Consider the following 42954-nt stretch of genomic DNA (forward strand, 5'->3'; position numbering starts at 1 on the left):
TGACCACTTCGTTACCCTTGATATCTTCTTCGCCGACATTGAGCAAACCGATCGTCGGCCGCGGCTTGCCTTCCATGGCCGACACCAGGGCTGATCCCATCAACGCAAACTGATGCAGATGCAGGGCTTCGCAGTCAACGTTCGCACCCAGGTCAAGCATGTACGTCGGACGATCTTTTTGATTGGGAAGAAGAGTACAAATGGCAGGACGGTCGACGCCGTGCAAAGTCTTGAGCAAATAACGGGAAACAGCCATCAAGGCGCCGGTATTACCCGCCGAGACACAAGCCTGCACCTGCTGGTCTTTGATCAGACGCAGGGCGACACGCATTGAGGAATCTTTTTTACGGCGTAACGCAGTTTCGATGGAGTCATCCATCGTCACCACTTCGGATGCATGCTGCACCGATAAACGCGGATGGGAAGCCGCCTTGTGCTTTTTCAGTTGCGCCCGAATTTCGTCTTCGAGACCAACCAATACCAACTCGGCCTCAGGCTCGCGATTGGCAAATGAAATAGCAGCAGGAACGGTAACCGATGGGCCGTGATCACCACCCATACAGTCGATAGAAATTTTGATTGTCATTGTTTTGATTCAGTGCCTACTCTAAGCCGTATTATGAGGCAGATTGGGCGCGATTCAAAATGACGCAAGGATATATTCAGTTTATTCCGCATACAAAAACGGCGCTGCTGAGTAAAACTCATCGCGCCGCCTTCACCCTGCATCGCAAGAACAAGTATTAATTACTCGTCGTTCTTGGTCTTCAACACTTTACGGCCACGGTAAAAGCCGTTCGGGCTGATATGGTGACGCAGATGTGTTTCACCGGTCGTTGGCTCGATAGCCAGCGGAGGTGCAACCAGAAAATCGTGGGCACGGTGCATGCCGCGCTTCGATGGGGTCTTCTTATTTTGTTGAACTGCCATGATAACTCCTGCTTTCTTAAGATCTTAAAGTTTAACATATCCAACCCTCAGAACAGGGAAAGGCTGGATATTCCTGCCGCGTTTGTGCGCGGATTTTACTACCTATTGCCACACCTTAGTCACACGGAATCACATTCATGTGAAAATCAGCGCAACAAATTTACCGCAATTCCTTATTACATCACTTGCAACATCACTTGCAATTACTGCTACTTCAAATTCTTTAGCATCGCGAATGGCGATTCTTTTTTGCTGCTTTTCAGCCCATCCAGTGCAGACTGGTCCGGGCAAACCGGATGTTTGGGCGACAGCGGCAAGGCCAGCAAAGCCTCGTCCTCAATCAACTCAACGATATTCAGTGATTTAGTGCCGACGATGACATCGATTTCGTCATTATCAAGAAGCGCATCGATTGCATCTGCACTTTCTTCATCTTTTGCCAACACCAACACGGATTCCGCATCGATATCGAAGGCAAACGGCGTCAGGCAGCGCTGGCACATGATATTGATCGAGCCTGTTACCGACATCGTCAACTGGGGATGCCCCAAGTTATCGACACCGCCAACCAGAACCCAATGCAGAGAGCCGGAGCGGTCTGCCGATTCATCGGCCAGGCGACTCAAGTCAGCCACGGCGATTTCGCCTTCACGGCGCTCTTTATGGCGCGAATACTCAAACGCGTCGATTACAAAAGCACTCATAGTCAAGCCGAACCCGGAAAACCTGCGATAATAACAGCCTTTTCCCTTATTCGTCAAAGTGTTAGCGTGATTTCCGCACTTTCCCGGCATTTTATTGTTGGGCAATCGTTCAATTAACGAAAACCATGGCTTCTTTACAACAAACGACCTCCTCCGCAGCACCCGCAACCCCATCCCTGCCGCGCCTGATCCTCGGCTCCAGCTCAAAATATCGCAAAGAATTGCTTTCCCGGCTACAGATCCCATTTGAGGTGGTGGTGCCGGATATCGACGAAACGCCACACCCCGGCGAAAGTCCGGAAGCCACCGCCTTGCGGCTGGCACTGGAAAAAGCCCGCACAGTGGCGCTGGCCGCGCCAAATGCACTGGTAATCGGCTCGGATCAGGTTGCTACGCTGGGTGGCGAGCAGATCGGCAAACCCGGCAACCACGAAAATGCCTTGGCACAACTGCGGAAGATGCGCGGCCGCCGCGTCATATTCCACACGGCCCTGTGCTTGTGGGATAGCCGACAGTGCCAGGCCGAACAAGCGGCCCAGATAGAAAATATCCAGACCTTCGTCACCTTCCGCGACTTGCCCGATGCCGAACTGGATGCCTACTTGCGCATTGAACAACCTTACGATTGCGCCGGCAGTGCAAAAAATGAAGGACTGGGCATCACCATCCTGGAAAAAATCGAAAGCACCGATCCGACTGCCCTGACCGGTTTGCCATTAATCGCACTGACCGGTATGCTGCGCCGCGCCGCCTTCCCATTTTTCATAAGATAGACCGACATGCCAGGTATTCTGTATTTAATCCCCAACACCCTAGGCCAGAGCGAAGCCGGGCCGACACGACCTCCGGCTACTGCATTAGCGGCTATCATCCCGCTTGAAGTACAGGCACTCACCGCCCGGCTGGATTATTTCATCGCAGAAAATGCAAAGACGACACGCGCCTTCTTGAAATTGATCGATGCCGCCCAATCGCTGGCCAAGCCATTGCAAGAAATTCAAATCGCCGAGCTCAACGTCAACACTGCCAGCGCCGCATTGCCGGCATTGCTGGCGCCGATCCTGGCCGGCCAGGACGCCGGTCTGATCTCGGAAGCGGGCGTGCCGGCAGTCGCCGACCCCGGCGCCAATCTGGTACGGCTGGCCCATACGCACGGGATTCAGGTGCGGCCATTGGTTGGCCCGTCGTCGCTGCTGCTTGCCGTTATGAGTAGCGGCCTTAACGGCCAGAGCTTCGCCTTCAACGGCTATCTGCCCACCGACGCCGAACAACGCAGTAAACGCATCAAGGCTTTGGAGTTACGCTCGCGCCAGGAACAGCAGACGCAATTGTTCATTGAAACGCCATATCGCAATAGCGCATTTCTGGAAGCACTGGCTAACGCCTGCCAGGCCAGCACGCTGATTTGCGTGGCCACCGATTTGACCCTGGCCTCTGAAACCATCAGGACCCAGACCGCAGCCAAATGGAAGGCGGCACTTGCGGCCGGCAAACATCCGGACTTTCACAAGAAGCCAACCGTGTTCCTGTTTCTGGCTCAATAGTTTCTAGCCCTATAATTTCGCACACAATGATTTCCGTGCGCAAAATGCAAAACGACGACGGTGTTGCGCCGTCGCCGTACTTGCCTGTCTCGAAAGACATTATGTTGAGAAGTCGAAAACTTCTCGGTGCCGCATTCGTGATGCGGTGGTTTGTCCAGCAGCAAATGCACTACGTCAAAGCAAGGGGTTGTATTGCAATGGCGTGATTTTTTGCTACCGAAACAATTGCAACTGAGTGGTCAACGATTCAACTATATCTATAATCGCCTCCTCCGTTCGCTATTCCTCGAGTCACTTCAATATACAACAGGATCGCGAAGATACAAGGCGAATTAAGGTATTACGATATGCCGATTTCGAATCGATATCGAATCGGTTTCCACTTTGATATTGCCTTCAAGGCCTGCTCGCAATGTTGCGCGAGCGGGCTCTTGAATCAAACTCAACGCAAACTTGGCTTTACGCTATTCACCATGGATTGCACCACACCGGCGCCCATCGCCACGCCGAATTTTTTCAGCAAGCGGTCAGGCAAACCTTCGCTCTTGGTGTAATCGACAATATCTTCCTGCTTCAAGACATCGCGCGCAACGCTGTCTACCGTTCCATAGCCATCCGCGAGACCCATCTCGATCGCCTTGGAGCCGCTCCAGAACAGGCCGGAGAAAGTTTCCGGTGTTTCTTTCAGGCGCGCGCCACGGCCCTTGCGCACGACATCGATAAATTGCTGATGGATTTCCGCCAGCATGGTTTGCGCATAACCTTTCTGGGTAGCGCTCATCGGGCTGAACGGATCGAGAAAACCCTTGTTCTCACCAGCAGTCAGCAAGCGCCGCTCAACACCAACCTTATCCATCAATCCGGTGAAACCGAAGCCATCCATCAGCACGCCGATCGAGCCGACGATACTGGCTTTATTGACATAGATCTTATCGGCCGCAGCAGCGATGTAGTAACCGCCGGACGCGCACATCTCATCGACCACTACATACAGCGGCTTATTCGGATACTCTTTGCGCAAACGAGCGATTTCATCATTGATGATGCCGGCTTGCACCGGACTGCCGCCAGGGCTGTTGATGCGCAATATTACGCCGACCGAATCGTCTGCGGCAAAAGCATTATCAAGCGCCGGCACCACTACGGCGGCTGAACCGTTACCTTCCGATTCGATCGCGCCATTGATCTTGACCAGCGCAGTATGCGCACCGACGGTTTGCGTATCCGAACCTTCATAGTTCATGCCGAGCCAAAACGCGAAACCGATCACGCCAAGAAAAGCCAGCTTGAAAAAAATACCCCAGCGGCGCCGCGCGCGCTGCTCGCGCAACGAAGCGAACGCCAGCTTCTCCAGCACTTCGCGCTCCCAACCCTCTTTTTTAGCAGGCACGGCAGCTCCCACATTATCAAATTCGTTATTGCTCATGGCGTTCACTCACTTCGTTTATCCGAAATCGTTATTGAATACGGCAGCCATGCAATCTCAGGCGACTGCCGGCCGTATGTATTCATCAGGGATCCAGAACACCTGATCATTGCTTTCTTCAACCATAATCTTGTGCAAACGGCCACCGCGGCATGGACCGCCGGCACAGTGCCCGGTTTCGGGCTCATACACCGCGCCATGCGTTGCACACATCAGATACAAACCGCTGGATTCGAAAAACTCGCCTTCATTCCAGTCCAGCTCCAGCGAAATATGCGCGCAACGATTCAGGTAAGCATGGACGATATTGTGGTGGCGCACGACAAACGCCACCGCATCTTCCCCCCATGCCGTAACTGCAAAGCGCATGCCTTTGCCGCGCTCTGCCAGCGCGGAAGAAGCACAGATGGGGATACGGATATCGTTCACGATGCGTCGCTCAGTTGTCGTTTAGCTGGCCTGGAATCACGCGTTCTCATTAAGCCAGGCATGCAACTGCACCGTCGAGCTTGCATTGAACAACGGCTTCAGCACATCCAGTTCGTTGGCAGGATGCGCGCCATATTGAACCGCAATACCCGCCGCACCGGCATTGATCGCCATTTGCAGATCATGCGTGGTATCGCCGATCATCACGGTGCGTTTCAGGTCTTGCCCCAACTCGCGGGTCAACTCCTGCAGCATGGCCGGATGCGGCTTCGAGAAGGTTTCGTCGGCACAGCGAGTGGCGTCGAATACCGACAGCAATTTAGTCTCGTGCAAGGCGCGATTCAGCCCGACCCGGCTCTTGCCGGTAGCGATCGCCAGGAAATATCCCTGCTGTGACAGATCCGCCAGCATTTCACGTACGCCGTCAAACAAGGTGAGGTCCTGGTCTTGTGCCAGATAGTGATAGCGATAACGCTCCACCACTCGCGGATACTGGCCAGGCTCCAGGCCCGGCATCGCCACCTGCATCGCTTCCGTCAAACCAAGCCCGATCACATGCGAAGCTGCCTTGTTGTCCGGAATTGCCAGCCCCAGGTCCCTGGCCGCCGCCTGAATACACTTTACGATGATGGCCGTACTGTCCATCAAGGTGCCATCCCAATCAAATACGATCAAGTCAAATTTTTTTCGTGCCATATTGCCTGACAATCCTTTGCCAATTCCTGTTGTCGTTGTCTGTTGCAGCTCGCCGATAGCAAAATCGACAAGCCGATAAACAAATACTAACTGATATATTCTAATCGCCCTTGGCTTCCGATATTGCCTCAGGGACATTTTTCGGGAGACTCTTCAGGAACTTCTCGCATTCCGGCGGCAACGGCGCCTTAAGGGTTACCGGCTTACCCGTTTCAGGGTGGGCGAAAGTAATCTGATAAGCATGTAAAAACATTCTTTTCAGGGCAATACGCTGGCCGTCGGCCTTCTGCAAAGTCCGGTTCAAGGCAAAGTCGCCATATTTGTCGTCACCAGCAATCGCAAAGCCGCTGGCTGACAGATGCACCCTGATTTGATGGGTGCGGCCGGTCTTTAGCTCGGCTTCGAGCAATGCGTAATCACCGTAACGGCGGATCAGATTGAAAATCGTGTGCGATGCCTGTCCGTCGGCTTGTACCCGGACGCGGCGCTCGCCATCGGCCGCCGTATACTTATGTAAGGCCAGTTTGACGTGCTGGCGCTCATTTTGCCAGTCGCCGTGCACCAACACCAGGTAACGCTTGTCGGTATCGCCGTCGCGCATCTGTTCGTGGAGATTGGTCAGCGCAGAACGTTTCTTCGCCAGCAACAATATGCCTGAAGTATCGCGATCCAGCCGGTGCACCAGTTCCAGGAACTTGGCTTGCGGACGGGCTGCACGAAGTTGCTCAATGACACCATAACTGACGCCGGAACCGCCATGCACGGCAACGCCAGCCGGCTTGTCGATCACCAGCAAATGATTATCTTCCAGCAATATCTTGAATTCCGCGCCCGGCACCACTTTTTCTTGCTTTTCAGCAATGCGAATCGGCGGCACCCGGATCACGTCGCCTTCCACCAATCGGTAAGTCTGGTCGATGCGGCCTTTGTTAACCCTGACCTCACCGGAGCGCAGCACACGATAAATATGGCTCTTGGGCACTCCTTTGCAAATACGCAATAAAAAATTATCGATGCGTTGACCGGCGTCTTCTTCCCCGATAGTCAACAACTGCACGGCAAGTGCTTGTGGCGGTGGTGGCGGCGGCGCCGACACCTCTTGCTTTACGGCTACATTACGGTCGGCCTTATGCTTGGGCGCGGCCTGTGTCCGCGCCTTGGAACGAGTCTCAACCCGTCCTCCAGAAAATCTCGCTAAGTCCTTCATTTTGAATATATAATTGTTCTGCAATTGTTAGAAAACAGTTGCTGGTGTAAGAATAAAAAGACCATTCTACACAGAGGCGCGCCCATCAGCCTCGCCAATTTGCAAATTTGATGGGAAATGTGTACGCATCACCCCTGCGCGAGTCAAGGTCGCACCGTTGTTGTCATCGGATAACGCGCACGGATGCTGAACAAGAATGTCTGGATGATTAGGATAAAGTCCGGCGAGCTCGATGCGATTGTAACGACGTTACGATTGCGACGAGCTCGCCGGTTGATGTAGTGCTTATAAATTTGTCGTATATTTTTTACTGAAACCAATGCTTTATTTGGCTCTGTCAAGCTGTTCACCGCCAGGCGTCGTGCTCGCGTTCCGCGAATCGCAAGACGCTGTACCGGTGCACGCTGGTGGTTTTCAATAGAGCGTTCAGTAAAGTTTTTCAGTACCGCGACAGCACTACATCCGCGCCTGTGCACTGCGCCCTACTTTGTAGATTGGCGCAAACACACCAAGGCAATTCTCTCCCCCCAGACACTCCGTTCTCGCGTACATCCTTGTACTTTTTGTCGCTGACAGAAATGCTGAAGAACAGCAATCTTTAAGCGCCATTGCATTGACCCAAGGGTCACGGAGCGAAAAATGAAACGCATGTTGTTTAATGCCACGCAGCAAGAAGAACTGCGCGTGGCGATTGTTGACGGGCAAAAGCTCATCGACATCGATATCGAAACCACCGGACGCGAACAACGCAAGTCCAATATCTACAAAGGTGTGATTACCCGTATCGAGCCGTCGCTGGAAGCCTGCTTCGTCAACTACGGTGAAGAGCGTCATGGCTTTTTGCCGTTCAAGGAAGTTGCCCGCACTTACTTTAAAGAAGGTGTAGACGTTCGTAGCGCATCGATCAAAGATGCACTGCGCGAAGGCCAGGAAATCATGGTGCAGGTCGAAAAGGAAGAGCGCGGCAATAAAGGCGCGGCCCTGACCTCCTTCGTTTCACTGGCTGGCCGTTATCTGGTCCTGATGCCTAACAACCCGCGCGGTGGTGGTGTTTCCCGTCGCGTTGAAGGTGAAGATCGCCAGGAACTGCGCGAAACCATGGACAAGCTGGACCTGCCGAACGGCATGTCGGTGATTGCCCGTACTGCAGGTATCGGCCGCAACGTTGATGAATTGCAATGGGATTTAAATTACCTGATGCAACTCTGGCGCGCTATTGAAGGTGCCGGCACGCAAGGTAATGGCGCGTTCCTGATTTACCAGGAATCGTCGCTGGTGATTCGCGCGATCCGCGATTACTTCCAACCGGATATCGGCGAAATCCTGATCGATACCGATGAAATCCACGACCAGGCCCAGCAGTTCATGGCCCACGTCATGCCCGACATGGTGCACCGCGTAAAACGTTACCGCGACGACGTGCCGCTGTTCTCCCGTTTCCAGATCGAACACCAGATCGAAACCGCGTACTCGCGCACCGTGCCCCTGCCATCCGGCGGCGCGATCGTGATCGACCACACCGAAGCCCTGGTTTCCGTGGACGTCAACTCGGCGCGCGCTACCCGCGGCGGCGACATCGAAACCACCGCATTCAACACCAATTGCGAGGCAGCGGAAGAAGTTGCACGTCAATTACGTTTGCGCGACCTCGGTGGCTTGATCGTGATCGACTTCATCGACATGGAGAACTCCAAGAACCAGCGCGAAGTCGAAACCCGCCTGAAAGATGCACTGCGCTATGACCGCGCCCGCGTCCAGATGGGTAAGATTTCACGTTTCGGCCTGATGGAATTATCGCGCCAGCGCCTGCGTCCGTCGCTGTCGGAAGGCAGCCATGTGACTTGCCCGCGTTGCAACGGCACCGGCCATATCCGCGATACCGAATCGTCCGCCCTGCAAGTCCTGCGCATCATCCAGGAAGAGGCGATGAAAGAAAACTCGGCAGCGATCCACGTCCAGGCGCCAGTCGACGTTGCTGCTTTCCTGCTCAACGAAAAACGCGGCGAGATCCTGAAGATCGAAACCCGTCACCGGGTCGGCATCATCCTGATCCCGAACAAGCATCTGGAAACCCCGCATTACAAGCTGGAACGCCTGAAGCACGACGATCCTCGCCTGGAAGAAACCCAGGCCAGCTATGCCATGGCAGAGCAAGCCGATACCGACATCGGTTACAACAAAACCCAAAAAGAAGAAGGCAAGCCGCGTCAGGAAGCCGTGGTCAAGGGCATTACGCCTGACCAGCCAGCGCCTATCGTCGAGCGCAAGCCGGCAGAAACAGCAGCGCGTCCGACAGCAGTGGCTGCCGCTCCTGCAGAAACAGGTTTCCTCGGCAAGATCTTCGGTTTCTTCTTCAGCAAACCAGCTGCGCCGGTAGTGGCTCCTGCCGCTACTGCGGAAAGCAAGGGCCCGCAACAACGCGGCGACCGTGGAGACCGCAACAATCGTGGTCAGCGCGGCCGTAATCGTGGCGGTCGCAATCGCGATGGCAGCGAAGGCAAATCGGAAACACGCGACGACGCCGCCAAGAAACCGGTGGTTGAGACGGTAGAAGCCAAAGAAGCTAAAAACCAGCAAGCACGTCTGCCACGCCCTCCGCGCGAACCTAAAGAACAGAGGGAGCCAAGAGAGCAACGTGACGCCGGCGACAGCAAAGCGGAAAATCGCAACGAAGGCCGGCGCGAACGTAGCGAACGCCCACCGCGTCCGCCACGCGAAGAGCGCAAGGAAAACCTGAGCGAAGAAAAAATCGATGACACCTTGCTCAAGGGTGGCGTAGTCGCCACTGCAGGCGTCGCTGTAGCCGCGATTGCAGATACTGCGGAAACAACGCAAATCGATAGCGGACGCACCGAAGTCAAAGCCGGCGAGCAAGACGAAGAACCACGTCGTCGTCGTCGTCGCGGTGGCCGTAACCGCAATCGTCGCGATCGTGACAGCGCCGAAGGCACGACCGAAGGTAGCAACGATGAAGTCGAAACCGGCGAAGCCGCTGCAGTAGCAGATACGGCAGAAGCCAGCGTTGTTGTTGCACCCGCAACAACAACGGACAATGCTCCGGTTCATGCTGAGCCTGCCGCACTGGTCAGCCACAGCGTACCGATGATGGCCTCGTCAATTCCTGCACAGCAAGAAGTGAGCGCTCCGGCATTTGAAGCGGCGCCCGCTCCGACGGCGCTGTCGAACGCAATCGCTGCACCGCTGGTCCCGCAGCAAGTTGAGCCGCAAGTTGAAACACAGAAGGAAACAGCTCCGGTCGCAGCCGAAGTGACGCCGGTAGCAGCAGCCCCGGCCCCTGAGCCAGTTGCTGCAGCACCAGTTGTTGCACCTATTGTCGAAACGCCTGCAGCCGAACCTGAACCAGTCGTTATTCCGGTCTCGGCAGCAGTAGCCGTACCGGATCAACTGGTACTGCCTGAAGTAGCCGCTATCGCTGCCAGCCAACCGGCAGCAGAGCCGCAAATCGAAACCGCAGCGCCGGTAGTTGCTGAAACGGCAGCTCCGGTGGCTCAGGTAATTGCTCCAGTTGTTGCACCAGCACCGGTAGCCGAGGCGCCGGCCGTCATCAAGACAGCCATGCCGAGCGTAGCGGCATCGCCTAAGGTTGAAGATTTGCAAAGCGTTTTGGCTGCAGCAGGTCTGACACTGGCGGCAACCGATCCAAGCAAACTGCGTGCAGCGCAGGAAGCAACCGCAAGCATCGCTCCGGCACCACGTGTGCCGCGCGAACGCAAGCCATTGCCGACGCAAACCAGCGAGCCGCTGGTTCAAGTCGAAACCCAGCGCTCACAGTCGTAAGCTGACGGTTCACCGCAAGTTATTAGCGGTGTAACGCGATGGCAATAAAACAAAGGGAGTCTCTGACTCCCTTTGTCACGTCTGCACCTGTTTGAAAACCGGACCGGCCCGCTTTCCTCGGTCCGCCGCAGCTAAAAAACGATGCTCATGGTATCTTGTAGAAGTTACCACCCAATTTAGAGATGCAAGACATTGCACACCTTTGCAGACACACATCATGACTAAAAAAGTCATCCCGCTGATCGATAGCCGCAGTTTCTTGCCGCCGTCCCTGCCACCGACCTTGCCCTCCATCCTTGAAGCGCCGACCGGCCTGATCGCCGATGAACTGGGGCGGCCGCTACACGACTTGCGCATCTCGGTCACCGACCGCTGCAACTTCCGCTGCGTCTACTGCATGCCGCGCGCAGTGTTCGACAAGGACTATGCATTCTTGCCGCACACCGCATTGCTGTCGTTTGAAGAAATTACCCGGCTGGCCAGTTTGTTCGTCGCCCATGGCGTCCACAAGATCCGCCTGACCGGCGGCGAGCCTCTGCTGCGCAAGCACATAGAAACGCTGATTGCCATGCTCAGCGCCCTGAAGACGCCGGATGGCAAGGAGCTCGACCTGACCCTGACCACCAACGGTTCGCTGTTGGCAAAAAAAGCGCAGGCGTTGAAAGATGCCGGCCTCAAGCGCGTCACCGTCTCGCTGGATGCACTCGACGAAAACATATTCCAACGCATGAACGACGCCGATTTCCCGGTTGCCGAGGTATTGCGCGGACTGGAAGTCGCGCATCAGGTCGGACTGGGACCTATCAAGGTCAACATGGTAGTCAAGCGTGGCGTCAACGATCAGGAAATCCTGCCGATGGCGCGTTACTTCAAGAACACGCCATATATCCTGCGCTTCATCGAGTATATGGATGTGGGCGCCTCCAACGGCTGGAAGATGGATGAAGTGGTGCCCTCTGCCGAAGTCGCACAACTGATCCAGACCGAACTGCCGATGCAACCGGTAGAAGCCAACTACGTTGGCGAAACCGCACAGCGCTGGCGTTATGCCGATGGCATTGGCGAAGTCGGACTGATCTCCAGCGTCACCCAGGCGTTTTGCCACGACTGTTCGCGCGCCCGCCTGTCGACCGAAGGCAAGCTGTACACCTGCCTGTTTGCCAGCGCCGGCCACGATCTGCGCGCGCTGTTGCGCAGCGAATGCAGCGATCCGGAGATCTCCAGCGTAATCGGCCAGTTGTGGCGTGCGCGTGACGATCGTTATTCCGAATTGCGGACGCAAAACACCGAGGGTCTGGCATCCCCCCGCAAGAAAGTGGAAATGTCGTACATAGGCGGTTGACCAAGTCACGCCATGAAAGCCGATCCCGACCTTGCTCCCGTTGCGCAGAACATCACCGGCCTGATATTGGCCGGCGGCCGCGGCACACGCATGGGCGGCGTCGACAAGGGCCTGGCCCTGCTCGATGACCAGCCGATGGTGGCGCACGTCATTGCGCGCCTGGCGCCTCAGGTCAACAGCCTGATCATCAACGCCAACCGCAATCAGAGCAGCTACGCGGCATTCGGGCATCCGGTCTGGCCGGACGAGCAGCCTGACTTTGCCGGCCCGCTGGCGGGCCTGCAGGCGGGCCTGAACCACTGCACCAGTCCGTACCTGGTGACAGCCCCCTGCGACTCGCCCTATCTGCCGCATGATCTGGTGGCGCGTCTGGCGCAAGCGCTGCAAAACGCCAATGCCGACCTGGCGGTGGCGACCACAATCGACCATAGCGACCCAGGCGACCGGAAGATCCAGCCGCAGCCGGTATTCATGCTCCTGAAAACCGGTTTATTAACCGAGCTCAATGACTTCCTGCATGGTGGCGGGCGTAAGATGGAAACGTGGTATAGCCGCCTAAACTATTGCGTAACGCTGTTTACCGACGCCGACGCTTTCCGTAACATCAATACCCGAGAACAGTTACAACAGCGATAATGCAATGACCAATTTGAATGTCCGCCCAGCCCCAGCCAAACAGTCCTTGTCCCAACTGACCAGTTGCCTGTCGGACTACGATCCGCATGCGATGCCGGTCAAGCAAGCGCAAGCCATCATTCACGATTGCATCACGCCAGTCACCGCGATTGAAAAAGTGGCACTGCGCAGCGCCCTTGACCGGGTGCTGGCAAGCGACATCATCTCGCCCATCAACGTCCCGGCGCATGACAACTCGGCCATGGACGGTTATGCGTTCAACGCCGTCGACCTGTTGCCCGACGCCGATACCGTGCTGAGCGTGGCAGGCACCGCCCATGCCGGCCGCGCCTACGAGGGAACGCTGGCGCGCGGCCAGGCGATACGAATCATGACCGGCGCGCTGATGCCGGACGGGCTCGACACCGTGATCCCGCAGGAATTTGTGAACATCGCGCCCGGCGGTCCGGCCGATTCCGTCACCATCCCGTTGGCCGCCGTCAAGCCGGGCGCAAATCGTCGTTTGGCTGGAGAAGATCTGAAAGCCGGTTCAATTGCCATCGGTCAGGGCCGCATCCTGCGCCCAGCCGATCTCGGTTTGCTAGCCTCGCTGGGGATTGCCGAAATCCCGGTAAGACGTCGTCTGCGCGTGGCATTTTTCTCCACCGGCGACGAGTTGCGCTCGGTCGGCGAAGCGCTGGATCCCGGCTGCGTCTACGACTCCAATCGCTACACCCTGTACGGCATGCTGCAACGGCTCGGCTGCGACATCATCGACATGGGCGTGGTGGGCGACGATCCGCAGGCACTGGAAAACGCTTTTCGCAGCGCTTGCGAAAACGCCGACGCCATCATCACCTCCGGCGGCGTCTCGGTCGGCGATGCAGATCACACCAAACAAATGATGGCGCAACTGGGCGATGTCGCCTTCTGGAAAATCGGCATGCGGCCAGGCCGCCCGCTGGCATTCGGCAGCATCACATCGGCCGGCAAGCAAGCCCTGTTTTTCGGCCTGCCCGGCAATCCGGTTGCGGTCATGGTGTCGTTTTATTTTTTTGCGCGCGACGCTCTGCTGCAGATGATGGGGGCGCAGGTCGCGCCACTGCCGCTGATGCGCGCCACCGCTGCGGTCGGCATTCGCAAACGGCCGGGCCGCACGGAATACCAGCGCGGCATCCTGAGCTTGAGCGATGGCCAGTGGACGGTGCGCCCTACCGCAGCCCAGGGCTCCGGCATCTTGCGCTCCATGGCGGAAGCCAATTGCATGATCGTGCTGGCACATGAACAGGCTGACGTGGCAAGCGGCGATACAGTCGAGGTGATCCTGTTTGACGGTTTGATCTGATCCGGGCGACAGCCAGGCACGATTAAAACATGCTCAAACAATACCGGCACGACCTGCAGCAACTGGGCAGACCCTTCATGCTGGTGCTGATCAGCGAGATGGCAACGCTGAGTGCGCTATTGCTTGGCAATATCACCATCGCCTGGTGGATCGCCCAGCATGGCGGCGCTCGCGACCTTGCGACCTTTGGCGTGACCGTTGCAGCTGCGAGCCTGCTTGCAATTCCCCTGCTCTCCCCGTTAGGCGACCGCTACCCCAAGAAGCGTTTGATGGCGATCGGCTTCATCGCCATCGCAATTGAAAGCGTGGCCCTGGCACTTTTGGCGCAAACGAATGTTTACCATCTCTACCTGATCATCGCCTGCGAGATGATCGGCGTTTGCGCCATGGCGATCATCATGCCGTGCATCCAGACCATCGCATCGGAACTGGTGCCGGCAGAAAAACTATCGCTCGCCTTGAGCATGCAAAAAGTCAGCGGCTCTCTTGGCGGCATCATGGGGCCAGCGCTGGGCGGCAGCGTGATCGCCGCCAGCAGCGTCGCCAGCGCGCTCTGGGTACATGTGGCCTTGTTGTTGATCGCAGCGTTTGCCGCCACCAGATTACCCAAGGCTGTGACAGCGGGTAAACCCGCGGCGCCTGGGCTCACGCAATGGCTGCACGAGCTGAAAGCAGGCCTGCGCATGAAATGGCATATTCCGCTGGAACGTCACTGGACCATTGTGACGCTGGTCATCGGCATGTTTTATGCGCCCACTATCGGCATGATGGCGACACTCAGGGTGACCAGCCTTGGCTTGTCAGCATTTTGGCTTGGCGCGACGAACATGGGCATCATGTCCGGCATGTTCCTCGGCTTTCTCGGTTGCGCCTCTTTTTTCTCAAGAAAGCTGGGACGCTTCGGGGCATTGATAGGTGCGGCCCAGCTACGCGCCGCCGCGCTCCTGCTGGTGGGCCTGACCGCATCGCCGTTGCTGTTGGCAACTGCATTTTTCATGCTCGGCATCTCGCAATCGACCACCCAATTTGTCGGCGTCACGCACCGCTTGCTGGCGATGCCGCCCAACTATCGCGCACGACACGCATCGGTCAATACGATGGCGTGGCAGATCTCGTCGACACTGGGGCCGGCCGTCGCAGGCATCGCCTTGCTGCACGCCTCGGTGGCGCAATGTTATGTGCTATTCGGTATCCTGATCGCGCTGCTTAGCATCGGCCTCGCGCTGATTCCGAAAATGCGTGAATTCCTGAGCGTCGATCACGACGTTGCTAACGGCTGGTATCAGCGAGAATATCCTGCTGCATTCCGGAATTATAATTAGCCCACTTGATGGGTTGATGATTTATGATTGATTCCGGCGTAAGCGCGCGCTGACAAGTTCTCTTTTTATATTCCCATGATCATACGAACCGCAACTGAAGCCGACCTCCTGACGATCTGCAAGCTTGGGATGGAAGTCAATCTTTTGCATCACGAAGCATGGCCGACTGTGTTTGCGCCAGAAGCAGCGCCGGAGCGAGACTGGGATTATTGGCGCGCCTGCTTGTTGCACGACGGCGCGCTGATCATGATCGCTGACATTGACGGTCAGGCAGCGGGGATGATAACGGCACAAATAAGCGAAGAAACCGGCAGCCTGGTGCATCCGCACAAATTTTTCCGGATCGGTTCGATTTCAGTCAGCGTATCGCATCGCGGCAGCGGTATCGGGCGCAGCCTGATGTCTGCGATTGAGGCTTGGGCTACCTCTCAGGGCGCCAGCGATTTGCGGCTTACGGTGTGGGATTTCAACCAGCGGGCAATCGCCTTTTATGAAGAGCTGGGATATGAGACAAGGTCGCACCTGATGTGGAAACCGTTGCCAACCGAAACGGCAGCTGCCGTGGCAAGTGCATTCGAGTTTCGCCCCGCCCACGTCGATGATGCCGCAGCAATTAACGCTCTGATCCTGCAGTTTTTGCATGAATTCACGATCAGCGCGGATGGCAGCGGCGCCGAACAATTTCTCGCATCAGTCTCCACCGAAGCTGAAGCCCGCTACATTTCTGATCCGCGCTACCTCTACATCGCGGCGTTTGCCGGCGAAGTGCTGGCAGGCTTCATTACCATCCGCGACCGCTGCCACATCTCCCACCTGTTCGTAGCCCCGCAGTTCCAGCGCCAAGGCCTGGCTACCCGGCTTTGGCAGGCAGCGTTAAGCTCTGCCCCTGACCTGGAACTTGAAGGCTTTACAGTCAATTCTTCGCCCTTTGCATTGCCCGTATACGAGCGCTTCGGCTTCGTCAAAACCGGTCCAAAAATTGAAAAACATGGCATATGCTTTGTACCTATGTACCTGTCGCTCGGGTAGGTTTGCGCAAGCATGAAATACAGCGATGACCTCAAATCCTTGTTGCGAGCGGATCCGGTGCGGCAGCGCCTGATAGCGCTGGTACATTCCCTCGATCTGCCGGACTGCTGGATCGCGGCTGGCTTTATCAGAAATGCAGTCTGGGATTTTTTGCACGGAAGAGCACCCTCATTACCCTCCGGAGATGTCGACGTGATTTGGTTCGATTCCTCCAGGAACAGCGCGGACATCGATTTGGAACTAGAAAGTCGCCTGAAGAATAGTGATGATTCGATCGCCTGGTCGGTGAAAAATCAAAGCCGGATGCATACCCGCAATGGCGATGCGCCTTACCAGTCGAGCATCGATGCCATGCGTTTCTGGCCAGAGACCGCAACTGCTGTGGCAGTCAGATACACCGGTCATGGCGATCTGGAATTGGCAGCGCCATTTGAGTTAAACGATCTGTACCGGGCTATCGTCAGGCCAACGCCACGTTTCGCCGGCGAAAAGCGCCCAATATTCGACCGCCGCCTGCAGCAAAAGAACTGGCTCGATCACTGGCCTCTATTGCGTGTCGCGGCAAGCCCACCAGTCGTGAATTGTAAATGGGAAAAGCCAACCCAGGGTTTGCCTCTAAAGTGATTCCCGGAGAAAATTCAGTTGCGGCCAAACGCTTGACGGTACTCCGCCGGCGTAAGTGCAGTAAGGTCTTTGAACATGCGGCGCATGCTGGAATCGCTGCTAAAACCAAGCTCTGCGCTGATGGAGCTGGCGGGTACGGATGTCAGGATAAGACGCTCGCTTGCCTGGTTGAGTTTGATTCGTCGAACATAGTTTGCGACCGACAAGCCCGTGGCCGCGATAACTTTCCGCGCAAGAGTCCGTTCCGAAATATGCAATTCCTGCGCCAAGTGATGTACCGTCGCTTCGGTCGCAGGCATTTGTTCCGCCACTGCATACAGCTTACGCAGCAGCCGGTCAGGTTGTTCGATCAGATTCATCGCCTGAAACACATGATGGGTGCGCTCGGGACGCGGCAACACCATGAGCTTGGTCAAATCCCGATAGGCTTCAACGCTGAGATATTTCTCTATCAAGGCCTGGGCGATCGGCAAATAGCCGTTGACGCCAGAGGCGGTAGCCGTGCGCAGGTTAACAATGCTGGTTCGCTCGTTTTGCCAAAGAATTTTCGGATAACGCCGCCGCATCGCATCGGCCAGCCACCACGTAACCGTCGCTTTCTGGCCATTCAACCGTCCCGTGGAAGCGAGCAAACAGACGCCGGTGCAGTAGCTCCACATCATGACGCTCTTCTGCAATCCTGCCAACGCCGCGATCAAGTTCGCATTGATGGCAAGTTCGTCCGATACCTGCTGTGACGATTCTGCCCAAAAACCCGGCACCAGTATGGCATCGAGATTAGCGCCCGGAATCGATTCGCCAGCTGCGAGCGATTGACCGTGAGCGCATTCAACAACGCCGGCCTGCTCCGCAACGAAAACCACTTCAAAGAGACGCACGCCGGCACGCCGATTCGCGGCATAAACAAGATCCGCAAATGCAAACAATCCTGCCGGCATGCATCCGGGATACAAAAGCAAACCGATACGAAGAGCCGGCTGGCTAGACTTGGCAGAAAATGATTGTTTTATGTCCATTCTTGCCATTTTAAGCTTACTCATGAAGCCACACAATGAGTCATCCCTATGAAGAAAGACTCATCATGAAAATAACGCAGCTCCGTAATGCGACGATCGTGCTTGAAATTGGCACCCACCGGATCCTGGTTGATCCGATGCTAGCGCCGAAAGATGCGTTGCCACCGCTAAAATTCCTCGACCAGCGGCAACGCAATCCCGTCGTTGAACTACCCGTAGTGGCCGACGCCATGCTTGATTCGGTGACGCATTGCTTGATTACCCACTGCCAGAAGGGGCACTTCGATCATCTCGACCGTGCGGGAAAAGAATGGCTGCGAACCCGGCAAATTCCCGTGATATGCACGCCGCACGATGCGGATTATCTGCGTCAGCGCGACCTGAACGTTTGTCCACTGCCGGTGGGGCATCAGGAGCCGCAGGCCTTTCTGGGTGGTCAAGTCAGAACCGTGCCCTGCAGCCACGGCAGGGGCATGATCGGGTTACTGATGGAACACGGCGTTGGCTACTTTATCGAAATGCCCGGAGAGCCAAGCCTCTATCTTTCAGGCGACACCCTCCTGACACCTGCCGTGCGCGATTTTGCTGCGCGCCATCAGCCGAATATTTGCGTAGTCCCGGCAGGCGGCGCCAGATTTGACGTCGGGCATGAAATCATCATGGGCACCAGCGAAGTCATCGAATTCACGTTGGCATTGAAAGGCACGGTAATCGCCAATCACCTGGAGGCTCTCAGTCATTGTCCGGTGAGCCGAAGTGAGCTGTCCGCCGCTGCCGCCCATGCAGGCGTAGCGGACCGGCTACGCATACCCGAGGATGGGGAAACCCTGGAGTTGACGGTCTGAGTCGGCTGCTTCCTCATCTGAAGCAGCCGCCAGACGATTACAGTTTACCAAGCGTGGATTCATCAGGCTCCCCTTCAAAATATTTTTGCAGGCAATCGTTGAAAACCTGATTGCCGGTTGCTGCTTTGGCAAACAAGGTCATTGAAGATTGAAATTTCATGTAGTCCGGGTAACCGAATATATCGTCTATCGAACGCCCGTCAACCGCTTCGACTAGTCGGCTGCACTCCAGCAGCCGCGACCCAAGCAGCGGATGCGCCAGATACGCCTTGGCTTCCTCAAGCGAGGAGATGGCATATCTGGATGCCATCTCGCTGTGGCCCAATCCCTGGATCTGAGGGAAAATGAACCACATCCAATGGCTTCGTTTTCGGCCCGCGCTTAGTTCTTCACGTACGATGTCGAAGACTGGCTGTTGAGCCGTCACGAAGCGTTGCAGATTGTATTGATCGTTCACGTCTTTCTCCCTCATATCGAAAGGAAAAACCCCTTGATCTCTCATGTCTTTGTCGGCATCACCGATTTTCAGCGCGCGTTCCGGTTTTATTCAGCGGTCATGGAAACCCTGGACCTGCAGTTGAAATTCTGCGATGCAGATAAACCATGGGCGGCCTGGATGGCGAGTGGCGAGGCGCGCCCCCTGTTCATCATAGGTTCGCCTTACAACGGAGAAATTGCAACCGTCGGCAACGGTCAGATGATCGCCCTGCTCGCCCCGACCCGGACTGCCGTCGACAATGCCCATGCAGCAGCTTTGAAAAACGGCGGCCGCTGCGAAGGCGTCCCCGGGTTACGTCCCCAATATCATGCCGATTATTACGGCGCCTATTTCCGTGATGCCGACGGCAACAAGATTTGCGTTTGCTGTCACGATGCAGCGGCTTAGGACTTAGCTGCGCGCCGTCGTCACGTTAAAACAGGACATCAATTCAAGTATTGATGTCCTGTGGAAAATACAATTTTAATTGTCAGGAAAGCGCTGGCGTCAAAACGACGTGCATTGGATTATGCCAGGGTGCCCAAAGCAAGTTGTCGTAGCCGGATAACGCTCGGTATTGTCTTTTGTGTCCAGCCGCAGCACGCAATTGCGCCATTCGTTGGAATTGCTTTTATATCCCATTCTGTCGCAAGCCGGTCCGTAGATGCGCATCATCTGGTCGACATCGCGCTGCGCCTGGGCGGCACGTTCAGCATCCGTCGCGCAACCGGCCAGCATGGCGACCGCCGCCAGGATCATGAGTGTACGCATAAGAAACTCCTTCCTTTCGGTTCTGTTCAGCGAGCTTCGGTGAACTCCGGTTTTTCTATTTATCGCAAGCAAATGCGTGAACGCAGAGCTTGTTGTGACGGTAGTATAGGCTAGAGCCTATTGCTCCACCGTTTCCGATTATGCATAGTTGCTACCAGATGTAACTAGCCAGAAGTTTGTTCACGCTGGCAAGAGTGCGCTACCTCCGTCCATTTATAAAATATAACGTTTGACGTATAACGCCTAACGTAATACTCTCCCAAATATGATACTTAGCTTTCGCTGTGGCGATACTCAAACCTTGTTTGAAGGCAAACGAGTTGCAAAATTCGCAAATATCGCCAATGTTGCGGAACGAAAGCTTCAGCAGTTAGACAGTGCTGTGACACTTAATTTTCTCCGTTCACCACCCGGTAACCGTTTAGAGGCGCTAGTTGGGAACCGCGCCGGCAAGTACAGTATCCGAGTGAATGAACAATGGCGCATCTGCTTCGTTTGGACCGACCAAGGAGTGGAAAACGTTGAGATGGTTGACTATCATTAGGAATGAAATCATGAGCAAAATCAAAAATGGCATGCGGCCAATCCACCCGGGAGAAATTCTGCGGGAGGAATATCTGAATCAAATCCCGATGAGTGCAAATGCTCTCGCGATAGCGCTACACGTCCCGGCTACCCGCATCAGTGAAATCGTCCACGAACGGCGCGGCATAACTGCGGATACCGCATTACGCCTTGCCCGCTTCTTTGGCAATGACGCACAGTCCTGGCTAAACCTACAACAAGCCTACGATCTTAAAATTGCTGAAAAAGAAATCATGGCGAAGATCACAAGGGAAGTCCAGCCTCTGGCAGAAGCGGTCTAGCACGTCCCCGGCGCCGCCATTTACCAACCCGCTGCACACAACAACATTTGTTTGATTATTAACTTGTAAATAGTAATAATTCTCATTTATAATAGAATCCGAGCAATACACTCATGTAGATTGCCCACCCTCAGATACCTCTCTCTTTCCAGCCAGCCGCATCTCTAGCGTCGCCAGCCACTCAACAAGTTTGACTGTTTTGGAGCACGACGCTTTGCCCAATTTATATCCAACCCGCATCGCGATGCCGGGACTGCCTGCGGCCGCCAACTTTGCCGTCTTCGCCACGATCGCCGTATCGACGCCAGTTTTTGCCCAGAGCGCGCCACAGCTGCTGGCTGGCACCTATGCCACCAGCCACGCACTCGACGAAATATCGGTGACTGCGACCCGCAGCGAGACCGCGGTCTCACGCACGCCCAGCAGTATCTCTGTGATCAATGCCGACACCATCGAAGAACAGCAACCCAGGGATGTCAAGGACCTGCTGCGCTACGAACCCGGTGTAACGGTCAGGCACGGGCCTTACCGGCCATCGTCGGCGGCTACGGCCGGTGGCCGAGGCGGTAACGAAGGCATCAATATCCGCGGGCTGGAAGGCAACCGGATCCTGCTGATGGAGGACGGCACGCGCCTGCCCAGCGCGTTTTCGTTCGGGCCGCTGGAAGCGGGACGGGGCGACTATGTGCAGATGGATATGTATAAGCGGGTGGAAATCCTGCGCGGACCGGCATCCGCCATGTACGGCAGCGACGGCCTGACCGGCGCCGTCAACTTCATCACCAAGGATCCATCCGATTTCCTGAAGATTTTCAACAAGCCGACCTACTTCTCGATCAAGCCCAGCTACGACTCTACCGATGGCAGCACTTCTACCACTGCCGTCGCCGCTTTCGGCTGGGAACGTTTCGAGGGTTTGATCATTGCCAACAAGCGCGATGGCCATGAGGTTGACACCAATGGCACGCGCGACATCGTCGGCCCCAACCGCGATACCGCCAATCCGCAAAACATCCATGGCAACGCTCTGCTCGGCAAGCTGGTATTCAAGGCCAGCGCCCAGGACACCTTCACCGCCACCATCAATCACCAGGAACAGAAAACCGACTCCAACGTGCTGTCCGCGGTTACGGCCAGCACGCTGGCACTGCGCGCTAACGATAAACTCGAACGCAATCGCTACAGCCTGGCCTACGATTTCAAGGACGCCAGCAATCGCTATTTCCAGAACGCCCAGGCGCAGATCTACTATCAGGATGCCAAGAATCACCAGTTCTCCTACGAAGACCGATTCCCGGCCGTTGACCGCACCCGCGACAACACCTATCAGGAACGCACCTACGGCGCTTCGGCGCAAGCCGAAAGCGGCTTCGCCACCGGTAGCCTGCAGCACAAGCTGGTTTATGGGTTAGACCTAAGCACGACACGCATCAGTGGACTGCGCGATGGCACTATTCCGGGCGTCGGCGAATCGCCGTTCCCCAACAAGGCTTTCCCGAATACCGATTACTCGCTGTTCGGCGCTTTCATTCAGGACGAAATCCGGTTGTCGCAAAACGGCGCGCTCAGTATCACGCCCGGTCTGCGCTTCGACGGCTATCGCCTGACACCGGACGAGAACGATCCGTCCTACACCGGCAAGCCCACCAAATCGAGCGGCAACGCCGTATCGCCGCGACTGGCATTGATGTATGAGATCAGCCCGGCGTTGCTGCCCTACATCCAGTACGCACGCGGTTTCCGCACGCCGACGCCGGACCAGGTCAACAACAGTTTCGGCAATCCGATCTACGGCTATGCCACTATCGGCAATCCGGATCTGAAACCGGAAACCAGCAACACGTTCGAACTCGGTTTGCGCGGCAAACTGGACGGCGGCAACAGCGTCCTGCGCTACAGCACGGCAGTCTTCACCGGCAACTACAACAATTTCATCTCGCAAGAAGTAGTGAGTGGCAGCGGCCGGCCGTTCGTCGATCCGCTCATCTACCAGTACGTCAATCGCGCCAAGGCCCGCATCAGCGGCGCTGAAGCGAGAATCGACTGGCAACTGGCTAACGGCCTCGGCTTCAAGGCCGGCATGGCTTATACCAAAGGTCACACTGAAGGCGCCGACGGCAGCAGCACACCGCTCGATACCGTCAATCCCTTCATGGCGGTATTCGGCTTGCGCTACGAGCCCGGCGAACGCTGGTACGGACAAACAGACTTCATCTACCAAAGCGCCAAACGCCGCAGCGACATGAGCAAGCAGAGCGACTTTGCACCACCGGCTGCCTTCGTCATGGATCTGCGCGGCGGCTACAACATCAGCAAGAACGTTGCGCTGTTCGCCGGCATCCACAACCTTTTCAATCGCCAATACTGGAACTGGTCGGATGTGCGCGGCCTGGCCGACAACTCGACAGTCAAAGATGCTTATACCGCCCCCGGCCGCAGCTTTAACGTCGGTTTGAAATTCCAGTATTAATCCACGTATCAATCCCAATTCCCGGACCAGGAGAAAACCATGTCTACCGCTAACCTGCACAAGCAACGGAATCAACAACAATTGCGCGATGATTTCTTAAACATCAAACGCGAGAAAAAGCTGCGTAATCGCGATGCCGCCGCCGCGATCGGAGTCACCGAAGGCGAAGCCATTGCAGCCTGCGTCGGCGTCGAGACAATCCGCCTGCTGCCGCGTTTTGTCGAATTGTTTGAAGAAGTGCCGCTGCTCGGCCCGGTCATGGCGCTCACCCGCAATGACAGCGCCGTACATGAAAAGGACGGCGCTTATCAAAAGATGAGCCACAACGGCCAGGTCGGCCTGGCGCTCGGCGAAGCCATCGACCTGCGGATTTTCTACAGCCAATGGCGCTTCGCTTGTGCGGTGATTGAAGAGATCGCACGCGGTGCCGAAAAGACATGGCAAAAAAGCCTGCAGTTCTACGACCTGCACGGCGAGGCAGTACACAAGGTGTTCTTGCGCGAACACAGCGATCACGAAGCCTTCGATGCTTTGGTAGCGCGCTGGCGCGATCCTGAACAACAGCCTGGCATGACGGTCGAACCTGTGCCGCCGGCAGCCATTGACACCCCGGATTCAGAAATCGATGGCGACGGCTTCCGCGCCGCCTGGAAAGGCATGACCGACACGCATCAGTTCTTCGGCTTGCTGCGCGGTTTCGGCGTCAGCCGGACACAGGCGCTGCGACTGGCGCCGCCACAGTTTGTACGCCAGGTCGACAACAGCGCTACCCGTACCATCCTGGAACAGGCTGCCGCCAACACGTTGCCTATCATGGTTTTCGTCGCCAACCGCGGCATGATCCAGATCCACTCCGGCGCAGTCGCCAACGTCAAGGTAATGGGACCCTGGCTAAACATACTGGACCCGGGCTTCAATCTACATCTGCGGGAAGACTTGATTGCTTCGAGCTGGGTAGTGAGCAAGCCAACCAGCGACGGCGAAGTCACCTCGCTCGAACTGTTCGACCATGAAGGCAATACCATCGCGATGCTGTTCGGCGTACGCAAACCGGGGCAGCCGGAACTCGCCGCATGGCGCGCAGCGGCCTTGAGTTTGCCGCTTGCAGCAAACATGGCGGAGGCGTAAACGTGAAACCGCACCTCAATGCACAACGGCGCTTGCTCTTAAGCGGCGGCGCGGCCGGCATGCTGTTAAGCGCCCTGCCCGGTCTGGCTGCAGTCAAGACCGAAACGGCCACTGCGCCGCGCCGGGTAGTGGTGGCCGGCGGCGCCATCACCGAGGTGGTGTATGCGCTGGATGCCGGCGCGGTCCTGATTGGCGCCGATACCACCAGCACCTATCCCGCCGCAGCGCTGGCGTTACCCAAGATGGGCTACCAGCGCGCATTGTCGGCTGAAGGCGTGCTGTCGCTGCATCCCGATCTGTTACTGGCGTCTGCGGATGCCGGCCCACCGGCCACGCTGCAGCAGATTGCCGCAGCCGGAGTGCGAGTGATCCGGCTTGGCGAGCGGCATGACGTAAATACCGTACGCGAGAAAATCACCGGTGTGGCCTCCGCTCTGGACTTGGCGCCACGCGGTAAAGTACTACTGCAACGCTTCGACAGCGAATGGCAAACCGCATTGGTTGCGGTTCAAAATCAACGGCCGGCCAAGCCGCCGCGCGTCCTGTTCATCCTCAGTAATAGCGGCACGCAAGCCATGGTTGCAGGCCGGGATACAGCAGCCGACGCCATGATCCGTTACGCCGGAGCGGTCAACGCAACTTCAGATGGCAAGGGTTTCAAAGGTTACAAACCCCTGACCGCCGAAAGCGCGGTTGCCAGCGCTCCCGACATCTTGTTGATTGCCAGCGAAAGCCTGGCGGCGATAGGCGGCATCGACCGTTTGCTGGCCAGCCCCGGAATTTCCCTGACGCCGGCAGCCAAAGCGCGGCGGGTGGTGGCCGATATGGATTCATTGTTGCTGCTGGGGTTCGGTCCGCGTCTGCCGCAAGCGCTGAGCCAGCTGTCCACCCAACTGTATTCCTGACCATTGATCATTGACCAACGCTGCGATGTCATCCTCATTTCCTAGCATCTTGCCCGGTTCTGCAGTCTCAACACCCCCTGTCCCCGAGTTGCCGCGCAAAAGCCGGCAACGCATGGTGCTGGCGGGCCTGTTGGTACTATTGATCGTCACCACGCTGTTATGCGCCGCATTGGGCGCTTATCCAATCAATCCCTGGCGCATCCCGCTGCTGCTGTGGCCTGGCAGTCAACTCGACATGGACGATACGCAAACCCGTGCGGTATTGATGGATATCCGCTTGCCGCGGGTGCTGCTGGCGATCCTGGTCGGTTGCGGCTTCGGCGCTGCAGGCAGCGCCATGCAAGCCTTGTTTCGCAATCCGCTGGCCGATCCGGGCCTGATCGGCGTCTCCAGCGGCGCTGCGCTCGGGGCGGCACTGACCATCGTGCTGGGCACCACTCTATGGCCGAACGCATTGCGCATGGTCGGCATTTACGCGCCGATGCTGGCTGCCTTCATCGGCGCCCTGGCGGTGGCAATGCTGGTGTATAGGATCGGTGCTGCTCGCGGCCGTCTGGCGTTGCCTCTGCTACTGCTGGCCGGGATCGCCATCAACGCCATCGTCGGCGCTGCCATCGGCCTGCTGATCTACGTCGCCAGCGACGACCAGTTGCGCACACTCACTTTCTGGAATCTCGGCAGCCTGGCCGGTGCACAGTGGTCCTTGCTGGCAGTGGCGACGCCGGTGGTGGTATTCAGCATCGCCGCCCTGGCGCGCCATTCCGCGGCGCTGAATGCCATGTTGCTGGGAGAAGCAGAAGCCATGCATCTGGGCGTGCCGGTACAAGCCATCAAACGCCAGGTGCTGATTGCCAGCGCGCTGTGCGTCGGCGCACTGGTGGCTTGCACCGGCACTATCGGTTTCATCGGCTTGGTGGCGCCGCATTGCATCCGCCTGGCATGCGGTCCGGACCAGCGCGTGGTGTTGCCCGGAGCGTTGCTGTTCGGCGCCATCCTGACCTTGGCTGCAGACCTGATCGCACGCACCGTTGCAGCCCCGGCTGAAATGCCTTTGGGTATCCTTACTGCGTTGCTAGGCGGGCCGTTCTTCATGGTGCTGCTGTGGCGTCGGCGCGGGCAACTGGGTCTCTAACCAATCTGGAATAACACGATGTTAATGGCAAGCGATCTCTCAATGCGGCGCGGCAGTAAAACCATCTTGCGCAACCTCAGCCTGCATATCCGGCCGGGCGAAATTGTCGCCCTGCTGGGTCGCAACGGCGCCGGTAAAAGTACGTTACTGAAAGCCATGTCCGGCGAGTTCCATGGCAAGCTGCAAAATAGCGAAGCACAACTAACCGGACATATCACGCTCAACGGCACTCCGCTTACGCAACTGACGCCGCAGCAACTGGCCACTACCCGCGCGGTCTTGCCGCAAAGCGTGCAATTTTCTTTTCCATTCACGGCCATGGAAATCGCGTTGCTGGGCCGTTATCCGCATGGCGGCGGTGGCAGCATGAATGACCGCCTGATTGCCATGGAAGCGCTGGCGCTGGCCGGCGCCGCCACACTGGCAGAGCGCGACGTCACCACACTCTCCGGCGGCGAGTTGGCACGGGTGCAATTTGCCCGGGTGCTGGCGCAATTGCGGCCACAACATGGGCATGGTCAGTCGCAGCCTGCCGCACGCTATTTGCTGCTTGATGAACCGACAGCAGCACTGGATCTGGCGCATCAGCACCATTTTCTCAGCACTTTGCGGCATTTGACGAAAGAATGGAATATCGGCGTACTGGCTATCATGCACGACCCCAACCTGGCGGCGCGCTATGCCGATCAGCTAGCCTGGCTGGCGGATGGCACCCTGCTGGCGCAGGATACGCCGGCACTGACCATGACGCCGCATATCGTCAGGACTTGCCTGGGGATTGATGTCGACGTAGTCCGGCAAGCCGGTAAGCCGCCGTTTGCGATGCCTTGCATGGCCTGATATCGATCGGCGCGGCTCCTGCCAGAAGACAACGCCGAAGATGCTATTTCAGCTTTCGTCGTCGGGCGCCAATTCCGGCTCCGGCTCTTTACCCAACAGGCGCTGCGCTGCATCGCTCGGCAACGCTTCCACCGATTTCAGCTTGCGCGCCATCTGGCGGGTGCGCACTTCCGCCTGATCGATATTCTTGGCGGCACGTTCCAGCGTCAATTTGGTTGCGGCCAACACGTCGCCGAACTTGCCGAATTCGGTCTTCACCGCGCCCAGCACTTGCCATACTTCGGATGAACGTTTCTCCAGCGCCAGCGTCCGGAAGCCCATCTGCAGGCTGTTCAGCAAGGCCGACAAGGTAGACGGCCCGGCAATGCTGATCCGGTGCACCCGCTGCAATTCATCGGCAAGACCGGGGCGGCGCATGACTTCGGCATACAGGCCTTCGGTCGGCAGGAACAGGATGGCGAAATCGGTGGTCAGCGGCGGTGACAGGTATTTCTCGGCAATCGTCTTGGCTTCGCCGCGCACCGCGCGCTCCAGTTCGCGCGAAGCAAGCGCCACACCCTCGGCATCGGCGCGATCAGCAGCGTCGGCCAGGCGTTCGTATTGTTCTTTCGGGAATTTGGCGTCGATCGGCATCCACACCGGCGTGCCGCCATCGTCATTGCCAGGCAGCTTGATGGCGAACTCGACTCGCTCGCCACTGCCAGGGACAGTTTCCACATTCTTGGCATACTGTTCCGGCGTCAGCACCTGCTCCAACAGCATTTCAAGCTGGACTTCACCCCAGGTACCGCGCGTCTTGACGTTGGTCAGCACGCGCTTGAGGTCGCCGACGCCGATGGCCAGTTGCTGCATCTCGCCCAGCCCTTGATGCACCTTTTCCAGGCGATCAGAGACGATCTTGAACGATTCGCCCAGGCGCTGCTCCAGCGTTGCGTGCAATTTCTCATCCACGGTCTTGCGCATTTCTTCGAGGCGCAAGCCATTGTCGTTTTGCAGATCCTTGATCTTGGCTTCTAGCGTGGCGCGCACTTCTGCCATCCGCTGCGCATTCGATTCGGTGAGTGCCGCCAACGTCTGGTTCAGCGTATCGCCGAAGCGTTTGAGCGACTGCGCCTGTTCTTCGCGATTGGTCTGCGCCTGCTGGTTCATCGCCAGGCGCATACTGTCGAGCTGCTGGGCGTTGGTTTCGTTGAGCTTGACCAGTTGCTGGGCAAAGGTATCGATCTGGTTGTTTTGCAAAGTCGCGACGCTGGTCATTTGCGCCGCCAGGGTTTGCTGCAACTGGCCGAAATTACTGCCCAGCTCCTGGCGCATGCCTTGCGCGCTGGTTTGCACCTCGCTGCGCAGTTCGCGTTGCTGGCGCTCGCCGATATCTTGTTGGTGGCGTTGCAAATCACTCTGCAATTGCTGCAGTTGCTGCGCCGGATCCGTACCGCGTGAATTGCGTACGATGGCGATAATCTGCAGCACGATGATAACGGCGGCAACGGCTAGCAAAATGAGCAACTCTGATGATGTCATGTGTTCCTGAATTGATTGAAAACTGCGAAATTGTAAATTGCTGGACTGTTGGCTAGAGCGAAATCACGGGTGGACGTCGGCTTTGTTGCGCATCCAGTCCGCGGTCTGGAAGAACGATGTCAGCAAATGCTCCTGCAGCCGCTCCCCCATGCCGACATCCTGCATCGCCAGCGCCATGCAGCGCAGCCACTGGTCGCGCTCCGGCGAGGCGATCGCATACGGTAAATGACGGGCGCGCAGGCGCGGATGGCCGAATTGTTCTATATACAAATCGGGGCCGCCGCTCCAGCCGCTTAAAAACCAGTAAAATTTGTCGCGCGAACCATCCAGCGTAGTCGGATGCAAGGCCCGGATCACCGAAAATTGCGGCTCCAGGTCCATCAGGTCGTAAAAACGGTCGACCAGTTCGCGCAACTTATCGGCGCCTCCTATCATGTCGTAGAGGCTGGCCTGTTGCTGATCCGCCGGCTCGGTGGCGGAAGTGGTGTTTTCTGTAGTCATGGGGAAAAATAATAGCGTAAGCCGGCATTATCCCCGAAATGACGTTACAGGGTGTCGAATCAAATCGCGCAACTCAAGCTTCGCGCAAGGTTTGCAAAGGCGGTTGATTCAACACATGCCGCAATCCGACCCAGCCGCCGGCAAACGTGCAGATCGCACCGATCGCCATACCGGCCAGCCATACCAGCGGGCTGAAGGTCCAGGTAAAGTTGAATACGTAGTGCGCCAGAGCCCAGCCGATCGCCGCGGCGCCGCTGGCCGCCAGGAAACCGGCGAGACTGCCGATCAAACCGAATTCTATCCATTGCGATTGCGACAATTGCTTGCGGGTTGCACCCAGCGCGCGCAGCAAGCCGGCTTCGCGGGTCCGTTCGTCTTGCGATCCGACAAGTGCCGCATACAGCACCAACGCACCGGACAACAACGTAAACAAGAAAAGGAACTCAACAGCCGCCACAACCTGATCAATCACGCCCTGGATCTGCTTGATGACGCTACCGATATCAACCACCGTCAGGTTAGGGAAATCGCGTGTTAGTTCATTGCTGAAATTGGCATGAGCATCCGGCAAATTGAATGCGGTGATCCAGGTTTGCGGCATATCGGCCATCAGCTTGGGATTGAGAATCACAAAGAAATTGACGCGCATCGAACCCCACTCCAGCTTGCGCAAACTGGTAATCGGCGCACTCACCAGCTGGCCGGCGATATCGAACTGCAGCGTATCGCCAAGCTTCAGGTTCAAGGTTTTCGCCAAGCCCTCTTCAACCGAGGCGGCGGCTTGCGTATCGTCAAACCAGCGGCCGGCGCTCACCGTGTTCTGGGCCGGCACCTGATTCATGGTGGACAGGTTGAATTCGCGGTCGACCAGGCGCTTGGCCTTGTCTTCGGGATAGGTATCGGCGGTGATCGGCTTGCCGTTGACCTGGGTCAGGCGGCCGCGAATCATTGGGAACAACTGCGGCTGGGCGATACCAATCGCTTGCAAGCGGTGCGTAATCTCGGCGCGTTGGTCATCCTGGATATTGATCACAAAACGGTTAGGAGCGTCAGCCGGCGTCGCCTGGCGCCAGGCGCCGACCAGATCGCCGCGGATGACCGTCAGCAGCAGCAAGGCCATCAAACCCAGCGACAAGGCGACAATTTGCACGATGGTGGCCACCGGCCGCCGCTGCAGAGCAGTCAACGCAAAGCGCCAGCTTGGATTACGCGACAGACTACGCACATGGCGCGAGGCTTTCAGCGCCAGCCAGCCCAGCAAGGCGAACACGGCAAAGCCACCCAAAAACCCGAGCGCAGTCAGCAAACCCAGTTTCACATCGCCTGCCTGCCACAACAGCAAGCCGATGAACGTCAGCGTACCAAACCCGTAGGTAGCCAGCACCAGCGCTTGCGGCGCATCTTGCTCGCGCCGGATCACGCGGTTATGCGGTACATTGCGCAGTTGCAGGATAGGCGGCAAGGCAAAGCCGATCAGCAGCAGCATGCCGGTGATCAAACCTTGCAAAGCAGGCATCACGCTGGCGCTCGGCAAATCGCTGGCGACAAATTTCCCCAGCAGATCGAGCAACATGAAATGCGCGCCGAAACCGAGCGCTACGCCTATCAGGCTGCCGGCCAGGCCAATCAGCAGAAATTCCAGCAAATACAATTGCGTCACCTGGTTTTGCGTCAAACCCAGGCAGCGCAACATGGCGCAGGCGTCCAGGTGACGCAGCATGAAGCGGCGCGCTGCCATCGCTACCGCAACTGCCGCCAGCAAGGCTGACAACAAGCCGACCAGCGACAGGAATTGCTGGCCGCGATCCAGTGTCGCGCGCATTTCAGGACGACCGTTTTCCAGGCCCTCGATGCGCACGCCTTTGAGGTTTTCGCGGCTGATATCGCTCTCTACCCATTTCTGGAAATCCTGCACCTGTTGCGGGGCGCCGGCCAGCAGCAAACGATAGGTAACCCGCGAGCCGTCCTGGATCAGGTTGGTGGATGCCAGATCGGCCATCGACAACATCACGCGCGGTGCAAAATTGATGAAACCGCTACCACGGTCAGGTTCGACCACCAGCACTTTGGCGATCTTGAAAGTACGGTCGCCGAGCTTGAGCGGATCGCCCACCGCCAGGTTCAGCGCGGTCAGCATGTTGGAATCCAGCCAGACTGTGCCTGCGGCAGGAATCTCCCGGGTCTTGGCGTCCGTCCCGCCGACGCTATCGGCGACCACCAAGGTGCCGCGTAGCGGGTAACCGGCGCTAACCGCTTTCAGGGAAGCCAGCTGCGATCTGGCGCTGTCGCCATCGCCGGCGATGGCCATGCTGGGAAATACAACCGTGTCAGCCAAGGTCAGTTGACGGCGTTCTGCCTCTTTGCGCCAGTTGGGGGCAATGCGCTGATCGCCTGAAATAAGCAGGTCGGCGCCCAGCAACTGATGCGCATCGCGGTTCATCCCGGCTCGCATCCGGTCTACAAAAAAGCCGACTGCCGATAAGGAGGCAACGGCCACAATCAAAGCGATCAGCAAGAAACGTAACTCACCTGCGCGCCAGTCGCGCTGGGTCATGCGTAAGGACTGCAAAAAAATCATGTGGCGAGCCTTTGAAATACCCAACGTAATCCGCGCCACAACTTAGGCAGTAGCCAGATCGCAAACAGGAAAAACAGGAACAGAAACGCAAACAACAGCCAGGGATGGAAAAACGCCGCCCATAAACCCCCGAGCACAGTCGCATCTTCGGAAAACGAAGCGGCCCAGTTGCTCAAAGGCTCCGGCGTGGTGTTGATCATTGCCCGGCTGCCGGCCTTGGTAGCGTGCGCACCTAGCGCAAAAGTGCCGCCGATCAGTGCCGCCACCGTGGTCCAGGCCGGATCCATGTGGCCCATGGCGGCTACCGCGAGGATGGCGCCGGCCGGAATCCGGATAAAGGTGTGGACCGCGTCCCAGACTGAATCAAGTCCGGGAATCTTATCCACCAAAAACTCGATGGCTGCCAGCAAGCCGGTAACACCGATCACCCATGGAGATTCCAGTATCTGCAGCGCCTGTGGCAGATCGATCCAGCCGAGGCGGCCGAACCAGCCGGCGATGAACAGCGCCATATACAGGCGGATGCCGCTGGCCCACGATAAGCCACCGGCCAGCGCAGCGCTGGAAAGTGTATCAATCATGATGTCCCCTCTTTCTCCGGATTCAATCTGATTTCAGTGTTACAGGTAGCGTAACGTAAACCTGCATCAGGCGCGCAAGATTAGCTATCTAGCAGACAAAAATCGGCCGCAGGAGTTCGACAACCCTGCAAATCGACAACACACGGGAAATAACGAAAAAGAGGATGGTCGCCGCCAAACTGTGGCGGCGCCAGGGAATTACTTGGAATCGACCAGCGGTGCAACCTGCACATCGCCGCATTGGGCACGATGCCTCAGGGCATGATCCATCAGCACCAGGGCCAGCATGGCCTCGGCAATCGGTGTCGCGCGGATTCCCACGCAGGGATCATGACGGCCGAAAGTCTCGACCGTGGCCGGATTGCCCTGCTTGTCGATCGACTGCCGCGGCGTGCGGATGCTGGATGTCGGCTTGATGGCGATCGACACGGTGATGTCCTGGCCGCTCGAAATGCCGCCCAGGATGCCGCCTGCATTATTGGTCAGGAAACCGTTGCGGGTGATTTCATCGCCATGCTGCGATCCCTTTTGCGCCACCGAGGCAAACCCGGCGCCGATTTCCACGCCTTTGACAGCATTGATACCCATCATGGCGTAGCCGATTTCGGCATCCAGCTTGTCGTACAAAGGTTCGCCCAAGCCAACCGGCACCTTGGAGGCGACGACATCAATACGGGCGCCGCAGGAATCGCCATCTTTGCGCAACGCATCCATATATGCTTCAAGTTCGGCGATCTGGCTTACATTGGCGGCAAAAAACGGGTTATTCGGTACATGGTCCCAGGACTCGAAAGCGACAGGGATTTCGCCCAACTGGCTCATGCAGCCCTTGAAAGTGGTGCCGTATTGCTGCAGCAGCCACTTCTTGGCGATGGCCGCAGCACCCACCATGGGCGCCGTCAGGCGTGCCGACGAACGGCCGCCGCCGCGCGGATCGCGGATGCCGTACTTTTGCCAATAGGTAAAATCGGCGTGGCCGGGGCGGAAAGTGTCGACGATATTGCCGTAATCCTTGCTACGCTGATCCTGGTTGCGGATCAACAGCATGATCGGGGTGCCGGTGGTCTTGCCTTCATAGACGCCGGACAGGATTTCCACCGTGTCCGGCTCCTGGCGCTGGGTAACGTGGCGGGAAGTACCCGGCTTGCGGCGATCCAGGTCGGGTTGGATATCGGCTTCGGACAATTCCAGTCCCGGCGGGCAGCCGTCGACTATGCAGCCGATGGCCGGGCCATGTGATTCGCCGAAATTGGTGACGCTAAACAGACTGCCGAAGGTATTGCCGGGCATGATAATCCAGATAAAAAAGGGCTGAAAAATGTGATTTTACCAGCGCAGGCGCCGTGATAGTGAATCGGGCGTCACAAACATTGCTTTTTTATCACCAAATAAAGGATGGGCGTAAAGAAAAATAGAAATGTCCGCTTTTTGAATGACTTTTTTAAGGTCTATGCGACGAGCAGCACGAACTAACCGGGGTCAGAGTGAACTTTCGGTATGTTTTACCGCCGAAACTTCACTCTGACCCCGCTTAGTGGACCACGGAGCAGTAGTCATAAAACACAAAGAAACAAACCTGCGACAAGTGAAGTGCAGTTCTCCGAATCCGTGATGTAGGGTCAGAGTCAAGTTTCGTGATAAAACCTGCGAAAGTCGACTCTCGTATATTGAGCATGCCGCATCACTATGCCGTCGATTCGCAACCGAATGGGGACAGCGGAATTTACTGCCAGGCGCCGCGCAAAGTCTGCACTTGCTGCTGCAAATATTCCGGCGTCGCCTGAGTCGGTGCTACCGCTTCGCCCACCGTCAGCTGCAAGGCCGATAGCGGACCGCGCTTGAACGAACGTTGGAAGGGATTGCCCGCGCTGCGGGTCCACATGCTGCCCCACAAGCCACTCAATGCCATCGGGATCACCGGCACTGGCGTGCGGTCGATGATTTTCTTGATACCGCCGCGAAATTCGTTCATTTCGCCGGTGCTGGTCAATTTACCTTCCGGGAAAATGCAGACCAGGTCGCCATCTTCCAGCGCAGCGGCGATTTGCGCGAAAGCGCGTTCCATCAGCTCCGGATTTTCCTTGGCTGGCGCAATCGGAATCGCCTTGGCGGTTTTGAACAGCCAGGCCAGCACCGGAATTTTAAAAATCCGGTGATCCATCACAAAACGGATGGGCCGCGGACTAGCCGCCATAATCACGATCGCATCGACGTAACTGACGTGGTTACACACCAGCACCGCAGCGCCTTCGTCCGGGATACGGTCGCGGTTCACGGTATGAACCCGATGAATGGTATGAATCACTATCCAGGCCACGAAACGCACCAGGTATTCCGGCACCACCGTGAAAATATACAACGCGACGATGGCATTGAGAATCGCGGTAACCAGGAAAATCTGCGGAATCGTGAAGCCGAAGCTCAACAGCGTCATCGCCACCAGCGCCGCCGCCACCATGAACAAGGCGTTCATGATATTCATGCCGGCAATCGTGCGCGACAGATGCCGGCGGTCGCAACGGGTCTGGATCACTGCGAACAGCGGCACGATATACAACCCGCCGAACAAGCCGATCATCACGCAGTCGAACAGGATCCGCCAGCTGCCATGCTGCTGCACGAAACCGGCCATGTCGACCATGGTGGTATTGGTATAACCCAAACTGGCAAGAAACAGGTCGAGGCCAAACACCGACAGGCCGATCGCGCCAAACGGCACCAGACCGATTTCCACCTTATGGCCCGACAGGCGTTCGCACAGCAGTGAACCGGTGCCGACGCCAAGCGAGAATACCGTCAGCAACAGTACAAAAACGCTATGGTCGCCATGCAGGTAGTTTTTCGCATACAACGGAAACTGCGCCAGTACTATCGCACCGTAAAACCAGAACCACGAATTGGCCAGCATGGCCAGGAACACCGGCCGGTTCTTACGGGAAAATCCCAGGTTGCGTACCGTTTCGGTAATCGGATTCCAGTTGATCTTCAACGCGGGTTCGGCGGCCGGTGTCAGCGGAATGCCGCGGCTGAACAGCCAGCCGATGATCGCAATCGCCAACGTCCCGCCCGCCACCAGTTCGATACCCCACGGCTTATGCACCACCAGCACCGCGCCCAGCACTTCACCCAGCAGGATGCCGACGAAAGTTCCCATCTCGATAATACCGTTACCGCCGACCAGTTCATCCTGGCGCAGTTGCTGCGGCAGATAGGCGTACTTGACTGGCCCGAAAATCGTCGAATGGACACCCATGCCCACCACCGCCAGAACCAACAGCCATAAGCTATGCGTCATCCAACCCACGGCAGCGATCGCCATGATGACAATTTCCAGTACCTTGACATAACGCGCCAGGCGCGATTTCTCGAACTTGTCGGCAAGTTGGCCGGCGGTCGCCGAAAACACCACAAACGGCAAAATGAACAAACCTGGAATCAGGTTGTTCAACAGATTGACATCCATGCTGGTCCAGCTCAGCGCTTCGTAAGTCAGGATCGTCAGCAAGGCGGTCTTGAATACGTTGTCGTTGAAAGCGCCAAAGAACTGGGTCCAGAAGAAAGGAGCGAAGCGTCGCTGGCGCAGCAGGGCAAATTGACTGGATTTGGACATAAGTGGACTAATGGGAAGGGGCGCGCCTTGGCAGCGACGGATGTATTACTGTTTTAATATTTTTTTAAAACTTACGCAATTACGCAAAAAAACCGTTTGCGGCATCTCCCTGCCACAAACGGTTCCTGACAAGCTTTAACAAACCTTATTCGTCGGCGTTGGACGGCCAGTCGCGAATATAGGCTTTCAGCATCTTGTTTTCAAAACCCTGGGCATCCAGCACCGCCTTGGCCACGTCATAGAACGACATCACGCCCAGCAAGGTACGGGCATCCATGATCGGCACATAACGTGCGTGGCGCTCCAGCATGATGCGGCGCACTTCATTGACTTCCGTATCGGGCGTGACGGTGATCGGGCTGTCGTCCATATGCTTGCGCACCGTGTTGCTGCCGACCGCACCGCCGTTCTGGTGGATCGCGTTCATCACTTCACGGAAAGTCAGCATCCCCACCAGCGTACCGAACTCCATCACTACCAGCGAACCGATATCTTTTTCCGCCATCGTATTGACGGCGTCGATCAACGGCGTTTCCGGCGTCACTGTGTAGAGAATATTGCCTTTGACTTTGAGGATCTCAGAAACTTTCATGGGGCCATCCTGCCTTTGCTTGAGTTATGCTTACTTTATGCTTACTTATATCCAGAATGTAGCTTAAGCCAGACTAAAAATCTACCGCGCAGCGTAGCACGAGTAGAACGAGTTCTCATATTTCAAGAATAGAAGGAGACAGCAAACACCATGAGCGCCCCCCACTACCCCGGCTTCGACACCCTGTCGCTGCACGCCGGCAGCGTCCCCGATCCGGCCACCGGCGCCCGCGCCACACCGATCTACCTGACCTCTGCCTTTGTCTTCAAGGATTCCGACCACGCTGCCTCGCTGTTCAATATGGAACGCGCGGGCCATGTGTATTCGCGCATTTCCAATCCCACCAACGCTGTGCTGGAAGAACGCATCGCCGCGCTCGAAGGCGGCGTGGCCGGGATTGCCGTCGCCAGCGGCCAGGCGGCCATGCATCTGGGCCTGGCCACCATCGCCGGCGCCGGCTCGCATATCGTGGCGTCGCGCGCCTTGTATGGCGGTTCGCACAACCTGCTGTCCTACACCTTGAAACGCTTCGGCATCGAAACCACCTTCGTCGATCCGAGCGACCTGGATGCCTGGCGCGCGGCGATCCGGCCGAATACCAAAGTATTGTTCGGCGAGACGCTCGGCAATCCGGGGCTGGACGTGCTGGATATCCCGCGTATCGCGGCCCTGGCGCATGAGCATTATCTGCCGCTGATGGTCGATGCCACGTTTACCACGCCGTACCTGTTGCGCCCGTTCGATCATGGCGCCGACCTGGTGTTCCACTCGGCCACCAAGTTCCTGTGCGGCCACGGCACTGCAGTAGGTGGCCTGCTGGTGGACGGCGGCACTTTCGATTGGCAGCAAGCGTATGAAAAAACCGGCCGCTTCAGCGAATTGTGCGAGCCGTACGAAGGTTTCCACGGCATGGTGTTTTCGGAGGAATCGACAGTCGCACCGTTTTCCTTGCGCGCCCGCCGCGAAGGATTGCGCGATTTCGGCGCAGTGATGAGCCCGCACAATGCCTTCGCCATCCTGCAAGGCATCGAGACGCTGGCGCTGCGTATGGAAAAGCATGTCGCCAATACCCGCAAGGTGGTCGAATTCCTGGCGGCGCACGCTGCGGTGGAGTCCGTCGCCTATCCGGAATTGCCTTCGCATCCCGGCCATGCGCTGAGCAAGACACTGCTGCCAAAAGGCTGCGGCGCGGTGTTCTCGTTCAACCTCAAGGGCGATCGCGCCGCCGGCCGGCGCTTGGTGGAATCGCTCAAGATATTCTCCCACCTGGCTAATGTCGGCGATGCCAAATCACTGGTCATCCATCCTGCTTCGACCACCCACTTCCGGGTTCCGAGCGAGCAACTGGCGGCCTCGGGCATTACCGAAGGCACCTTAAGACTGTCGATAGGCCTGGAAAATGTCGAGGATCTGATTGAGGACCTGGCCTACGGCCTGAAGATGTCACAACGCGCCGACCGGAAGGAAAAATGAGATGTTACTAAAAACACACTTCCGCGGCACAGATTACGATACTTATTGTTATACCGGCGGCAAAGCCTTCAACCCGGCTTTGCCGACTGCGGTGTTTATCCACGGCGGTCAAAACGACCATTCTGTCTGGATCTTGCAAACCCGCTATTTCGCCCATCACGGCTTCGGTGTCCTGGCGGTGGATCTGCCGGGGCATGGGCGTAGCCAAGGCCCGGCCTTGGACACCATCGAAGAATTATCAGACTGGCTGAATTCGTTGCTGGATGCTGCCGGGGTTACCAAAGCGATCCTGATCGGACACAGCATGGGCTCGCTGATTGCACTGGAAAGCGCCGGTCGGGCGGCCAGCTCCACACGCATCGCCGGCATTGCACTGGTCGGCACCGCCTATCCGATGAAAGTCGCCGATGCGCTACTAGATGCCGCAAATAATGCGCAACAGAGCGCAATCGACATGGTGAACATCTGGTCGCACTCGACCATTTCGCCCAAACCCTCGGCCCCCGGCCCGGGATTCTACGTACAGGGAGCCAGCCAGCGCCTGATGCAGCGCATTGCCCGCCAGTCCGACAGCAAGCCGACCGTGTTCTATACCGACTTTGCCGCTTGCAATGGCTATGCAAATGGCGAACAGGCATCGCAAGCCGTGACTTGCCCTACCCTGTTCCTGCTCGGCCAACGCGATGTCATGACACCGGCCAAAGCCGCGGCCGGCCTGATTGCTGCGATCAAGCATGCCAAGGTAGTGCAGGTCGAAGCCAGCGGCCACGCATTGATGGCGGAACAGCCGGATGCCGTACTGGATCATTTGTTCAAGTTTGCCAGGGCGGCGCTGCACTCTTCCTCGGCGGTTGCAGCTGCCATCAAGGGGGATTAAGCTTAAAGAACAGTAACTTCGAGGAGACGCCATGCCTACCGTACTTGAAAAGAAATACGAGACGTTTGCCGAGTTTTATCCGAGTTACCTGAGCCAGCACAGCAATCGCACTTGCCGCCAGCTGCATTTCGCCGGCTCGACACTGGCTCTGCTGGCGTTGGTCGCGCTGGTGCTGACCGGCGCCTGGTACTGGTTGCCGGTGGCGCTGGTGTGCGGTTACGGTTTTGCCTGGATCGGCCATTTCGTGTTCGAAAAGAACCGTCCCGCCACCTTTAAACAACCGCTCTACTCTTTACTTGGCGATTGGGTCATGTATTGGCAGATGCTGACCGGCCAGGTTTCTTTTTAATTAATTATGTAAAAAACGGCTCACAGCAATGTGGACCGTTTATCCCTTAAAATAGCAATTAATTTACATTTAGACATTACGACAAACAACAATCGAATGCCCACAAAACAGCTCCGGTTTGTAATTAATTACACACGCCCGACTTACAAAAATCTGCCGCAAATCAGCTATTTCTGGATCCCTGGCTTAGGACAAGGCGGCACTCTCAAGCTGCGGATGTTTTAATCCGCCCTCGGTAAAATACGCGGCCAGTGACTGCTCCAGGCCTTGTTCGATGGCCGCTTCAACCTGCCAGGCCAACGCTGACCCGGTCGCCTTGTCCGCCATCAGGTTACACACGAACAAACGGTAGATATCGGCCAATTGCAGCACTTCCGGATTGGCCAGCAAAATCCAGCCATCGACACTGACACGCACTTTACGCCCCCACTGGCTTCTGGCCGGCGTCTCGGTTTGCACGCAGCCGACCCAACCGATCTCCAGCATTTGCTGCAGCAGGCTTTCCGACTCATCGAAACCCAGCCGGGTTGCGCGCCGTATCTGGGCCGCATCCACGGCGGCTGAATTGCCCTCGGTCCTGGCTTGATACAGCACGCCCAATACCGCCATCGCGTCGACGAAAGCGCTGCCCGGGGTCGGCACATGCCACCAGCGCTCATATTTCACTACCGGCAACGCCGCCACCAGCAAGGCGCCGACCAGCGTGATCATCCATAGCATGTAGATCCACAACAAGAAAATCGGCAAGGCGGCCAAGGCGCCGTAGACCATGGTATAGGTCGGAAACTTGATCACATAGGCGGCAAAGAAACGCTTGGCGATTTCAAATGCGATACCGGCCAGCAAGCCGCCCCACACCGCATCGCGCCAGTCCACCCGTTGATTCGGCACCGCCACATACAGCAGGGTAAACGCACCGGTAGTCAATGCAATCGACACCAGCGTATAAAACCAGTTGCCGACCCAGCTCATGACCAGCCCATTGGTAGCCGCCGAGATATTGGAAGTGACGCTGATCGAAATCCCGATCAGCAGCGGCCCCAGCGTAATAATCGCCCAATACACCAGCACCCGGTGGATCCATGGGCGTTGGGTCTTGACCCGCCAGATACGGTTGAACACATGGTCGACCGTCGACATCGTCAAGACCGAAGTCACGATCAGCGCGATGCCGCCGACTGCTGACAATTTGGCCGATTTACTGGCAAACTGATTGAGAGAATTGAGAATCGTATCGGAGAACCCACGGGGCATCAGGTTTTGCACGAAATACTGTTCCAGCGAGGCGCGGAAAGTGCCGAACAATGGAAAAACGGTAAAGATCGCCAGCGCGATGGTCAGCATCGGCACCAGTGCCAGAATCGAGGTAAAGGTCAGGCTGCCTGCCACTTGCGGCAAGCGCTCCTCATCCAGGCGGCGCGCCGCGAACCGAAACAGATCGCGCAATTCCGACCTGGTCAAGCCGCGTAATCCGGAAAATTTTATTGACTTCATGTTTTACCTAATCTTGCCCGCCCGCGTTGCCGCCGAGCTTCGCGATCCAACGCGTATTTGCAGCGTGAACCGACGCTAAAGCGCCCTATAATACCAAAATGAGCTCATCCAATATTAACGTTAATACACCAATTCTGGTTTTGTACTACTCCCGCCATGGTTCGACCCGCAAGCTGGCCGAATTGATAGGCCAGGGAATAGACGCCGTGGCCGGCTGCGAAGCACGTTTGCGCACGGTACCGGCGGTGTCGACCGTAACCGAAGCCAGCGCCCCCGATATCCCGTCGGAAGGTGCGCCCTATGTCGAATTGGCGGATCTGCATGAATGCCAGGGCCTGGCGCTAGGATCGCCAACCCGCTTCGGCAACATGGCCTCCGCCATGAAGTATTTCTGGGACGGCACCAGCACCGACTGGCTAGCCGGCACCCTGGCCGGCAAGCCGGCCTGCGTGTTCACCTCCACCGGCAGTTTGCACGGCGGCCAGGAATCGACGTTGATATCGATGATGACGCCCCTATTGCACCATGGCATGCTGGTGATGGGCCTACCCTACACGCTGCCAGAATTAATGACAACCGCCAGTGGCGGCACGCCGTACGGCGCCAGCCACTGGTCCGGCATGAACGGCACGCATCCAATCTCTGCCGAGAGCCGCATACTAGCGATCGCCCAAGGACGGCGCCTGGCAGAAACCACCTTGAAGTTAAATCCCAAGCGCACCACAGCGAGGGCATGATGACCACCAAACTAAAACCCGGCGTATCGACCCACCCCCTGCCACATGCAGCACGCCAGCCACGCTTCTTCTATTTCGGCGCAGTAGGCAGCCTGCTAGCCCTGATCGCACTCGGCCTGGCCTGGGAACTGGCACTGGCGCCGCTACGGCCCGGTGGTTCCTGGATGGTATTGAAAGTAGTTCCATTGCTATTTCCGCTACGCGGCGTATTGAAGCGCGACGTCTACACCATGCAATGGGCCTCGATGCTGATCCTGATCTATTTCACCGAAGGCATAGTACGCGCCACCAGCGACAGCAATCTTTTGTCCAGCAGGCTTGGCTGGGTGGAAACAGCTCTTAGCTGCATTTTTTTCTTGTGTACGATTCTTTATTTGCGGCCTTATAAAAAGGCGGCTAAGGAAGTAGCTAAGCAAGCGATCAAGAAGGCGTCGCAATAGTAAAAAATTACCGGGGTTGCGGTTGCGGTTGCGGTTGTTTTTGAAGTGGCTTTTGAAGTTGAAGTCCGCATTGGGACGCTGCCAAATGTGGCCTCGGGAATTGTGGGAAGACATGTTTGAGCGCAGCGAGTTGGTCTTTCCACCCGACTGGCACGCGCCACATTTGGGGACCTGACCGAAGGGAAGGCAGTGGCTTTGCGGTCGCCTTCTTTTGGTTATTTTTCTTGGTGCCCGACGAGGGGCGAAGCAAGAAAAGTGACTAGCCGCCGGGCTACCCCCGGCATGCATCCACGGAGCAATTACCGTTTTAAGTAACGATGAAACCTCGTCGCATGCCACGGCATGTACTCCGTGGGCCACTAAAAGGGGTCAGAGTAATTTTCGCAAAGGACGCGAAAAAAAAACTCTGACCCTGACCCTTCCCCTCAAATAACAACATGAATAGCCATAGAGCGCAGGGTATGAATTGCCTGGTTAATTTGCGAGATTGGGATCTGTCGGGGTGCTTCGCGCATCCACCACAGTGCGAGTGAGAGGATGGACAAGGTCTGTTCGGCTTTGTGCCGGCTACCGTATTGGATCTTGAACCCCTGATGTTGCGCGGTTAATCCGATGATCCAGAGCGCATACATGGCGAGTGCTCCGATCAATAGCAGAATGGAAAAACGCAGTGGATCACGCGTTTGACTCTGAGATAGTCCCAATCCAAATTGGGCATTTTTGATGTCACGAAAGGTCT

At 57.0% G+C, this 42954-nt stretch carries 41 protein-coding genes and 1 pseudogene (1 of these 42 running past the window's edge); 23 read left to right on the forward strand and 19 right to left on the reverse strand.

The window, feature by feature from the left end:
* From plsX to BM029_RS07370, 3 genes are all read right to left on the reverse strand, one after another.
* A protein-coding gene (plsX, locus tag BM029_RS07360; RefSeq protein ID WP_092434165.1) for a phosphate acyltransferase PlsX crosses the window boundary here: on the reverse strand, positions 1-586 show its 5' portion. 530 nt of this gene lie to the left of the window's left edge; 586 of the gene's 1116 nt are visible here — the first part of the coding sequence; its start codon is at positions 584-586; its stop codon lies beyond the left edge, outside the window.
* Positions 587-747: 161 nt separating this feature from the next.
* The gene (gene rpmF, locus BM029_RS07365) at positions 748-930 is read right to left on the reverse strand and encodes a 50S ribosomal protein L32 (RefSeq protein ID WP_014006864.1); all 183 of its coding nucleotides are present in this window, start codon (positions 928-930) and stop codon (positions 748-750) included.
* 209 nt (positions 931-1139) lie between these two features.
* The gene (locus tag BM029_RS07370) at positions 1140-1634 is read right to left on the reverse strand and encodes a YceD family protein (protein ID WP_170851015.1); all 495 of its coding nucleotides are present in this window, start codon (positions 1632-1634) and stop codon (positions 1140-1142) included.
* 125 nt (positions 1635-1759) lie between these two features.
* On the opposite strand from BM029_RS07370, the gene BM029_RS07375 reads away from it, so the two are divergent.
* Together BM029_RS07375 and BM029_RS07380 are read left to right on the forward strand one after the other, a co-directional pair.
* A complete protein-coding gene (locus BM029_RS07375) occupies positions 1760-2407 on the forward strand; it encodes a Maf-like protein (RefSeq protein WP_092434168.1) in 648 nt (215 codons plus the stop codon).
* Between the two features lie 6 nt (positions 2408-2413).
* A complete protein-coding gene (locus tag BM029_RS07380) occupies positions 2414-3178 on the forward strand; it encodes an SAM-dependent methyltransferase (RefSeq protein WP_092434171.1) in 765 nt (254 codons plus the stop codon).
* 442 nt (positions 3179-3620) lie between these two features.
* Here BM029_RS07380 and BM029_RS07385 read toward each other — a convergent pair whose 3' ends face one another.
* The 4 genes from BM029_RS07385 to BM029_RS07400 form a co-directional block, all read right to left on the reverse strand.
* Positions 3621-4604 carry a S49 family peptidase gene (locus tag BM029_RS07385; RefSeq protein WP_092434174.1) on the reverse strand — a complete coding sequence of 328 codons (984 nt, stop codon included), beginning with the start codon at positions 4602-4604 and terminating at the stop codon, positions 3621-3623.
* Between the two features lie 57 nt (positions 4605-4661).
* Entirely contained in the window at positions 4662-5033 is a 372-nt protein-coding gene (locus BM029_RS07390) for a Rieske (2Fe-2S) protein (protein ID WP_092434177.1), read from the reverse strand.
* A 36-nt stretch (positions 5034-5069) separates the two neighbouring features.
* Positions 5070-5729, reverse strand: a complete 660-nt coding sequence (locus BM029_RS07395; protein WP_092434180.1) for an HAD-IIIA family hydrolase — start codon at positions 5727-5729, stop codon at positions 5070-5072.
* 100 nt (positions 5730-5829) lie between these two features.
* Positions 5830-6936, reverse strand: a complete 1107-nt coding sequence (locus tag BM029_RS07400) for an RluA family pseudouridine synthase (RefSeq protein ID WP_092434183.1) — start codon at positions 6934-6936, stop codon at positions 5830-5832.
* Positions 6937-7575: 639 nt separating this feature from the next.
* Between BM029_RS07400 and BM029_RS07405 the strand changes: the two genes are divergently transcribed.
* The 7 genes from BM029_RS07405 (at position 7576) to BM029_RS07435 (ending at position 17011) form a co-directional block, all read left to right on the forward strand.
* The gene (locus BM029_RS07405; RefSeq protein WP_092434187.1) at positions 7576-10734 is read left to right on the forward strand and encodes an Rne/Rng family ribonuclease; all 3159 of its coding nucleotides are present in this window, start codon (positions 7576-7578) and stop codon (positions 10732-10734) included.
* Between the two features lie 217 nt (positions 10735-10951).
* A complete protein-coding gene (moaA, locus tag BM029_RS07410) occupies positions 10952-12076 on the forward strand; it encodes a GTP 3',8-cyclase MoaA (protein ID WP_092434190.1) in 1125 nt (374 codons plus the stop codon).
* A gap of 12 nt (positions 12077-12088) precedes the next feature.
* Entirely contained in the window at positions 12089-12712 is a 624-nt protein-coding gene (mobA, locus tag BM029_RS07415) for a molybdenum cofactor guanylyltransferase MobA (protein WP_092434192.1), read from the forward strand.
* Positions 12713-12716: 4 nt separating this feature from the next.
* On the forward strand, positions 12717-14036 hold the full coding sequence (glp, locus tag BM029_RS07420) for a molybdopterin molybdotransferase MoeA (RefSeq protein ID WP_092434195.1): 1320 nt from the start codon (positions 12717-12719) through the stop codon (positions 14034-14036).
* Positions 14037-14065: 29 nt separating this feature from the next.
* Positions 14066-15358, forward strand: coding sequence for an MFS transporter (locus tag BM029_RS07425; protein WP_092434197.1), 1293 nt, complete (start codon positions 14066-14068; stop codon positions 15356-15358).
* 129 nt (positions 15359-15487) lie between these two features.
* Complete coding sequence (locus BM029_RS07430; RefSeq protein WP_170851016.1) at positions 15488-16387, forward strand: GNAT family N-acetyltransferase; 900 nt, start codon at positions 15488-15490, stop codon at positions 16385-16387.
* Positions 16388-16399: 12 nt separating this feature from the next.
* Complete coding sequence (locus BM029_RS07435) at positions 16400-17011, forward strand: nucleotidyltransferase family protein (protein ID WP_092434202.1); 612 nt, start codon at positions 16400-16402, stop codon at positions 17009-17011.
* 14 nt (positions 17012-17025) lie between these two features.
* Here the strand turns inward: BM029_RS07435 and BM029_RS07440 are convergent, their stop codons facing one another.
* A complete protein-coding gene (locus tag BM029_RS07440; protein ID WP_244544949.1) occupies positions 17026-18027 on the reverse strand; it encodes a GlxA family transcriptional regulator in 1002 nt (333 codons plus the stop codon).
* A gap of 35 nt (positions 18028-18062) precedes the next feature.
* Here BM029_RS07440 and BM029_RS07445 point away from each other — a divergent pair, with 35 nt between their 5' ends.
* Entirely contained in the window at positions 18063-18872 is an 810-nt protein-coding gene (locus BM029_RS07445; protein ID WP_371329093.1) for an MBL fold metallo-hydrolase, read from the forward strand.
* Between the two features lie 37 nt (positions 18873-18909).
* On the opposite strand, the gene BM029_RS07450 is transcribed toward BM029_RS07445, so the two are convergent.
* Positions 18910-19329 (reverse strand): DUF1810 domain-containing protein, encoded by a 420-nt coding sequence (locus BM029_RS07450; protein WP_092434283.1) that lies wholly within the window; start codon positions 19327-19329, stop codon positions 18910-18912.
* 33 nt (positions 19330-19362) lie between these two features.
* On the opposite strand from BM029_RS07450, the gene BM029_RS07455 reads away from it, so the two are divergent.
* Positions 19363-19758, forward strand: coding sequence for a VOC family protein (locus BM029_RS07455; RefSeq protein ID WP_092434205.1), 396 nt, complete (start codon positions 19363-19365; stop codon positions 19756-19758).
* 99 nt (positions 19759-19857) lie between these two features.
* Here the strand turns inward: BM029_RS07455 and BM029_RS07460 are convergent, their stop codons facing one another.
* A complete protein-coding gene (locus BM029_RS07460; protein WP_092434208.1) occupies positions 19858-20121 on the reverse strand; it encodes a hypothetical protein in 264 nt (87 codons plus the stop codon).
* Between the two features lie 265 nt (positions 20122-20386).
* Here BM029_RS07460 and BM029_RS07465 point away from each other — a divergent pair, with 265 nt between their 5' ends.
* From BM029_RS07465 to BM029_RS07495, 7 genes are all read left to right on the forward strand, one after another.
* Positions 20387-20665 carry a type II toxin-antitoxin system RelE/ParE family toxin gene (locus BM029_RS07465; RefSeq protein ID WP_092434211.1) on the forward strand — a complete coding sequence of 93 codons (279 nt, stop codon included), beginning with the start codon at positions 20387-20389 and terminating at the stop codon, positions 20663-20665.
* A gap of 10 nt (positions 20666-20675) precedes the next feature.
* The gene (locus BM029_RS07470; protein ID WP_092434214.1) at positions 20676-20987 is read left to right on the forward strand and encodes a HigA family addiction module antitoxin; all 312 of its coding nucleotides are present in this window, start codon (positions 20676-20678) and stop codon (positions 20985-20987) included.
* A 244-nt stretch (positions 20988-21231) separates the two neighbouring features.
* Positions 21232-23457 (forward strand): TonB-dependent hemoglobin/transferrin/lactoferrin family receptor, encoded by a 2226-nt coding sequence (locus tag BM029_RS07475; protein WP_092434286.1) that lies wholly within the window; start codon positions 21232-21234, stop codon positions 23455-23457.
* Positions 23458-23496: 39 nt separating this feature from the next.
* Positions 23497-24585 (forward strand): hemin-degrading factor, encoded by a 1089-nt coding sequence (locus BM029_RS07480; RefSeq protein ID WP_092434288.1) that lies wholly within the window; start codon positions 23497-23499, stop codon positions 24583-24585.
* 59 nt (positions 24586-24644) lie between these two features.
* A complete protein-coding gene (locus BM029_RS07485; RefSeq protein ID WP_371329096.1) occupies positions 24645-25490 on the forward strand; it encodes a heme/hemin ABC transporter substrate-binding protein in 846 nt (281 codons plus the stop codon).
* Between the two features lie 25 nt (positions 25491-25515).
* Positions 25516-26622: a FecCD family ABC transporter permease gene (locus BM029_RS07490; RefSeq protein WP_092434221.1), complete on the forward strand. Its 1107-nt coding sequence runs from the start codon at positions 25516-25518 to the stop codon at positions 26620-26622.
* An 18-nt stretch (positions 26623-26640) separates the two neighbouring features.
* The gene (locus BM029_RS07495; protein WP_092434224.1) at positions 26641-27462 is read left to right on the forward strand and encodes a heme ABC transporter ATP-binding protein; all 822 of its coding nucleotides are present in this window, start codon (positions 26641-26643) and stop codon (positions 27460-27462) included.
* A 48-nt stretch (positions 27463-27510) separates the two neighbouring features.
* On the opposite strand, the gene BM029_RS07500 is transcribed toward BM029_RS07495, so the two are convergent.
* From BM029_RS07500 to BM029_RS07530, 7 genes are all read right to left on the reverse strand, one after another.
* Positions 27511-28983 (reverse strand): DNA recombination protein RmuC, encoded by a 1473-nt coding sequence (locus BM029_RS07500; protein ID WP_092434227.1) that lies wholly within the window; start codon positions 28981-28983, stop codon positions 27511-27513.
* 63 nt (positions 28984-29046) lie between these two features.
* Positions 29047-29418 carry a group II truncated hemoglobin gene (locus BM029_RS07505; RefSeq protein WP_371329097.1) on the reverse strand — a complete coding sequence of 124 codons (372 nt, stop codon included), beginning with the start codon at positions 29416-29418 and terminating at the stop codon, positions 29047-29049.
* Positions 29419-29557: 139 nt separating this feature from the next.
* Positions 29558-32059 carry an ABC transporter permease gene (locus BM029_RS07510; protein WP_092434291.1) on the reverse strand — a complete coding sequence of 834 codons (2502 nt, stop codon included), beginning with the start codon at positions 32057-32059 and terminating at the stop codon, positions 29558-29560.
* Complete coding sequence (locus BM029_RS07515; RefSeq protein ID WP_092434233.1) at positions 32059-32643, reverse strand: DUF4126 domain-containing protein; 585 nt, start codon at positions 32641-32643, stop codon at positions 32059-32061. Before BM029_RS07515 ends, BM029_RS07510 begins: the two co-directional genes overlap by 1 nt.
* A 198-nt stretch (positions 32644-32841) precedes the next feature.
* A complete protein-coding gene (aroC, locus tag BM029_RS07520; RefSeq protein ID WP_092416298.1) occupies positions 32842-33933 on the reverse strand; it encodes a chorismate synthase in 1092 nt (363 codons plus the stop codon).
* Between the two features lie 433 nt (positions 33934-34366).
* Entirely contained in the window at positions 34367-36253 is a 1887-nt protein-coding gene (locus BM029_RS07525; protein ID WP_092434236.1) for an MFS transporter, read from the reverse strand.
* A 145-nt stretch (positions 36254-36398) separates the two neighbouring features.
* Positions 36399-36845 (reverse strand): CBS domain-containing protein, encoded by a 447-nt coding sequence (locus BM029_RS07530; RefSeq protein WP_092416296.1) that lies wholly within the window; start codon positions 36843-36845, stop codon positions 36399-36401.
* 150 nt (positions 36846-36995) lie between these two features.
* On the opposite strand from BM029_RS07530, the gene BM029_RS07535 reads away from it, so the two are divergent.
* The 3 genes from BM029_RS07535 to BM029_RS07545 are packed head-to-tail and all read left to right on the forward strand — an operon-like array spanning position 36996 to position 39544.
* Positions 36996-38318 carry an O-acetylhomoserine aminocarboxypropyltransferase gene (locus BM029_RS07535; RefSeq protein ID WP_092434238.1) on the forward strand — a complete coding sequence of 441 codons (1323 nt, stop codon included), beginning with the start codon at positions 36996-36998 and terminating at the stop codon, positions 38316-38318.
* Position 38319: 1 nt separating this feature from the next.
* Positions 38320-39195 (forward strand): alpha/beta fold hydrolase, encoded by an 876-nt coding sequence (locus BM029_RS07540; protein WP_092434241.1) that lies wholly within the window; start codon positions 38320-38322, stop codon positions 39193-39195.
* A 31-nt stretch (positions 39196-39226) separates the two neighbouring features.
* Entirely contained in the window at positions 39227-39544 is a 318-nt protein-coding gene (locus BM029_RS07545) for an Mpo1-like protein (protein WP_092434244.1), read from the forward strand.
* A gap of 186 nt (positions 39545-39730) precedes the next feature.
* Here the strand turns inward: BM029_RS07545 and BM029_RS07550 are convergent, their stop codons facing one another.
* Positions 39731-41038, reverse strand: a complete 1308-nt coding sequence (locus BM029_RS07550) for a YihY family inner membrane protein (protein WP_092434247.1) — start codon at positions 41036-41038, stop codon at positions 39731-39733.
* 98 nt (positions 41039-41136) lie between these two features.
* Between BM029_RS07550 and wrbA the strand changes: the two genes are divergently transcribed.
* Positions 41137-41775 (forward strand): NAD(P)H:quinone oxidoreductase, encoded by a 639-nt coding sequence (gene wrbA, locus BM029_RS07555; RefSeq protein WP_092434249.1) that lies wholly within the window; start codon positions 41137-41139, stop codon positions 41773-41775.
* Entirely contained in the window at positions 41772-42215 is a 444-nt protein-coding gene (locus BM029_RS07560) for a DUF2069 domain-containing protein (protein WP_244544951.1), read from the forward strand. The genes wrbA and BM029_RS07560 overlap by 4 nt, the downstream gene beginning before the upstream one ends.
* Positions 42216-42640: 425 nt before the next feature.
* On the opposite strand, the pseudogene BM029_RS07565 reads toward BM029_RS07560, so the two are convergent.
* A pseudogene (locus BM029_RS07565) lies at positions 42641-42954 on the reverse strand (IS4 family transposase); the annotation flags it as partial.

The organism is Collimonas sp. OK607 (assembly GCF_900111995.1).
GTDB lineage: Bacteria > Pseudomonadota > Gammaproteobacteria > Burkholderiales > Burkholderiaceae_D > Collimonas.

Bases quoted from the DNA above. Each gene is read 5' to 3' on its own strand.
- rpmF (WP_014006864.1), bottom strand. From the start codon at position 930: ATGGCAGTTCAACAAAATAAGAAGACCCCATCGAAGCGCGGCATGCAC.
- BM029_RS07370 (WP_170851015.1), bottom strand. From the start codon at position 1,634: ATGAGTGCTTTTGTAATCGACGCGTTTGAGTATTCGCGCCATAAAGAG.
- BM029_RS07375 (WP_092434168.1), top strand. From the start codon at position 1,760: ATGGCTTCTTTACAACAAACGACCTCCTCCGCAGCACCCGCAACCCCA.
- BM029_RS07380 (WP_092434171.1), top strand. From the start codon at position 2,414: ATGCCAGGTATTCTGTATTTAATCCCCAACACCCTAGGCCAGAGCGAA.
- BM029_RS07385 (WP_092434174.1), bottom strand. From the start codon at position 4,604: ATGAGCAATAACGAATTTGATAATGTGGGAGCTGCCGTGCCTGCTAAA.
- BM029_RS07395 (WP_092434180.1), bottom strand. From the start codon at position 5,729: ATGGCACGAAAAAAATTTGACTTGATCGTATTTGATTGGGATGGCACC.
- BM029_RS07400 (WP_092434183.1), bottom strand. From the start codon at position 6,936: ATGAAGGACTTAGCGAGATTTTCTGGAGGACGGGTTGAGACTCGTTCC.
- BM029_RS07405 (WP_092434187.1), top strand. From the start codon at position 7,576: ATGAAACGCATGTTGTTTAATGCCACGCAGCAAGAAGAACTGCGCGTG.
- moaA (WP_092434190.1), top strand. From the start codon at position 10,952: ATGACTAAAAAAGTCATCCCGCTGATCGATAGCCGCAGTTTCTTGCCG.
- mobA (WP_092434192.1), top strand. From the start codon at position 12,089: ATGAAAGCCGATCCCGACCTTGCTCCCGTTGCGCAGAACATCACCGGC.
- glp (WP_092434195.1), top strand. From the start codon at position 12,717: ATGACCAATTTGAATGTCCGCCCAGCCCCAGCCAAACAGTCCTTGTCC.
- BM029_RS07425 (WP_092434197.1), top strand. From the start codon at position 14,066: ATGCTCAAACAATACCGGCACGACCTGCAGCAACTGGGCAGACCCTTC.
- BM029_RS07430 (WP_170851016.1), top strand. From the start codon at position 15,488: ATGGAAGTCAATCTTTTGCATCACGAAGCATGGCCGACTGTGTTTGCG.
- BM029_RS07435 (WP_092434202.1), top strand. From the start codon at position 16,400: ATGAAATACAGCGATGACCTCAAATCCTTGTTGCGAGCGGATCCGGTG.
- BM029_RS07440 (WP_244544949.1), bottom strand. From the start codon at position 18,027: ATGGACATAAAACAATCATTTTCTGCCAAGTCTAGCCAGCCGGCTCTT.
- BM029_RS07445 (WP_371329093.1), top strand. From the start codon at position 18,063: ATGAGTCATCCCTATGAAGAAAGACTCATCATGAAAATAACGCAGCTC.
- BM029_RS07460 (WP_092434208.1), bottom strand. From the start codon at position 20,121: ATGCGTACACTCATGATCCTGGCGGCGGTCGCCATGCTGGCCGGTTGC.
- BM029_RS07465 (WP_092434211.1), top strand. From the start codon at position 20,387: ATGATACTTAGCTTTCGCTGTGGCGATACTCAAACCTTGTTTGAAGGC.
- BM029_RS07470 (WP_092434214.1), top strand. From the start codon at position 20,676: ATGAGCAAAATCAAAAATGGCATGCGGCCAATCCACCCGGGAGAAATT.
- BM029_RS07475 (WP_092434286.1), top strand. From the start codon at position 21,232: ATGCCGGGACTGCCTGCGGCCGCCAACTTTGCCGTCTTCGCCACGATC.
- BM029_RS07480 (WP_092434288.1), top strand. From the start codon at position 23,497: ATGTCTACCGCTAACCTGCACAAGCAACGGAATCAACAACAATTGCGC.
- BM029_RS07485 (WP_371329096.1), top strand. From the start codon at position 24,645: ATGCTGTTAAGCGCCCTGCCCGGTCTGGCTGCAGTCAAGACCGAAACG.
- BM029_RS07490 (WP_092434221.1), top strand. From the start codon at position 25,516: ATGTCATCCTCATTTCCTAGCATCTTGCCCGGTTCTGCAGTCTCAACA.
- BM029_RS07495 (WP_092434224.1), top strand. From the start codon at position 26,641: ATGTTAATGGCAAGCGATCTCTCAATGCGGCGCGGCAGTAAAACCATC.
- BM029_RS07500 (WP_092434227.1), bottom strand. From the start codon at position 28,983: ATGACATCATCAGAGTTGCTCATTTTGCTAGCCGTTGCCGCCGTTATC.
- BM029_RS07505 (WP_371329097.1), bottom strand. From the start codon at position 29,418: ATGATAGGAGGCGCCGATAAGTTGCGCGAACTGGTCGACCGTTTTTAC.
- BM029_RS07515 (WP_092434233.1), bottom strand. From the start codon at position 32,643: ATGATTGATACACTTTCCAGCGCTGCGCTGGCCGGTGGCTTATCGTGG.
- aroC (WP_092416298.1), bottom strand. From the start codon at position 33,933: ATGCCCGGCAATACCTTCGGCAGTCTGTTTAGCGTCACCAATTTCGGC.
- BM029_RS07525 (WP_092434236.1), bottom strand. From the start codon at position 36,253: ATGTCCAAATCCAGTCAATTTGCCCTGCTGCGCCAGCGACGCTTCGCT.
- BM029_RS07530 (WP_092416296.1), bottom strand. From the start codon at position 36,845: ATGAAAGTTTCTGAGATCCTCAAAGTCAAAGGCAATATTCTCTACACA.
- BM029_RS07535 (WP_092434238.1), top strand. From the start codon at position 36,996: ATGAGCGCCCCCCACTACCCCGGCTTCGACACCCTGTCGCTGCACGCC.
- BM029_RS07540 (WP_092434241.1), top strand. From the start codon at position 38,320: ATGTTACTAAAAACACACTTCCGCGGCACAGATTACGATACTTATTGT.
- BM029_RS07545 (WP_092434244.1), top strand. From the start codon at position 39,227: ATGCCTACCGTACTTGAAAAGAAATACGAGACGTTTGCCGAGTTTTAT.
- BM029_RS07550 (WP_092434247.1), bottom strand. From the start codon at position 41,038: ATGAAGTCAATAAAATTTTCCGGATTACGCGGCTTGACCAGGTCGGAA.
- wrbA (WP_092434249.1), top strand. From the start codon at position 41,137: ATGAGCTCATCCAATATTAACGTTAATACACCAATTCTGGTTTTGTAC.
- BM029_RS07560 (WP_244544951.1), top strand. From the start codon at position 41,772: ATGATGACCACCAAACTAAAACCCGGCGTATCGACCCACCCCCTGCCA.